The 54154-nt window shown below is 72.8% G+C and carries 58 protein-coding genes (2 of these 58 only partly in view); 26 read left to right on the top strand and 32 right to left on the bottom strand.

The window, feature by feature from the left end; translation table 11 throughout:
- A protein-coding gene (locus tag KBY32_RS24145) for a LacI family DNA-binding transcriptional regulator (RefSeq protein ID WP_308293787.1) crosses the window boundary here: on the bottom strand, positions 1-644 show its 5' portion. Its footprint begins 460 nt before the window's first position; only the first 644 of its 1104 coding nucleotides appear in the window; its start codon is at positions 642-644; the stop codon falls past the left edge of the window.
- A gap of 483 nt (positions 645-1127) precedes the next feature.
- On the opposite strand from KBY32_RS24145, the gene KBY32_RS24140 reads away from it, so the two are divergent.
- The 3 genes from KBY32_RS24140 to KBY32_RS24130 all read left to right on the top strand — a co-directional run bounded on the left by KBY32_RS24140 (position 1128) and on the right by KBY32_RS24130 (position 4514).
- Positions 1128-2303, top strand: coding sequence for a glutathione-independent formaldehyde dehydrogenase (locus KBY32_RS24140; protein ID WP_055620228.1), 1176 nt, complete (start codon positions 1128-1130; stop codon positions 2301-2303).
- 100 nt (positions 2304-2403) lie between these two features.
- Positions 2404-3342: an SRPBCC family protein gene (locus KBY32_RS24135; protein WP_210981589.1), complete on the top strand. Its 939-nt coding sequence runs from the start codon at positions 2404-2406 to the stop codon at positions 3340-3342.
- On the top strand, positions 3339-4514 hold the full coding sequence (locus KBY32_RS24130) for a zinc-dependent alcohol dehydrogenase (protein WP_210981588.1): 1176 nt from the start codon (positions 3339-3341) through the stop codon (positions 4512-4514). Before KBY32_RS24135 ends, KBY32_RS24130 begins: the two co-directional genes overlap by 4 nt.
- Before the next feature lie 84 nt (positions 4515-4598).
- Here KBY32_RS24130 and KBY32_RS24125 read toward each other — a convergent pair whose 3' ends face one another.
- Both KBY32_RS24125 and KBY32_RS24120 read right to left on the bottom strand, forming a co-directional pair.
- Entirely contained in the window at positions 4599-5432 is an 834-nt protein-coding gene (locus KBY32_RS24125; RefSeq protein ID WP_308293786.1) for a sterol desaturase family protein, read from the bottom strand.
- Entirely contained in the window at positions 5429-6157 is a 729-nt protein-coding gene (locus KBY32_RS24120; RefSeq protein WP_210981587.1) for a FadR/GntR family transcriptional regulator, read from the bottom strand. Before KBY32_RS24120 ends, KBY32_RS24125 begins: the two co-directional genes overlap by 4 nt.
- Positions 6158-6418: 261 nt before the next feature.
- Here KBY32_RS24120 and KBY32_RS24115 point away from each other — a divergent pair, with 261 nt between their 5' ends.
- The 3 genes from KBY32_RS24115 to KBY32_RS24105 all read left to right on the top strand — a co-directional run bounded on the left by KBY32_RS24115 (position 6419) and on the right by KBY32_RS24105 (position 8705).
- Positions 6419-7138, top strand: coding sequence for a hypothetical protein (locus KBY32_RS24115; RefSeq protein WP_210981586.1), 720 nt, complete (start codon positions 6419-6421; stop codon positions 7136-7138).
- A gap of 139 nt (positions 7139-7277) precedes the next feature.
- The gene (locus KBY32_RS24110) at positions 7278-7562 is read left to right on the top strand and encodes a hypothetical protein (protein WP_115505300.1); all 285 of its coding nucleotides are present in this window, start codon (positions 7278-7280) and stop codon (positions 7560-7562) included.
- A gap of 69 nt (positions 7563-7631) precedes the next feature.
- On the top strand, positions 7632-8705 hold the full coding sequence (locus tag KBY32_RS24105) for an NAD(+)/NADH kinase (RefSeq protein WP_210981585.1): 1074 nt from the start codon (positions 7632-7634) through the stop codon (positions 8703-8705).
- Positions 8706-8735: 30 nt separating this feature from the next.
- Here the strand turns inward: KBY32_RS24105 and KBY32_RS24100 are convergent, their stop codons facing one another.
- Complete coding sequence (locus tag KBY32_RS24100; RefSeq protein WP_210981584.1) at positions 8736-9362, bottom strand: glyoxalase; 627 nt, start codon at positions 9360-9362, stop codon at positions 8736-8738.
- Between the two features lie 304 nt (positions 9363-9666).
- On the opposite strand from KBY32_RS24100, the gene KBY32_RS24095 reads away from it, so the two are divergent.
- The 4 genes from KBY32_RS24095 (at position 9667) to KBY32_RS24080 (ending at position 13676) form a co-directional block, all read left to right on the top strand.
- Entirely contained in the window at positions 9667-11508 is a 1842-nt protein-coding gene (locus KBY32_RS24095; protein WP_210981583.1) for a hypothetical protein, read from the top strand.
- Positions 11505-11936 (top strand): hypothetical protein, encoded by a 432-nt coding sequence (locus tag KBY32_RS24090; protein ID WP_210981582.1) that lies wholly within the window; start codon positions 11505-11507, stop codon positions 11934-11936. Before KBY32_RS24095 ends, KBY32_RS24090 begins: the two co-directional genes overlap by 4 nt.
- Positions 11937-11985: 49 nt before the next feature.
- On the top strand, positions 11986-12765 hold the full coding sequence (locus KBY32_RS24085; RefSeq protein ID WP_210981581.1) for a hypothetical protein: 780 nt from the start codon (positions 11986-11988) through the stop codon (positions 12763-12765).
- A gap of 86 nt (positions 12766-12851) precedes the next feature.
- Entirely contained in the window at positions 12852-13676 is an 825-nt protein-coding gene (locus KBY32_RS24080; protein ID WP_210981580.1) for a universal stress protein, read from the top strand.
- Between the two features lie 10 nt (positions 13677-13686).
- On the opposite strand, the gene KBY32_RS24075 is transcribed toward KBY32_RS24080, so the two are convergent.
- A complete protein-coding gene (locus KBY32_RS24075) occupies positions 13687-14451 on the bottom strand; it encodes a calcium-binding protein (RefSeq protein WP_210981579.1) in 765 nt (254 codons plus the stop codon).
- Between the two features lie 245 nt (positions 14452-14696).
- Between KBY32_RS24075 and KBY32_RS24070 the strand changes: the two genes are divergently transcribed.
- Positions 14697-14981, top strand: a complete 285-nt coding sequence (locus KBY32_RS24070) for a DUF4190 domain-containing protein (protein ID WP_055620215.1) — start codon at positions 14697-14699, stop codon at positions 14979-14981.
- Positions 14982-15106: 125 nt separating this feature from the next.
- Positions 15107-16318 (top strand): phosphatidylserine/phosphatidylglycerophosphate/cardiolipin synthase family protein, encoded by a 1212-nt coding sequence (locus KBY32_RS24065; RefSeq protein ID WP_374224988.1) that lies wholly within the window; start codon positions 15107-15109, stop codon positions 16316-16318.
- 21 nt (positions 16319-16339) lie between these two features.
- On the opposite strand, the gene KBY32_RS24060 is transcribed toward KBY32_RS24065, so the two are convergent.
- Positions 16340-16768: a VOC family protein gene (locus KBY32_RS24060; RefSeq protein ID WP_210981578.1), complete on the bottom strand. Its 429-nt coding sequence runs from the start codon at positions 16766-16768 to the stop codon at positions 16340-16342.
- 60 nt (positions 16769-16828) lie between these two features.
- Between KBY32_RS24060 and KBY32_RS24055 the strand changes: the two genes are divergently transcribed.
- Positions 16829-17701 carry a PhzF family phenazine biosynthesis protein gene (locus KBY32_RS24055; protein WP_210981577.1) on the top strand — a complete coding sequence of 291 codons (873 nt, stop codon included), beginning with the start codon at positions 16829-16831 and terminating at the stop codon, positions 17699-17701.
- Positions 17702-17764: 63 nt separating this feature from the next.
- On the opposite strand, the gene KBY32_RS24050 is transcribed toward KBY32_RS24055, so the two are convergent.
- On the bottom strand, positions 17765-19912 hold the full coding sequence (locus tag KBY32_RS24050) for a VCBS repeat-containing protein (protein ID WP_210981576.1): 2148 nt from the start codon (positions 19910-19912) through the stop codon (positions 17765-17767).
- Between the two features lie 231 nt (positions 19913-20143).
- Here KBY32_RS24050 and KBY32_RS24045 point away from each other — a divergent pair, with 231 nt between their 5' ends.
- Complete coding sequence (locus KBY32_RS24045; RefSeq protein WP_210981575.1) at positions 20144-21556, top strand: Gfo/Idh/MocA family protein; 1413 nt, start codon at positions 20144-20146, stop codon at positions 21554-21556.
- 7 nt (positions 21557-21563) lie between these two features.
- On the opposite strand, the gene KBY32_RS24040 is transcribed toward KBY32_RS24045, so the two are convergent.
- Complete coding sequence (locus KBY32_RS24040) at positions 21564-22199, bottom strand: class I SAM-dependent methyltransferase (RefSeq protein ID WP_210981574.1); 636 nt, start codon at positions 22197-22199, stop codon at positions 21564-21566.
- A 142-nt stretch (positions 22200-22341) separates the two neighbouring features.
- Between KBY32_RS24040 and pgm the strand changes: the two genes are divergently transcribed.
- Together pgm and KBY32_RS24030 are read left to right on the top strand one after the other, a co-directional pair.
- Positions 22342-23982 (top strand): phosphoglucomutase (alpha-D-glucose-1,6-bisphosphate-dependent), encoded by a 1641-nt coding sequence (gene pgm, locus KBY32_RS24035; protein WP_115505310.1) that lies wholly within the window; start codon positions 22342-22344, stop codon positions 23980-23982.
- Between the two features lie 115 nt (positions 23983-24097).
- Positions 24098-24565 carry a GreA/GreB family elongation factor gene (locus KBY32_RS24030; RefSeq protein ID WP_055620208.1) on the top strand — a complete coding sequence of 156 codons (468 nt, stop codon included), beginning with the start codon at positions 24098-24100 and terminating at the stop codon, positions 24563-24565.
- 7 nt (positions 24566-24572) lie between these two features.
- Here the strand turns inward: KBY32_RS24030 and KBY32_RS24025 are convergent, their stop codons facing one another.
- Genes KBY32_RS24025 through KBY32_RS24015 form a run of 3 tightly spaced genes read right to left on the bottom strand, consistent with a single transcriptional unit; the run spans position 24573 to position 28278 of the window.
- Positions 24573-25070, bottom strand: a complete 498-nt coding sequence (locus KBY32_RS24025; protein WP_374224987.1) for a gluconokinase — start codon at positions 25068-25070, stop codon at positions 24573-24575.
- A gap of 35 nt (positions 25071-25105) precedes the next feature.
- The gene (locus KBY32_RS24020) at positions 25106-26455 is read right to left on the bottom strand and encodes a glucose-6-phosphate dehydrogenase (protein ID WP_210981572.1); all 1350 of its coding nucleotides are present in this window, start codon (positions 26453-26455) and stop codon (positions 25106-25108) included.
- On the bottom strand, positions 26452-28278 hold the full coding sequence (locus KBY32_RS24015) for a glycoside hydrolase family 15 protein (protein ID WP_210981571.1): 1827 nt from the start codon (positions 28276-28278) through the stop codon (positions 26452-26454). The genes KBY32_RS24020 and KBY32_RS24015 overlap by 4 nt, the downstream gene beginning before the upstream one ends.
- A gap of 226 nt (positions 28279-28504) precedes the next feature.
- On the opposite strand from KBY32_RS24015, the gene KBY32_RS24010 reads away from it, so the two are divergent.
- Positions 28505-29287 carry a DUF899 family protein gene (locus tag KBY32_RS24010; RefSeq protein WP_210981570.1) on the top strand — a complete coding sequence of 261 codons (783 nt, stop codon included), beginning with the start codon at positions 28505-28507 and terminating at the stop codon, positions 29285-29287.
- A 14-nt stretch (positions 29288-29301) separates the two neighbouring features.
- On the opposite strand, the gene KBY32_RS24005 is transcribed toward KBY32_RS24010, so the two are convergent.
- Together KBY32_RS24005 and KBY32_RS24000 are read right to left on the bottom strand one after the other, a co-directional pair.
- A complete protein-coding gene (locus KBY32_RS24005; RefSeq protein ID WP_210981569.1) occupies positions 29302-29760 on the bottom strand; it encodes a universal stress protein in 459 nt (152 codons plus the stop codon).
- A gap of 100 nt (positions 29761-29860) precedes the next feature.
- Complete coding sequence (locus tag KBY32_RS24000; RefSeq protein WP_210981568.1) at positions 29861-31096, bottom strand: PP2C family protein-serine/threonine phosphatase; 1236 nt, start codon at positions 31094-31096, stop codon at positions 29861-29863.
- Positions 31097-31460: 364 nt separating this feature from the next.
- Here KBY32_RS24000 and KBY32_RS23995 point away from each other — a divergent pair, with 364 nt between their 5' ends.
- Positions 31461-32240 (top strand): serine/threonine protein kinase, encoded by a 780-nt coding sequence (locus tag KBY32_RS23995; RefSeq protein WP_210981567.1) that lies wholly within the window; start codon positions 31461-31463, stop codon positions 32238-32240.
- Positions 32237-33112 carry a protein kinase gene (locus KBY32_RS23990; protein WP_210981566.1) on the top strand — a complete coding sequence of 292 codons (876 nt, stop codon included), beginning with the start codon at positions 32237-32239 and terminating at the stop codon, positions 33110-33112. Before KBY32_RS23995 ends, KBY32_RS23990 begins: the two co-directional genes overlap by 4 nt.
- A gap of 59 nt (positions 33113-33171) precedes the next feature.
- Here KBY32_RS23990 and KBY32_RS23985 read toward each other — a convergent pair whose 3' ends face one another.
- The 4 genes from KBY32_RS23985 to KBY32_RS23970 all read right to left on the bottom strand — a co-directional run bounded on the left by KBY32_RS23985 (position 33172) and on the right by KBY32_RS23970 (position 36224).
- Complete coding sequence (locus KBY32_RS23985; protein WP_055620200.1) at positions 33172-33618, bottom strand: DUF3618 domain-containing protein; 447 nt, start codon at positions 33616-33618, stop codon at positions 33172-33174.
- The gene (locus KBY32_RS23980) at positions 33615-34046 is read right to left on the bottom strand and encodes a phage holin family protein (protein ID WP_181890244.1); all 432 of its coding nucleotides are present in this window, start codon (positions 34044-34046) and stop codon (positions 33615-33617) included. Before KBY32_RS23980 ends, KBY32_RS23985 begins: the two co-directional genes overlap by 4 nt.
- Positions 34047-34301: 255 nt before the next feature.
- Positions 34302-35930 carry a DEAD/DEAH box helicase gene (locus KBY32_RS23975; RefSeq protein ID WP_210981565.1) on the bottom strand — a complete coding sequence of 543 codons (1629 nt, stop codon included), beginning with the start codon at positions 35928-35930 and terminating at the stop codon, positions 34302-34304.
- Between the two features lie 90 nt (positions 35931-36020).
- On the bottom strand, positions 36021-36224 hold the full coding sequence (locus tag KBY32_RS23970) for a cold-shock protein (protein WP_007502648.1): 204 nt from the start codon (positions 36222-36224) through the stop codon (positions 36021-36023).
- 278 nt (positions 36225-36502) lie between these two features.
- Here KBY32_RS23970 and KBY32_RS23965 point away from each other — a divergent pair, with 278 nt between their 5' ends.
- The gene (locus KBY32_RS23965) at positions 36503-36934 is read left to right on the top strand and encodes a DUF6003 family protein (RefSeq protein WP_055623142.1); all 432 of its coding nucleotides are present in this window, start codon (positions 36503-36505) and stop codon (positions 36932-36934) included.
- Positions 36935-37053: 119 nt separating this feature from the next.
- On the opposite strand, the gene KBY32_RS23960 is transcribed toward KBY32_RS23965, so the two are convergent.
- From KBY32_RS23960 to KBY32_RS23935, 6 genes are all read right to left on the bottom strand, one after another.
- Positions 37054-38016, bottom strand: coding sequence for a YihY/virulence factor BrkB family protein (locus KBY32_RS23960; RefSeq protein ID WP_210981564.1), 963 nt, complete (start codon positions 38014-38016; stop codon positions 37054-37056).
- Between the two features lie 133 nt (positions 38017-38149).
- Positions 38150-38326: a hypothetical protein gene (locus KBY32_RS23955; protein ID WP_210981563.1), complete on the bottom strand. Its 177-nt coding sequence runs from the start codon at positions 38324-38326 to the stop codon at positions 38150-38152.
- A gap of 100 nt (positions 38327-38426) precedes the next feature.
- Complete coding sequence (locus KBY32_RS23950; RefSeq protein WP_210981562.1) at positions 38427-39062, bottom strand: hypothetical protein; 636 nt, start codon at positions 39060-39062, stop codon at positions 38427-38429.
- Between the two features lie 83 nt (positions 39063-39145).
- A complete protein-coding gene (locus tag KBY32_RS23945) occupies positions 39146-39955 on the bottom strand; it encodes a rod shape-determining protein (RefSeq protein ID WP_308293784.1) in 810 nt (269 codons plus the stop codon).
- On the bottom strand, positions 39952-40323 hold the full coding sequence (locus tag KBY32_RS23940; RefSeq protein WP_055623138.1) for a TraR/DksA C4-type zinc finger protein: 372 nt from the start codon (positions 40321-40323) through the stop codon (positions 39952-39954). Before KBY32_RS23940 ends, KBY32_RS23945 begins: the two co-directional genes overlap by 4 nt.
- Before the next feature lie 54 nt (positions 40324-40377).
- Positions 40378-40713, bottom strand: coding sequence for a TraR/DksA C4-type zinc finger protein (locus KBY32_RS23935; RefSeq protein WP_210981561.1), 336 nt, complete (start codon positions 40711-40713; stop codon positions 40378-40380).
- A gap of 377 nt (positions 40714-41090) precedes the next feature.
- Between KBY32_RS23935 and KBY32_RS23930 the strand changes: the two genes are divergently transcribed.
- The 4 genes from KBY32_RS23930 (at position 41091) to secD (ending at position 45466) form a co-directional block, all read left to right on the top strand.
- Positions 41091-42053: a sensor histidine kinase gene (locus tag KBY32_RS23930; RefSeq protein ID WP_210981560.1), complete on the top strand. Its 963-nt coding sequence runs from the start codon at positions 41091-41093 to the stop codon at positions 42051-42053.
- A complete protein-coding gene (locus KBY32_RS23925; RefSeq protein ID WP_210981559.1) occupies positions 42050-42715 on the top strand; it encodes a response regulator transcription factor in 666 nt (221 codons plus the stop codon). The genes KBY32_RS23930 and KBY32_RS23925 overlap by 4 nt, the downstream gene beginning before the upstream one ends.
- Before the next feature lie 99 nt (positions 42716-42814).
- The gene (locus KBY32_RS23920) at positions 42815-43180 is read left to right on the top strand and encodes a hypothetical protein (RefSeq protein WP_210981558.1); all 366 of its coding nucleotides are present in this window, start codon (positions 42815-42817) and stop codon (positions 43178-43180) included.
- 72 nt (positions 43181-43252) lie between these two features.
- On the top strand, positions 43253-45466 hold the full coding sequence (secD, locus tag KBY32_RS23915; RefSeq protein WP_055623133.1) for a protein translocase subunit SecD: 2214 nt from the start codon (positions 43253-43255) through the stop codon (positions 45464-45466).
- A gap of 10 nt (positions 45467-45476) precedes the next feature.
- Here the strand turns inward: secD and KBY32_RS23910 are convergent, their stop codons facing one another.
- The 3 genes from KBY32_RS23910 to KBY32_RS23900 all read right to left on the bottom strand — a co-directional run bounded on the left by KBY32_RS23910 (position 45477) and on the right by KBY32_RS23900 (position 47865).
- Positions 45477-46580 (bottom strand): hypothetical protein, encoded by a 1104-nt coding sequence (locus KBY32_RS23910; RefSeq protein ID WP_210981557.1) that lies wholly within the window; start codon positions 46578-46580, stop codon positions 45477-45479.
- A gap of 60 nt (positions 46581-46640) precedes the next feature.
- Positions 46641-46886, bottom strand: a complete 246-nt coding sequence (locus tag KBY32_RS23905) for a DUF5133 domain-containing protein (RefSeq protein ID WP_055623131.1) — start codon at positions 46884-46886, stop codon at positions 46641-46643.
- Between the two features lie 163 nt (positions 46887-47049).
- Complete coding sequence (locus KBY32_RS23900; protein WP_210981556.1) at positions 47050-47865, bottom strand: class I SAM-dependent methyltransferase; 816 nt, start codon at positions 47863-47865, stop codon at positions 47050-47052.
- Between the two features lie 462 nt (positions 47866-48327).
- Here KBY32_RS23900 and KBY32_RS23895 point away from each other — a divergent pair, with 462 nt between their 5' ends.
- Positions 48328-49965, top strand: coding sequence for a GMC oxidoreductase (locus KBY32_RS23895; protein ID WP_210981555.1), 1638 nt, complete (start codon positions 48328-48330; stop codon positions 49963-49965).
- Between the two features lie 52 nt (positions 49966-50017).
- Here the strand turns inward: KBY32_RS23895 and KBY32_RS23890 are convergent, their stop codons facing one another.
- From KBY32_RS23890 to KBY32_RS23870, 5 genes are all read right to left on the bottom strand, one after another.
- A complete protein-coding gene (locus KBY32_RS23890; RefSeq protein ID WP_210981554.1) occupies positions 50018-50506 on the bottom strand; it encodes a carboxymuconolactone decarboxylase family protein in 489 nt (162 codons plus the stop codon).
- A 2-nt stretch (positions 50507-50508) separates the two neighbouring features.
- Positions 50509-51585 (bottom strand): dihydrodipicolinate reductase, encoded by a 1077-nt coding sequence (locus tag KBY32_RS23885; protein ID WP_210981553.1) that lies wholly within the window; start codon positions 51583-51585, stop codon positions 50509-50511.
- 69 nt (positions 51586-51654) lie between these two features.
- On the bottom strand, positions 51655-51879 hold the full coding sequence (locus KBY32_RS23880) for a hypothetical protein (RefSeq protein WP_055623126.1): 225 nt from the start codon (positions 51877-51879) through the stop codon (positions 51655-51657).
- A gap of 44 nt (positions 51880-51923) precedes the next feature.
- Entirely contained in the window at positions 51924-52145 is a 222-nt protein-coding gene (locus KBY32_RS23875; RefSeq protein ID WP_210981552.1) for a hypothetical protein, read from the bottom strand.
- A gap of 66 nt (positions 52146-52211) precedes the next feature.
- Positions 52212-52835 carry a TetR/AcrR family transcriptional regulator gene (locus KBY32_RS23870; RefSeq protein ID WP_247689892.1) on the bottom strand — a complete coding sequence of 208 codons (624 nt, stop codon included), beginning with the start codon at positions 52833-52835 and terminating at the stop codon, positions 52212-52214.
- Positions 52836-52957: 122 nt separating this feature from the next.
- On the opposite strand from KBY32_RS23870, the gene KBY32_RS23865 reads away from it, so the two are divergent.
- On the top strand, positions 52958-54091 hold the full coding sequence (locus KBY32_RS23865; RefSeq protein WP_210981551.1) for an NAD(P)/FAD-dependent oxidoreductase: 1134 nt from the start codon (positions 52958-52960) through the stop codon (positions 54089-54091).
- Positions 54092-54098: 7 nt separating this feature from the next.
- Here the strand turns inward: KBY32_RS23865 and KBY32_RS23860 are convergent, their stop codons facing one another.
- Positions 54099-54154, bottom strand: partial view of a FadR/GntR family transcriptional regulator gene (locus tag KBY32_RS23860; protein ID WP_055623122.1) — the end only. The gene runs 646 nt beyond the window's last position; the window shows 56 of its 702 coding nt (coding positions 647-702); its start codon lies beyond the right edge, outside the window; its stop codon occupies positions 54099-54101.

Raw genomic sequence — 54154 nt, 5'->3', positions numbered from 1 at the left:
CGGAAGCCCCGGAAGCGGGCCTCGACGTCCGGCGACGTGTCGTCGACGCCGACGTAGGCGAGGCGGCGCAGCCCGTGGTCGTGCAGGAGGTGCCGGGTCAGTTCGTACTGGCCGTCCTCGTTGGCCACCTCCACATGGTCGAGGTGGTCCAGGGAGGGGTCGGCGCGCGGTCCGGCGAGCATGACGACGGGCTGACGCCGGGAGATGACCTCCAGCTCCTCGGTCGGTACGGTCCGCGCCAGCACCGCGAAGCCGTCGACGCGGCCGGCGACCTTGGCGACGAGGCTCTCGGGGCCGCCTTCGAGGGAGGCGGCGATCAGCAGGGCGTAGCCGTGGCGCCGGGCGGCGCGCTCCATGCCGCGGATGATCTGGTCGGAGTAGAGCATCGCCGCGTCGTCGTCCTCGATGTCCGCGGTGTCCGGGTCCGCGTAGTCGGGGAAGCACAGGCCGAGGACTCCGGTGGACCGGCTGGCGAGACCGCGGGCGTTGCCACTGGGCACATAGCCCAGCTCGCGGGCGGCGGCGAGGACGCGTTCGCGGGTGGCGGCCCGTACGGAGTCGGGGTTGCGGTAGACCCGGGACACGGTCGCGATGGACACGCCGGAGCGCTCGGCGACGTCGTACACCGTGGGTGCGGCGTTCACGATGCGGCGCCCTCCATGATCGTTCCCCCGTCCTTGCTGGTCGCGCAAGGCGCCGACCTACGAATGAAAGCGCATTCACCCTAGGGCCGGGGCGGGGCGGGAGGCAACCGTGGACTTCCCCACGGGGCAGGTCGATGGCGGCGGAACGGCGCTTGCGGTGACGCGCGCGGCATCGAACGACGGAGAACTCACCGGACAGCCTGAGGTCCCGTCTCCCATGCCGGTGGCCGTCCCCCACCGAACAATGCGGTGGATTCGCACCATAGATAACCGTTTCGTCCGAGGGCTGGCGGGGACCCGCACCGCACGCCGTCGGAGTGCTGAGACTTCGCCGGTGGACCGGGCGGGTGAGACAACCGTTCCTCGATCCAGGGGAACGCCTCGCGCAGACGTACCGGAACCGTGGGCTCCGTCCTGGAACGGCCGGGAGCCGGCTCCTCGCGCCTTCGTCACCGCCACGCAGCGACATCCAGGGACCACATCATGAAGGCAGCCGTATACGAAGGACCGCGCACCGTCGCGGTGAAGGACGTACCGGACCCGAAGATCGAGCACCCCTGCGACATCATCGTCAAGATCACCACCACCAACATCTGCGGTTCGGACCTGCACATGTACGAGGGCCGCACCTCGTTCGAGTCCGGCCGCACGCTGGGACACGAGAACATGGGCCAGGTCGTGGAGGTCGGCTCGGCCGTGAGCAAGGTGCAGGTGGGCGAGTACGTGGTGCTGCCCTTCAACATCGCCTGCGGCTTCTGCAAGCAGTGCGAGCGGGGCCTGACCAACTACTGCCTCACCATGCAGCCGGAACCCTCCCTCGCCGGAGCCGCGTACGGCTTCGCCGACATGGGCCCCTACCAGGGCGGCCAGGCGGAGTTGCTGCGTGTGCCGTACGGCGACTTCAACGCGCTGCGCCTCGGCGAGGACGCCATGGAGCGGCAGACCGACTACGTCATGCTCGCCGACATCTTCCCCACCGGCTACCACGCCACCGAGATGGCGAACGTCAAGCCGGGCGACCAGACGATCGTCTTCGGCGCCGGCCCCGTCGGGCTGATGGCGGCCTACTCCGCCGTCCTCAAGGGCGCCGGCCGTGTCTGGGTGGCCGACCACCAGCCCGACCGGCTGGGCAAGGCGGAGGAGATCGGGGCCATCCCCATCAACACCGCCGAGCAGGACCCGGCGGAGGTCGTCAAGGAGGCCACTCTCGGCCTGGGCGCCGACAACGGGTGCGAGTGCGTCGGGTACCAGGCGCACGACCCCGAAGGACACGAGGACGCCAGCCTCACCCTCAACAGCCTGATCGATTCGGTCAGGTTCACGGGCGACATCGGCGTGGTGGGCGTGTTCCTGCCCGAGGACCCCGGCGGTGAAGAGGCGCAGGGCGAGTGGGAGGCACAGGGCAAGGTGCCGATCGACTTCGGGACGATGTGGTTCAAGGGCCAGCGCATGGGCACGGGCCAGGCGCCGGTGAAGAAGTACAACCGGGCGCTGCGGGACCTGATCGCTGGAGGGAAGGCGACGCCGAGCTTCATCGTCTCCCACGAGCTCAGCCTGGACGAGGCCCCCACCGCCTACGAGCACTTCGACGCCCGTGACGAGGGCTGGACCAAGGTCGTCCTGCACCCCGACGGCCACGGCAACGGCCACAAGCGGTAGTGCGGGCCCCGGCGTCGGCCCTGTGAGTCCTCCCTGGGTCCCCCATGACATGGCTCACCTCCTTCCGTTCCGTCCGCCTCCGCGCATGTGAGGAGCACCGATGACCACAGAGACCCGCCCCACCTCCCGCCTGCGACACGATCCGCTCGTACGTGGCCTCGGCTGGGCCAGTGCGTTCCTGGGCGTGCCCCAGGTCGTCGCCCCTGCGGACTTCACGCGGACCCTGGGCGTGGGCGACGCCCCCCGGCACCGGTCGGCCGCGACCGCCGTCGGCGTGCGTGAACTCGTGGCGGCCGCCGGGCTGTTGGGGCGGCCGCATCCCGTCTGGCTCTGGGGGCGCGTCGGCGGCGACCTCATGGATCTGACGATGCTCGCCCGGGCCCTGAAGAACCACGACGGGCGCGGCCTCGGGCGCACCGTCGCCGCGACGGCGGCGGTCACCGCCATCACCGCCACGGACGTCTACGCGGCCGTGACCCGCACGCGTGGGAGCAAGCCGATGGAACTGACCGCGACGACCACCGTCACCCGGTCCCCGGACGAGGCCTACGCCCTCTGGAAGGACCTGGAGCGCCTGCCGGACTTCATGGCGCACCTGGACGAGGTGCGGGTGACCGGCCAGCGCACCAGTCACTGGAAGGCCCGCGCGCCGTTCGGCAGGACGGTCGAATGGGACGCCGAGACCACGCACGACGTCCCCGGCCAACTGATCGCGTGGCGGTCGGTGGAGGGTGCCGACATCGGTAACTCGGGCGAAGTCCGCTTCGTGCCGGCTCCGGGCGGCCGGGGCACGGAGATACGGGTGTCCCTGCGCTACGACCTGCCCGGCGGACCGCTGGGCAAGGCCGCGGCCCGCTACTTCGGCGAGGAGCCGCACCAGCAACTGGACGACGACCTCCGCCGCTTCAAGCAGATCGCGGAGATCGGTGAGGTCGTCCGCTCCGAGGGTGCCCCCGGCGGCAAGCGCGCCCGGGGCGAGTTCCCGCAGCACCCCGCCCGGCCGTTGACCGAGGACGAACTGAAGGAGGCCCTGGCATGAAGGCCAACTGCTGGACGGGACGCAACTCGGTCGAGGTGCAGGACGTTCCCGATCCCTCGATCCTGAACGACCGCGACGTCATCGTGAAGATCACCGCGACGGCGATCTGCGGCTCCGACCTCCATCTGGTCGACGGCTACGTGCCCACCATGCAGAAGGGCGACATCCTGGGCCATGAGTTCATGGGTGAAGTCGTCGAGGTGGGCCCCGGCATCGGCGACGGGAAACTGCGCGTCGGCGACCGGATCGTGGTGCCCTTCCCCATCGCCTGCGGCGCCTGCGCGTCCTGCCGCGCGGAGCTGTACTCGTGCTGCGAGAACAGCAATCCCAACGCCGGCGTCTCGGAGAAGATGTTCGGTCATCCCACCTGCGGCATCTACGGGTACTCCCATCTCACCGGCGGCTTCGCCGGCGGCCAGGCCGAGTACGCGCGGGTGGTGCTCGCCGACACCAACGCCCTCAAGATCGAATCGGACCTGACCGACGAGCAGGTCCTCTTCCTGTCCGACATCCTGCCGACCGGTTTCATGGGCGCCGACATGTGCGACATCGAGGAAGGTGACGTCGTCGCCGTCTGGGGTGCCGGGCCGGTCGGCCAGTTCGCCATGGACAGCGCGCGGGTCCTGGGCGCGGAAAAGGTCATCGCCATCGACAAGGAGACCTACCGCCTCGACATGGCCGCCGCCCAGGGCTACACCACCGTCAACTTCGAGGACACCGACGTGCGGTCCGCCCTGCTCGAACTCACCGGCGGCCGTGGCCCCGACAAGTGCATCGACGCGGTCGGCATGGAGGCCACACACGGCGCCTCCCACATCCACCTCTACGACCGTGCCAAGCAGGCGGCCCGCTCCGAGACCGACCGGCCGCACGCCCTGCGCCAGGCCATCATGTCCTGCCGGAGCGGCGGCGTGGTCTCGGTCATCGGCGTCTACGGCGGGATGATCGACAAGTTCCCGGCGGGTGCCTGGATGAACAGGTCACTGACCCTGCGGACCGGCCAGTGCCACGTGCAGAAGTACATGCGGCCGCTCCTTGGCATGATCGAGCAGGGCAAGATCGACCCCACCCGGATCATCACCCACCGGCTGCCCCTGACCGAGGCACCGACCGGCTACGACCTGTTCAAGAACAAGAAGGACCACTGCGAGAAGGTCGTCCTCACGCCCTGAGACAACGGCGGGGAGCCGGTCAGGGCGTGACCGGGCATCCCTTCGGAGCGTGACCGGCATCCCTTCGGATACGGCCACCCGCGCTCAGTGCCTGGGCTGCGGGGCCCACCCCGGTGGGCCGAACGCGTAGCCCGCTCGGTCGCGCCAGCGGGTGGCCGTCCGGATGTCGTGCCAGGTCGCCGTGTACTCGTGGAAGGCGACGCGCAGTGGGTTGTACGTGTCGATGTTCTTCGTGAGGCCGTACACCACACGCTCGCCCTCCGGCTGGAACGTCCCGAACAGGCGGTCCCAGATGATGAGGATGCCGCCGTAATTGCGGTCCAGGTACACGTTGTTGGAGCCGTGGTGGACGCGGTGGTGGGACGGCGTGTTGAAGACGAACTCGATCGGGCGCCACAGGCGGTCCACGCGCTCGGTGTGCAGGAAGAACTGGTAGATCAGGCTGATCGACTGCTGGAGCAGGATCATCCACGGCGGAATGCCGAGCAGAGCGAGCGGCATCCAGAACGGCAGCCCGCTCATCGGCGTCCAGCTCTGCCGCAGCGCCGTCGACAGGTTGAACCGCACGCTGGAGTGGTGGACCACATGGCTCGCCCACAGCAGCCGCACCCGGTGGTGTGCGCGGTGGAAGGCGTAGTAGGCGAGATCCTCGGCGAAGAAGAGCAGCACCCAGGTCGACACCGACCCTGGCGACAACTGCCAGGGCGCCACACTGTAGAGAGCGGCGTAGGCGACGATCACCACCGCCTTCCACGGCAGGGCGATGACCTGGCTGCCCGCGCCCATCGACATGCTCGTCGCGGTGTCGCGTACCTCGTAGCCGCGTTCGTCGTCGTCCGGCAGGAAGCGGTACGACAGCGCCTCCACGGCGACCAGCAGGACGAACGCGGGGATGGCGTAGACGACGGCGGGTATCACGCCGGACCTCCTTCGGGCTCCCGGGTGGGGTGGGCGGCGGGGACGCTGCGGGCCAGCAGGGCGCGGGCCGCCGCCTCGGCGCCCTTCTCGTCGCGCGAGGCGACCAGCGCGGCCAGCTTCATGTGCCCGGCCATGTCCAGCAGTTCGGTCGCGCGCAGTTCGACCGGCACCTCGCCGGCGGTGAAGCGGTCGGCGACCAGGGTGTTGAAGGCCAGCAGATAGGCGATGTTCTCGGAGCCCTCCACGATCAGACGCCACCACGCCACGTCCGCCGCCGCCAGATCGGCGAGATCCGGGCCGCGATGGGCGTAGGCCGCCGCCGCGCCCACGATCTCGGACGCCGTCCGCTCGGTGCAGCGCGCGGCGCACAGCCGGGCCGCGTCCGCGCCGATGGACGCCCGCATCTCGAGGATGTCGCGGCTGAGGTCGTAGGACGTGGACAGGCCGTCGCTTTGGGCGAGTTGCAGGGCCAGGTCCAGGCCGGCCCTGCGCCGCCAGTCGAGGACCCGGGTGCGTCCGCCGTGGCTGACCTCGACGAGCCCCGCCTGCTGGAGCCGCTTCACCGCCTCCCGTACCGCGTGCCGGTTCACTGCGAACTCCGCGGCCAGGTCGCGCTCCGCGGTGAGCGCGGTGCCGGGGGCGAGGGCACCGCTGAGGACGCGGTCCCGGAGCAGCGTGAACAGCTGGTCCGAGACCGCCTCGCGACGGATGCGCTGCTCTGTCATGGCCACACCGTGTCAGCGGCCACCGGCACTGGTCAACTGGTTGGACCAGATTCCTTTCTGGCTGAAAGCAGCCGTGCCGTGGTGCTCCGGGAAGGGGGTGGACTCGGCCCGGCGGCATCCGAAACACCGCCTCGAACCTGTGCGTTGGCAATCGATCGAACGACGCACGACGGCCCTACCCGCGTTTCACACGTTAGATTTCGCAATACGTGCGGACCCGGTGTCCGCGACAGGGACACGTAGAGAGAGGTGCCACGCGTCATGTCCGGAAACAGCACCACGGTCACCGAGTTGACCTCGCAGTACAGCGCACAGGTGACGGCCGACCTGGAGCGCAACCGCAAGGAACAGGACCGCATCGCCGGTGAGATCGAGGCGTTGCAGGGGCAGTTGGCCGCCCTGCGGCACGATCAGGCCGTCCTGGAGAACATCCAGCGGGCGATCGGGGCCCCGCAGGAGCCCGCCGTCACAGCCGAGGAGCCCGGCACGGAAGCAGAGCAGGAGGCCGTCGCGGCCGTGCCCGCCCCGCGTGCCGCCCGGCGTACGAAGGCGTCCGGCCCCGCCGAGCGGACGAAGCCGACACGCCCGGCCAAGCGGGCGAAGGGCAAGGCCGCCGCCACCACGAACCGCAAGCGGAGCGGCGCCAAGAAGGCCACGAAGTCCACCGCCGAGACCGCTGCCGGGACCGCCGAAGCGGCCTCCTCGTCCACCCCGTCCACACCGTCACTCGTCGAACTCGTGCGCGACCATCTGGCCGCTCACGAGGAGCCCCGCTCCGCCGCCGAGATCACCTCGGCGCTGGCCGAGCAGCACCCCGAGCGCGGCGTGAAGGCGACGGTCGTGCGCAGCACGCTCGAAGGGCTCGTCGCCCGGAACCAGGCGCACCGCAGCAAGCAGGGGCGGTCCGTCTTCTACACCGTCCCCGACACGGCGGCCGAGCCGTCCGCGCCCACCGAGGCCGCCCCGGAGCAGTCGGACTGACCCTCCACACCGCTCGCCGCCTCCGAACGGACCAGCCGCCGGGGTCTTTCCGGTGATTTACGCCCACCCGGGCCCGTCGCCCGGGCGGCGGCGGGTACGGCGTCTGCGGACCGACCTCACGACCTGGAGGAGAGTGGGCATGTACGCAGTGGTGCGGCGGTACGAAGGGGTGACCGATCCGGCGGAGGCGGGACGCCGGGTCGGGGAGGAGTTCGTGCCGATCCTGCGCCAGGTCCCCGGGTTCGTGGCCTACTACTGGGTCGACGCCGGTGGCGGCGTGATGCTGTCGACCGGTGTGTTCGAGGACCGGGCGGGCGCCGAGGAGTCGACGGCCCGTGCCGCCGGCTTCGTACGGGAGCGGCTGGCCGAGCTGCTCCCGCAGGCGCCGTTGGTGACGGCCGGCGAGGTCGTGGCCCATTCCTAGGCTCCGTCTCACAGGCCACTCCCCCGCATCCGCGGCCCCGGCCGGGACCACGAGACTCTGGAGGCAACGGTGACGGTGAACCGCCTGGGACTGGTGGTGCACGGAGGGCGTCCGGAGGCCGTCGACGCGGCCGCCGCGGTCCGTGCCTGGTGCGCCGAGCTGGGTGTGCCGTGCGCCGACATCGACGTATGGCACGAGGGCGGGCGGCACAACGCCCGTGACGAGGTCGAGGCCGCCGGTGACCCCGACCTCATCGTCACGCTGGGCGGGGACGGCACGTTCCTGCGGGGCGCCCGGCTCGCCGCCGAGAACGACGCCCTCGTGCTCGGGGTGGACCTGGGACGGGTGGGGTTCCTGACCGAGGTGTCGGCGGCGGCCATGCGGTCCGCGCTGGACGCGGTGCGGGAGGGGCGCTTCGACATCGACAGCCGCCTCCTGCTCGCCCTGCGCGCCTCCCGCCTCCTGGAGATCCCGTCCGGGATGGAGGCCCTGATGGAGTACGGCCGCGGCCCGCTCCTGCCGCCGCCCCGGGTGCGTACGGACTGCAGGGTCGACGAGGACTGGGGCGTCCCCCTGGACGTGACGGCGCTCAACGACGTCGTACTGGAGAAGCTCGCCCGCGACCGGCAGGTGTCGGTGGGCGTGTACGTCTCGGGGCGGCTGCTGGCGTCCTACTCGGCGGACGCCCTGCTGGTGGCGACGCCGACCGGCTCCACCGCCTACAGCTTCGCGGCCGGCGGTCCGGTCGTCTCGCCCCGCGCGGAAGCCCTCGTCTTCACGCCGGTCGCCCCGCACATGACGTTCGACCGGTCCGTCGTCACCGCGCCGGACGAGCCGGTCGGGCTGCGCATCCTGGAGCGGTCCGGGCAGGCGGCGGTCAGCATCGACGGCCAGCTGCGCGGTGTGCTGGGCCCGGGCGACTGGATCGGTGTGTACGCCGCGCCGCGCCGGCTGAGGGCCGTACGGCTGGGGCCGATGGACTTCTACGGGCGGCTGCGGGAGCGGATGAACCTGACCGACGCGCCGGCCGCCGTCGCCGACGGGTCGGCCGCCCCGCTGTGGTCCGTGACCACACCGCCCCCGGGCGACATCGCGCACCTCGCCCTGCTGACGGCCCCGGAGGGCCCGCCGCGCGCGCCCTAGAAACGCCCTGGCGATCCACCCCGGACCTGGTCACCGCTCCGCGTTGACGTCCGCCGTCGTCCACTCGAAGGCGTCCGGGTCGGTGAAGGGGCCGGCGGAGCTCGCGATGGCCAGCCGGTGGGAGCCGGTGCCCTCGGGGGAGACACCGGCGACCTTGGCGAGGCCCCGGCGCTTGTAGAGGGCCAGCTTGACCGGGCCGGTGCCGGTGTCGAACTCGCAGTACTTGCCGCCGAAGCTCTTGCTCACCACGAGGCCGTGGTCGACGTAGAACTGCTTGCTGGCCTTGACGTCCTCGACGCCGAGCAGCAGCACGATCTCCTGGAAGTCCCGGGTGGCCGGGCCGGTGTTCTTCTTGGACGAGGAGGCCACCTGCCAGATCGTCCCGTCGGGCGCCTGGACGACACCGCCGTAGCCCCACAGCGACTTGGCGGCGGGCTTCAAGGTCGTGGCGCCCGCCTCCACCGCCGCGTCGACGAGGGCGTCGACGTCGGCGGGCTGGGCCACGACGAGCGACAGGGTGAAGCCGCGGAAGCCGGTGCTGGGCGTCTCGGAGGCCCGGAGCCGGATCTGGCCGGTGAGTCCGAAGGCGGTGGTGTAGAAGCGTTCGGCGGCGGCCGGGTCGGCCACCTCGAGGGTGACGAAGTCGATGGAAGTCATGAGGAAGACGCTAGAAGGGTCCGGCGCGCCGCGCTTCTCGATTCCTGACCGGTCCCGCCCGGCCCCCTCATAATCGCGCGGAGTGTCGTCCGGGCGGCCGGTGTCCAGCGGCATGCGGCATGTTCACCGGATCGGGGGAGGAAGGCCTTGTGCCGCGCGTGTCGTGGGCCGCGGTCCCCTAGCCTCGCGCTCCTGTTCCCGTGTCCCCCGGCCGGCGGCATCTCGCCGCCCCGTGACGACAGCGGCGCCGGCGCCGCCGGGCCACGCCCGGGACAGCACCACCCTTCACGACCCTGGGAGCACAGTGCCGGGCACCAGTCATGCCGAAGACCGCCACGGCCGCACGGAGGCCACCCGGCTGCTGTGTGCCGGCGTCTACCAGGACGCCGGCTTCCGGCGCCGTGTCATCGACGAACTCGTCGGCCATCGCGAGCGGCCCGTCGCGCCCTCCCTCGGTGTGGACGTCCTGCCGGTGCTGGCCCACGCCCTGCGGGTCACCCGTCAGGAGACCCGGACGGCGCTGCTGATGCTGGCGGCCTGGGCCGGGTTCCTCGTCTCCGACCTGCTGATGGTGTGGGACAGCGTCTCCGACCGCTGGGGCCCCGGCGCCGAGGTGGATTTCGGCATCGCGTTCGACGCGATGTACCTCGGCCAGGAGAACGTCACCGGCGGGCTGTGGCTGCCCTGGTCCCACGTCTACGCCGTCGTTGCGTTCGCCCTGTGGCTCGCGGCCGCCCTGAACGAGCGGGGTCCCGCCGTGAAGGAGCTGGGGCTGCCGGCCCCGGTGGCCCGCGCCGCCGACGGCATGGGCAGCCTCGCCACCGTGGGCAGTCTGCTGCTCGTCGTCGCGTACTGGTACTGGTACGTGGCCGGTCTGATCGACGGCACCGCGCAGACGCCGTACCCGGCGCTCTTCCCCCTCCTGATCGCGCTCATCGGCTGGCAGCACCAGGCCGCGCACCGCAAGGCGCTGTGCCAGTGGCTGTCGAAGTGGACGTTCCGCACCGCCACGCAGCCCGGACTGCCCACGGGCCCGCCGTACGACACCCTGGTGCGCGACATCCGCAGGGAGCAGCACGCCCCGGTCACCCTGTACGACGTGGAGCAGCCGTTCGTCGGGCTGGGCACGCGCAAGCGGAGCTGGTCGTTCGCGATGGAGCTGCGCAAGGTGTTCGACGGCCGCCGGGACCGTATCCCGGCGCAGGTCGACGGGGCGGCCGGTGCCGTGCCGCGAACCAGGGAGCGGCTGACGGCGCGTGCCGCGCTCGATCTGATCGAGCCGCAGCTGGTGGAGCTGCGGGAGTCCGCGGCGCGGACCGGCCGGGACCGGCTGCGGGAGCTGGAGATCGAGCGGTTCCTGTATCTGCCGGGCGGCGTCGGCCGTGCGGAGGAGCTGGAGCTCGGGGGTGTGGACGACGCGGGCGCCCACGCCGCCTCCGGGCAGGGCCGGGGCGCCGCGTACGCCGTCTACGAGCCGGAGCAGATCGCCGCGCACCGGGACGAGGCGATCGACGAGGGCGGCGAGGCCCGGCGGGTCTTCCTGCGCGTCCGGATCGGCGGCTGGCACGAACAGCTCGTGGTCACGGTCCTGGTACGGGTGCACACCCAGGGCGGGATGCTCGTCCTGGAGGCCGAGTCCTCCGTGCTGGGGCCGATCCGCAAGGAGTTCCGCGGTGTGGACGCGCTGGTGGAGCGGCTGCCGGAGAAGTGGCACAGGGCCGCGCTGCGCGCCCTGCGGCACGCTCCCGCGATCGGGCTGGACTGCGCGATCGGCGCGTTCGGCACCCTGTGGCGGACGGTCACCTCGCACGTGCCCCGGGACGAGGAACTGCCCGATGTGCCCCGGGTGTCGCTGCGGGCGCTCGCCGCACAGCAGAAGCTGTCGCGCTTCCAGGACATGGACGCCGAGCGGTACATCAAGACGGTCGAGGAGCGGATCGTGGGCGGCGTCCGGACGGCGCTGCGTGAACACGGCTACCGGACCGAGGAGTTCGAGCAGCACATCTACCAGGTCAGCGGTGGCGGCGTGTTCATCCAGGACATGTCGGGCGGCTCCATCGCCACCGGCAGCCACGGACAGGCGCACGCGCACACCACTCCCCCGCCCGGCACCGGACGCCCCGGTCAGGAAGGACACCCCGCATGAACCAGCACAGCAGCCCGGCGCAGCCCTCCGAGAGCGCCGGGGAGGGCCGGGACGCAGCCGGGGGCGGCATCGTCATCGGCTCGATGTCCGGCGGCTCCATCGCCACCGGGCGGGAGGGCCGGGCCGTCTCGTACAACACGACCGGTGCTCCCGCACTCGACACCGCCCATCAGGAACTGCTGACCGCCGTACGGAAGTTGCTCGCCGAGCTGCCCGACGGGGCCGGCCGCGGGGCGGAGGACGCCGCGCTGCACGACGAACTCGTGGGCCTGCAGGAGGAGATCACACGGTCCGGTACGGCCGAGCCCGGGCGGCTGACCCGGGCCCAAGGCAGGGTCCGCAACTGGCTCGGCTCGCAGGCGGCGGCGGTCGGCGCCGTGGCCTCGGCGACGGCCGTCGTGCAGGGCATCGCCCAGTTGCTCGGCTGAGAGCCGACCGGAGAACGCAGACGGCCGGCAGCCTGGAGGGACGACGGCGATGAAGGTGTACGACAGGGAACGGCAGGACTGGGCGGACGGGCGGCGCGAGCACGACCTCCGGACGGACCGGGACCTGGATCTCCCGCGCCAGCGGCGCGTGGTGCAGCGCGGCGGCATGGTCCTGGCGGCGGTCGGGATGTGCTTCGGCGTCTGGGCCTTCGGCTGGAAGGACGAGCCGGAACCGCCCCCGCCGCCCACCGCATCGGAGCAGGAGCAGCAGCAGCCGGGGACCGAGCCGTCGGACACCGGGCCGGATCCGTCCGACACGGCCACGGTGGCCGGGGCCGCCCTGCCCGACGGCTACGAGGAGGTGCGGGACGAGGAGGGGTTCCGTATCGCGGTCCCGGCGGACTGGACGCCGAAGCACAGCGCGTCGCAGTACGGCATCAGGGTGGTCAACTACAGCAGTCCGGACGGTCTGCGCCGGCTGCAGATCTTCCAGGTGAAGGAGTTCGGGCCGTACGACTCCCTCGTCATCGCCCAGGAGGAGGCGACCAAGCTGGACGGATACGAACGGATCGAGCTGGGCCCGCTCGAGGGGGCCTCCGACGCGGCTGCGGAACACGAGTACCGGGCCAGCGAGATCGCCGGCGAGTCGGACTCCGGGACGGTCCGGCATGTCATCGACCGCCGTTTCCGCGCCGCCGACGACAACCGCTACGCGCTGGTCGCCTACGGTCCCGACAACCAGGACTCCGCCGAGCGGGAGCTGATCGACACGGCGGCCGCCTGGTTCTGCCCGCCGGCGATGACCTGCCCGGCCCCGGACGGATCGTGACGGCGTGAGCCGTCCGCGCCGGTCGGGTGGCAGGGCGGCCCGGCCGGAGTGATCCTTGGACAGGCGTGTCGTTCGGGGGCCCGGTGATGGCTGGAGGTCCGGTGGGAAAGCTCGTGGTCGCCGGTGTGGACGGCTCGTCGTCCTGCAGGGCGGCGGTGGAGGCGGCCGCGCTCGAGGCCCGGCGCCGCGGTGCCGGGCTGCGTGTGGTGCATGCCTTCGGCCCGCCGACCCGGCCCATGTACGCACCACCGGACCCGGGCCCGCTGGAAGAGCTGATGCGCGAGGCCGCCGACCACGCGCACGAGGCGGCCCCCGACATCGAGGTCACCCATGAGGTGGTGACGGGCGGTGCCGTGGAGGTGCTGACGGCCGAGTCACGGGCCGCCGACCTGCTGGTCGTCGGTGCCCGGGGCGTCGGCGGCTTCGTCGGGATGCTGCTGGGGTCGACGGCCGTGTCGCTCGCCGCGCACGCCCTGTGCCCGGTCCTCGTGGTCCGTGGCGAGCCGGGCGGCGACGGGCCGGTGGTGGTCGCCGCCGACGGGTCCCCGCGGGGTGAGCGTGCCGTGGAGTTCGCCTTCGCGGAGGCGGCGCTGCGCGGGGCCGAGCTGCTGGCCGTGCACGCGTGGCAGCCGGACTACGCACCGGCCGGTACGGGGGTGGAGGCGGCGGAGCGACTGCTGGCGCTGGCGGTCGCCGGGTTCGCCGAGCGGTACCCGGACGTGGTGGTCCGGCAGCAGGTGCTGAGCGGCGAACCCCGCGAGACGCTGATCGAGTCCAGCCGGAACGCCCAGCTCATGGTCGTGGGCGCCCGGGGTCGCGGCGGCTTCGCCGGGCTGTTGCTCGGCTCGGTCAGCCAGGCGGTGCTGCATCACGCGCACTGCCCGGTGGCCGTCGTCCGGGGCAAGGACTGAAGCACGGCCCTCAGGGGCGTACGTCCACATAGTCGCCGGTGGCCTTCGCCGCGCCCGTGGTGGCGGTGCCGGCGAAGTGCCAGCGCCAATAGCCGTCCTCGGTCGCTCTGGCCATGATGTGCAGGGCGCCGGTGCTGCTGGTCCTGGCGGTCGCGACGGTCGCGTAGGTGCTGGAGTCCTTGGGGCGGAACTGCAGCTTCACCATCTGGCCCGCGTATCCCCGGTACCGGTAGGTGTCCCAGTCGGCCCGTTCGAGCCGGCCGGTGACGATGAACCGGGAGCCCTCGGTCGCCGGCTCGGGTGAGGCGTTCACCGTGAGCCGTGCGGCCCGCTTGAGCGAGAACGACCCGAGGTCCCGGGCGAAGACGGACGTGCCGTCCGCGGTGTCGGCCAGCGCGTCGACGGACCAGGTGCCGGCCTGCGCGTTGGTGAGGTCGACCGGGTCGTCGCCGCCCGGCCGAAGGTGCGCGTTGACGGTGAACGTGGTCGTGCAGGCGGTGGCGCTCTCGCAGAAGGCGTCGGTGGTGTAGAAGCCGCCGTTCGGTCCCTTCAGGTCGACGTCGACGAACGTCAGGGCGGGGTCGCCCGAGCCGGTGACCGTGACGGGGAAGGTCACGTCCTGTGTCGTACCCACGACGACGTCACGTCCCTGGTTGACGACGGCCTGGCCGACCACCGGTCCGGCGGCCCGGTCCGCGCCGGCGGCGCCGGCCGACGCGCCGGCTCCCGCGAGCAGCACCACGGCGGTTCCCACGACGACACCGCGACGACTCATCGTTCCTCCAAGGGGGCGTTCCTACTGCCGCGTTCGGCACTGCGTACGACTGTCGAGGTGGCCCGATCGTTGCCCCGCCGGAGCCGATTGCCGCGCACGAGTTTGCGGCCCGTCTCCGCTCCCCCGGCTCATCGGTTCCCGCGTCCGCTGACATAAGAACGCTGTAAAGGGGCATTCGGGGTGCAGCCAACAGTGAGGAGAGCGCGGACCGTTCGGTCCGCGCGACCGGCAACAGGGAGTGTGCAATGGCGAGTTACGGTGGTTCCTCTGCCGCTTCGGGGTCGCGTACGAACGGCCTGGCGATCGCGAGCCTGTGCTGCGGCGTCGTGGGCCTGTTCGTCCTGAACATCATCCTCGGCCCGCTGGCCATCGTCTTCGGCGTGGTCGCCCGGCGTCAGGCGGGCGCGAAGAACGGCGCGGGCATGGCGACGGCCGGCATCGTCCTCGGCGTGGTCGACGTGCTCCTGTGGATTCTGTTCGTCACGCTCGCGGCCAGCAACGGCGGCTTCAGCTGGTACATGGGCGGCTGACCGCCCACCGCTGCTTCCCGCCCCACCGATGGGCGTGACGGCGCGCCGACGGGGCATCCGCTTGGGGGGCCGCTCATGCGGCCCCCTGAAGCACGTATCCGTGAAGGCCCTGTGGGAGACCCGACGTGAAACTCGACGACATACCGGCACCGACTCCTGACCAGGACAGACCTGCGTCGACGGCGGAGCGCAAGCAGCGGCTGCGCCGCCGTCTGGAGCGGCTCATCGGGGTGGCGGCGACGGAGGGCAACGAGCTCGTTCCGCTGCGCAACGGCGACGAGATCTTCCCCGCGATGCTCGGCGCGATCCGCGAGGCCGAGCACACCATCGACATGATGACCTTCGTCTACTGGCGCGGTCAGATCGCCCACGACTTCGCCGCCGCCCTCGCCGACCGCGCCCGTGAGGGCGTCCGTGTGCGGCTGCTGCTGGACGGTTTCGGCGCGAAGGAGATCGAGGGGCGGCTGCTGGAGCTCATGGCGTCGGCCGGGGTGGAGATCGCGTGGTTCCGCAGGCCCGTGTGGCTGTCCCCGTTCAAGCAGAACCACCGCTGTCACCGCAAGGCCCTCATCCTCGACGAGCGCACCGCCTTCACCGGGGGTGTGGGGATCGCCGAGGAGTGGTGCGGCGACGCGCGCAACCCGTCGGAGTGGCGGGACACGCATGTGCGGGTGCGCGGTCCGGCCGTGGACGGGATCGCCGCCGCGTTCGCGCAGAACTGGGCGGAGTGCCACGAGGAACTGTTCGACGAGCGTGACCGCTTCACCGAGCACCGGCAGGAGGGGTCGTCGGTCGTACAGGTGGTGCGCGGGTCCGCCAGCATCGGCTGGCAGGACATGCAGACGCTCATCCGGGTCATGCTGACCTCGGCGGAGGAGCGCTTCCGGCTGGTCACCGCCTACTTCGCGCCGGACGCGTACTTCGTCGACCTGCTGTGCGCCACCGCGCGGCGCGGGGTGCGGGTCGAGATACTGCTGCCCGGTCCCTACACCGACCAGCGGGCCTGTCAGCTCGCCGGCCAGCAGCACTACACGCGGCTGCTCGAGGCGGGCGTGCACATCCGGCAGTACCAGCCGACGATGATGCACGCCAAGATCATCACCGTGGACTCGGTGGCCGCCCTCATCGGCTCCACCAACTTCAACCGGCGGTCCATGGACCACGACGAGGAGGTCATGCTCGCCGTGCTGGACGAGGAGTTCACGGCCGAGCTGGACCGGGACTTCGAGGCCGACCTCGAGAAGAGCGTGGAGATCGATCTGCGCCGGTGGCGGCGGCGTGCCGCCGTGCAGCGCGTGAAGGAGGCCGCGGTCACCCCCATCCGGCGCTTCCTCTGAGGCCGGGGGCGGGCCGCCCGCTCAGTCGAGGCAGAACTCGTTGCCCTCGATGTCCCGCATCACGATGCACGCGTCGTGGCCGTCGTACAGCAGTCGCTCGCGGACCGCGCCCAGCGGGAGGAGGCGCGCGCACTCGGCCTCGAGCGCGGCGAGGCGTTCCTCGCCCACGAGTCCGGTGGCGACCCGTACGTCGAGGTGCACGCGGTTCTTGACGACCTTGCCCTCGGGGACGCGCTGGAAGAACAGCCGCGGTCCCTCCCCGGAGGGGTCCTGGCAGGCGAACCACGCGCCGCGCTTCTCCTCCGGCCGTTCGTCCCAGTACGCGTCCCAGGTCGCGAAGCCGCTCGGGGGCGGCGGTACGACGTACCCGAGGACCTCGCACCAGAAGCGGGCGAGGCGCTCCGGCTCGGCGCAGTCGAACGTGATCTGGACCTTCCTGATCTCTGCCACGCCACGCACCCTAACAACGCGCGCGGGGAATGACCTTGGGAGCGGGCGGGTTTCCCGAGCATGACGACGAACGCGCAGCCCGAGGTGCTCCGGTACACCGCCTTCTCCAGCACGCCGGAGGGAGGCAATCCCGCGGGGGTGGTCCTGGACGCGACAGGTCTCGACGACGGGGACATGCTGGCGATCGCCGCGGACCTCGGCTACTCGGAGTCCGCGTTCCTCACGGCTCCTCCCGCGGACGGCGGGGGTCCGGACGGGCGGGCGTACACCATCCGCTACTTCAGCCCGAAGGCGGAGGTGCCGTTCTGCGGGCATGCGACGGTCGCGGCGGCGATCGCGCTGTCCGAGCGGATCGGGCCGGGTGGGCTGGTGTTCACGACGCCGGCCGGTGTGGTGCCGGTGGAGGTGACGGAGGACGGCGGGACGGTCCGGGCGACTCTCACCAGTGTGGAGCCGCGCCTGGAGCAGATCGCGGACGCCGATCTCATGGAGGCGCTGGCCGCGCTCGACTGGCGGGCCGGTGATCTCGACCCCGCCTTTCCGCCCCGGATCGCGTTCGCCGGGGCCCGCCATCTCGTCCTGGCGGCGGCGACCCGCGAGCGGCTCGCGGATCTCGCGTACGACTTCGCGCGGTTGGAGGCCCTGATGCTCCGACTGGACCTGACCACCGTCCAATTGGTGTGGCGCGAGTCCGCCACCGTCTTCCATGTGCGGGACCCGTTCCCGGTCGGCGGTGTCGTGGAGGACCCGGCGACCGGTGCCGCCGCGGCCGCGTTCGGCGCCTACGCCCGCGAGCTGGGCCTGGTCCCGGAGGACGCCGTGCTGACGCTGCTGCAGGGCGAGGACCTGGGCCGTCCGGGCGAGTTGACGGTGACGCTGCGCACCGGTGATCGGCGGGTCCGGGTGAGCGGCGCGGGGACGCGGATCGGCTGAGACCCCTCGTCCTGCGGTTCGGGTGGGCGGCGTGTGCCGCCCACCCGGACCGATGACGTCCCGTCAGGAGATGCGGATGCCCGACCAGTCGGTGCTCTTGCCGGCCTGGGTGCGGTTGGCGAAGCCGCCGCGTCCGTCGCCCTTGTTGAGCCAGGCGCGGCCCTGCTTGTCGAGCGAGATCAGGTCGGCCCTGCCGTCCCCGGACAGGTCGAGGCCGCCGACGACGTCCTTGTAGGACGTGCCCCAGTCCTTGAAGACCAGCGCCCGTGGCGTGAAGGTGCCGCGGCCGGTCCCCTCGAAGCGCCATAGCTCGTTGGACTTGTCGATCGCCAGCAGGTCGTTCCGTCCGTCGCGGTCGAGGTCCCCGGCGGCGATGAGCCGCTTGTACGTGCCGAAGCCCGAGCCTGCGACCGTGCGGGCCTTGAAGCCGCCCGCGCCGTTGTTCGCGTAGAGGTAGAGCTTCCCGCTTGCGGCGGAGCGGGTGAGCAGGTCGGGGCGGCCGTCGCCGGTCAGGTCGCCGGGTGACAGGACGGTGTCGTAAGCGCTCCAGTCCGAGGAGACCTTGACGCTGTACGTCTGCTGGTCGGGCTGTCCGCCGCAGATCGTGACGTGGATCCGGGCCTCGCCCTGGGGGCCGCGGGTGAACACGTCGTTGCAGCCGTCGCCGTCGAGGTCGCCGTAGGGCAGCACGAGCGTGCCGGACGGCCAACTGCTGCTCCGCTTCTGGGCGGTGAGCCTGGTCGCGTCTCCGGCGTACACCTTGACCCCGGCGCTGCTCCGGCCGAACAGGTCGGCCTTGCCGTCGTCCGTGTGGTCGCGCCACGCGGGCAGGGCGCGGGCGCCGGTGGTGGCCTGGTGGACTCCGTCGAGGACGGTGGCGCCGGTGGCGGACGGCTGGTACTCGTCCCATACGGCGACCGGGCGGCCCTTGGCGTCGGCGGCGAGCTGCGGGGCGCCCGCGAACCGGTCGCCGGTCGCGCTGAGCCGGTGTGCGGCGGACCAGGTGCCGCCCTTGAAGACGGCGGCCATCGCGTACTCGGCGCCGGAGTAGCCCTCCCGCCAGGTGACGGTTACGGTGCCGCCCGAGGTGGCGGCGGCGGACACCGAGCGGACCTTCTTGTGGGTGGAGAAGGCCTGGGTGAAGGGCTGCCAGGTGCCGGTGGCCGCCGAACGCAGCGCGTACCAGGGGCCGGTGCCGTAGCCGGGGGCGCCCGCGACGAAGAGGTCGCCGTTCGGCAGGTGGACGGGTGCCGTCATCCCGCTGGTGCTGCCGGTGGCGGCCGCGGCGCGCGGGGCGCTCCATGTCGTCGATCCGGCGGTGCGGCGGGTGTACGCGAGATGCTCCTGGTCGTCGTAGAAGACGTCGAAGCCGCCCTGGGGGCGGGCGAACGCCTTGGGGCGTGCCAGGTCGGCGGCGGGGACGGGGAGGCCGGTGACCGTCTTCCAGGCGGTCGCGCTCCGGGACTTCTCCAGGGCGACGACGGCCTTGGTCCGCTGCCACTGCCACACCAGCAGGGCGGTGCCGTTCCTGTCCACCGCGAGGTCCAGGGCCGCGATGTCCCGACTGCCGGACGGCGGCTGTGTGTTGAGGCCGGTCGGCGCCGTCCACGCGGCCTGCGGTCCGGCCTTCTCGGCGGCCTTCACCACGCCGGAGTCCGTCCATACGGCGACGAGGCGGCCGTCGGGCGCTGCGGCGAGGTGGTGGTACCCCTTCTCGGGGACCGGGGCGATGTACTCGGGTGCGGAGAACGCGGTCGCGCCGGGGGCGAGGGTCGCCATCCGCAGCCAGTGGCTGCCGTGGTCGTCGGCGCGGCGGGCCCGCCATACGAGGCGTACCGAGCCGTCGCCGAGCGCGACCAGTTCGGTGTTGTAGGCGCCGGCGTCCGGCCAGGTCTGCGGTGCGAGCCAGCGGGTGCCGCCGGCGGGCCGGATCCGGGTGGACCGGGAGAGCGCGTCGCCGGTGAGCGCGACCAGGGTGCCGTTCCCCGCCGCCACGAGGGCGTTCAGGCCGCCGGACGCGGAGCCCGGGGTGGGGCTCGGGGCGAGCTGGGTCCGGGTGGCCCAGGGGCCGGGTGCGCGCTGGTCGGCGGTGACGGCTGTGGTGGCGCCGGCCGGGGCCGCCGTCGGCTGTGCGGTGGCCGGTGTCACCGCCGCCAGGGTGAGAACGGGTGTGAGCGCGAGGCCGAGCACCGCGCGTCCTTGTGTCGTCATGGGAAAGCCCCCCCGGGCCAGGCGAATCCGACGCGCGGATTCGCCGAACTGTTCGAAGGGCAGCAGCGTATATCAGCCAAGATCACCTGGCATCCATGCTCGTTCCTGCTCGGAACCGCTGTTTATCGAGCACGTATTGACATGCACGGGTCGAAGCCTCCAGAGTCATGCCGCGACAGAACGACCGTGTCCCGGCACTGATGCACGCCACCCCTGAGGAGTGTTGCCGTCATGTCCGAAGCACCCGCTGTCTCCCGCCGGCTGCTCCTCGGCGGAGCCGTCGCCACCGGCGCCCTCACCGCCGGTGTCACCGCCGCGGCCGCCGCGACCGGCCGCGAACCCCGCCGCCGCCCCGGGCAGAAGTCGATGATCGGCGTGCCCTTCGAGCCGCACCGGACCGTGCGCGTCGCCGTCATCGGCCTGGGCAACCGCGGCGGCGGCATGATCACCGGCTGGGCGGCCGTCCCCGGCTGCACCGTGACCGCCGTGTGCGACATCCGCGCCGACCGTGCCCGCGCCGCCGCCGACCGGCTGGAGGCCAAGGGAGAGCCCCGGCCCGCCGCGTACGGCGGCTCGGCGGACGCGTACGCGAAGATGCTGCGAGGCGACGACATCGACCTGGTGTACGTCGCCACACCGTGGGAGTTCCACCACGAGCACGGCCGGGCGGCGCTGCTGAGCGGCCGGCACGCCGTCGTCGAACTGCCCGTCGCGACCGAGCTCGACGAGCTCTGGGACCTCGTCGACACCTCCGAACGCACCCGGAGACATCTGCTGCTGTCGGAGAACTGCAGCTACGGCCGCAACGAGCTGGCCATGCTGCGGATGGCGCACGACGGCCTGTTCGGGGAGATCACCAACGGGCACGGGGGCTACTGCCACGACCTGCGGGAACTGCTGTTCTCCGACACGTACTACACGGACTCCTGGCGGCGGCTGTGGCACACCCGCAGCACGGCGTCGCTGTACCCGATGCACGGGCTGGCCCCGATCGCGGCGGCCATGGACATCAACCGCGGCGACCGGATGACCACACTGCGCGCCACGGCGACCGCCCCGAAGGGGCTGGCCGACTACCGCGCGCGCTTCATGCCGCGCGACCACCCGTCGTGGAAGGAGACGTACATCAACGGCGACCTGATCACCTGCCTCATCGACACACACCGGGGCAGGGTGCTGCGCGCCGAGCACGAGGTGAGTTCACCCCGCCCGTACAGCAGGATCAACACGCTGGCCGGCAGTCGCGGCATCGTCGAGGACTACGCCGGGCCGTCGCCGACCGGTGCGCGCGTCTATCTGGAGCCGGACCACGCCGGGCACAGCTGGCGGGACTTCGCCGACTACCGCAAGGAGTACGACCACTGGCTGTGGCGGAAGGTCGGGGACGACGCCGCGAACAACGGCGGGCACGGCGGCATGGACTACGTCCTGCAGTGGCGGATCGTCCAGTCGATGCGGGCCGGGCTGGTGCCCGACATCGACGTCTACGACTCGGCCTCCTGGTGCTCGGCGGTGCCGCTGAGCGCCGCGTCCCTGGCCCGGGGCGGACGGCCCGTCGAGGTCCCGGACTTCACCCGGGGCGCCTGGTCGGCCCGGCGCCCCGGCCTGGACTCCGAGCCCACCGACATGCCACCGGTCGGCTGACGCACGTCTAATCGCGGCGGCAGCGCACGAACAGATGCGGCTCGGGCCCGCCGTCCGGGTGGTCGGGGGTGAACACCGTGCTGTCCGAGGACAGCACGGTCAGTCCCCCGTCCCGGACCAGCGCGAGCACCCCCTCCTCGGAGAAGCTGGTCGCGCGGATCGCCCGGCCCATGAAGACCACCTCGACGTCCTCCACGTCGGCGGGCACCGTGGCCAGCACCAGGTGCCCGCCGGGCCGCAGCGCCGAGGCCAGCCGCCGCACCAGCGCCGTCTGGTCGGCGCGGGACATCTGCAGCAGCGAGAAGAACACGCAGATGCCGTCGAACGCCCCCTCCTCCAGCGGGAGTTCGCGGATGTCGGCGTGGCGGAACTCGGCGCCGGGCACCTGACGGGAGGCCAGTTCGACCATCACCGGGGAGACGTCGACGCCGAGCACCGAGTGGCCCGCCGCCACCAGGGCCGCCGCCGTGGGCCGCCCGGTGCCGCTGCCGACGTCGAGGACCCGCCCTTCTCGCGGCAGCCGCTCGGCCAGCCACTCCAGCACGGACAGATGCGCGGGGGCGTGCGCGAACGCCTTCTCGTAGTCGGCGCCCAGCGCGTCGAACAGCTCGGCCGCGGGCGGCCGTAGGTCGTCGTGCCTCACGTCGGTGTCCCCTTCCGTCGCCGGAGTGCATGGTCGCACCGGTCGGGTACACGCCACAACGGGTGCCCGCGGCGCGTCCCGCCGTCATGGGCGGGGGACAATGGGGGCGTACCCATCGGACGACGTGTGCGAAGGAGCGGACATGCAGGACGCGCGTGCGGGGCAGGTCGCGGGGCCCGGGGATCTCGTGGATGTGGCCCGGCTGGTCACGGCCTACTACGCCCTGCGGCCCGACCCGGCCGAGCCGGGGCAGCGGGTGGCGTTCGGCACCTCCGGACACCGCGGCTCGTCGCTCGCGGCGGCCTTCAACGACGACCACATCGCCGCGACGAGCCAGGCGATCTGCGAGTACCGCGCCCTGCAGGGCACCGACGGCCCCCTCTATCTGGGGGCGGACACCCACGCCCTGTCCGAGCCGGCCCGGGTCACTGCCCTGGAGGTCTTCGCCGCCAACGACGTGACCGTGCTGATCGACCAGCACGACGGGTACACGCCGACCCCGGCGGTGTCCCACGCGATCCTGACGTACAACCGGAACCGGACGTCCGGACTCGCCGACGGTGTGGTGGTCACGCCCTCGCACAACCCGCCCGCCGACGGCGGGTTCAAGTACAACCCGCCCAGCGGCGGCCCCGCCGGCTCCGAGGCGACCTCCTGGATCCAGGACCGCGCCAACGAGATCATCGCGGGCGGCCTGAAGGACGTACGGCGGATCCCCTACAGCCGCGCCCTGGCCGCGCCCGGCACCGGCCGCCACGACTTTCTCGGCGCGTACGTCGCCGACCTGCCCCAGGTGCTGGACCTGGACGCGATCCGTTCGGCCGGGGTGCGCATCGGCGCCGACCCGCTCGGCGGGGCGTCCGTCGCCTACTGGGGCCGGATCGCCGAGCAGCACCGGCTCGACCTGACGGTGGTCAATCCGCTCACCGACCCGACCTGGCGTTTCATGACGCTGGACTGGGACGGCAAGATCCGCATGGACTGCTCCTCGCCGTACGCGATGGCGTCGCTGATCGAGCGGCGCGACCGGTTCGACATCGCCACCGGCAACGACGCCGACGCCGACCGGCATGGCATCGTCACCCCCGACGGGGGCCTGATGAACCCCAACCACTATCTGGCGGTGGCGATTTCCTATCTCTTCTCGCACCGGGAGCAGTGGCCGGCGGGCGCGGGGGTCGGCAAGACCCTGGTGTCGTCCGGGATGATCGACCGGGTCGCAGCGGACGTCGGCCGGGAACTCGTCGAAGTCCCGGTCGGATTCAAGTGGTTCGTCGACGGCCTGTCCGACGGCTCGCTCGGCTTCGGCGGCGAGGAGTCGGCGGGCGCGTCCTTCCTGCGCCGCGACGGGTCGGTGTGGACCACCGACAAGGACGGCATCATCCTGGCGCTGCTCGCCTCCGAGATCACGGCCGTCACCGGCCGGACGCCGTCCGAGCACTACGCCGGGCTCACCGAACGGTTCGGCTCCCCCGCGTACGCGCGCATCGACGCCCCCGCCACCCGGGAGGAGAAGGCGCTGCTCGCGAAGTTGTCTCCCCAGCAGGTCACCGCCGACACGCTCGCCGGTGAGCCGGTCACGTCGGTGCTGACCGAGGCCCCCGGGAACGGGGCGGCCCTCGGCGGCATCAAGGTCTCCACCGCCAACGCCTGGTTCGCCGCCCGCCCGTCGGGCACCGAGGACGTCTACAAGATCTACGCCGAGTCCTTCCAGGGCCCGGACCATCTGCGGCGGGTCCAGGAGGAGGCCAAGTCCGTGGTCCTCACGGCGCTGGGCGGCTGACGGGCGGGTCGCGGGCGGCGCGGAGCGGGACGGCCGGCGGGGCAGGCTCGGACGGGTCAGGATCCGGCGAAGTGTCTAAAATAGGGACACATCGTCTCCGGCGTCAGGAGCAGGCATGTCCAGCCAACCCGCGCCGATCAGCAGCGCCGCTCGCCAGGCCCTGGAGCAGGAGCTGTCACGGCTGCGCACCGAGCGCGACACCGTCGCCACGACCCTCAGGGACTCGGACGCGTCGGTCGGGGACCTCGCGGACGCGGCCGACGAGTTGCAGCGCGCCAACGACCTGCGGCGGATCGACGCCAGGATCACGGACCTCACGACACGGCTGGACACGGCCGGCACGGCGGGTCCGCCGCGGGACGACCGGGTGGGCGTGGGCAGCACGGTCACCGTGCGCTTCACCGACGGCTCGCAGGAGACGTTCCACGTCGGTGAGACCACCGTGGGCTCCGACGGGTCGCTGGTCACCGTCGACAGCCCGCTCGGCCGTGCCCTGCTGGGGCACGAGCCCGGCGACACGGTGCACTACCACACCCCCGGCGGCTCGCAGAGCGCCGTCGTGGTCTCCCTGGGGCAGTCCTGACCTGTTGTCAGGGCGTGCCGTCCGCGGTGCCTCGGAGCAGCCGCGCCGCCGTGGCGGCGACCTCCTCGGGCGGGGGCGTCACATCGATCGAGGTCCCGTCCTCGCCGGGTTCCAGGGCTTCCAGCGTCCGCAGTTGCGAGGCGAGCAGCCGGGCGGGCATGAAGTGGCCGCTGCGCCGCCCGATCCGCTCCGTGAGCAGCCGCGGGTCACCGGTGAGGTGCAGGAAGAAGGCACCGGGGCAGGCCGCGCGCAGGACGTCCCGGTAGCGGCGCCTGAGCGCGGAGCAGGTGACCACGACACCGGTGCCGTCCTCCCGGTGCGTGTGGAGCAGCCGGCCGACGCTCTCCAGCCAGGGCAGGCGGTCCGCGTCGTCGAGCGGGACGCCCGCCGCCATCTTGGCGATGTTGGCCGGCGGGTGCAGTTCGTCCGCGTCCGCGAACGGCACGCCGAGACGTCCGGCCAGCAGCCGGCCCACCGTGGACTTGCCGGTCCCGGAGACGCCCATGACCACCACGCAGGGTGGGTCCGTGCCGTGCGGGGTCATCGTGCGGGCGGGCCGTCCGAGCCGGCCGGATACTCCTCCAGCGGTACCAGGCCCTTGCGCCACGCGGACAGCACAGGGTCGACGACCCGCCACGCCTCCTCCGCCTCGTCGCCGCGGATCGACAGGGCCGGGTCGCCGGTGAGCACGTCCAGCAGGACCCGGGCGTAGGCGGGCAGGGGCGGCGGGTCCATCCGGGCGGTAAGGGTGAGCGGGGTGAACGCGTCGGTGCCGGAGCCGGTGCCCGTGAGGTCCAGGGTGAGTCCCTCCGGTTCGAGCTGGAAGCGGAGCACGTTGGGCACGGCGGTCCCGCCGTGCCGGAACGGCAGGTGCGGCACGGAACGGAAGTGCACGGCCACCTCCTTGCGGTCCGTGCCGAGCGCCTTGCCGCTGCGCAGCCGGAAGACGCATCCGGACCAGCGCCAGTTGTCGATCTCCAGTTCCACCTCGGCGAAGGTCTCGGTGCCGCGCTCCGGGTCGACGCCGTCCTCGTCGGCGTAGGCGGGGATGTCACGGTCGCCGATCCGGCCCGGCAGATAGCGTGCCCGGCGGGTGCGGCGTACGGCGTCCTCCTCGGTGAGCGGCCGGACCGAGCGCAGGACGTCGACCTTGCGGTCCCGCAGGTCCCGCTCGCCGAGGGTGATCGGCGGTTCCATGGCCACCAGGCACAGCAGCTGCAGCAGATGGTTCTGGATCATGTCCTTGAGGGCGCCGACGTGGTCGTAGTAGCCGGCCCGGCCCTCCAGGGCGAGGGTCTCGTCCCAGACGATCTCGATCTCGGCGATGTGCGTGCCGTTCCACAGCGGCTCCAGGACCCGGTTGGTCAGCCGGCTGCCGAGGACGTTCTGCACGGTCGACATGGCCAGGAAGTGGTCGACGCGGAACACCGCCTGCTCCGGCACGAGCGCGGCGAGCAGCCGGTTGAGCTCCTGCGCCCCGGCCAGGTCCTCGCCGAACGGCTTCTCCAGGACGATCCGGCTGCCCTCCGGCAGGCCGGCCCGGTGCAGCGCGACGACCGCCGCGGGGAACACCGCCGGGGGCAGCGCCAGATAGACGGCGACGGGCCCGTCCCCGGCGAGGGCGGCGGCGACCTCGTCGGGGTCGGTGACATCGCAGCGGACATAGCGGGCCGACGCCACGACCGCGTCGGCGTCCTCGGACCGTGACGGCCCGAGCCGGTCCGCCGCCCACTCCCGGTACTGGTCGGTGCTCCAGTCCTGGCGTCCGGCGCAGAGCAGGTCCAGGCCGTCACCCACGTGCCCGGCGCCGCGCAGGGCGGCCAGCGCGGGCAGCAGGAAGCGGGCGGTGAGGTCGCCCGTAGCGCCGAAGACGGCCAGCCGACCGATCATCGCGGGACGCCCGCCCGGGCCCTGGCGAGGTTCACCCCGCTCGCGACCACTCCGATATGGCTGAAGGCCTGCGGGAAGTTCCCCATGAACGCTCCTGTCGTGGGATCGATCTGTTCCGACAGCAGCCCGAGCGGGCTCGCCCGGGCGCACAGCGAGGCGTACAGGTTCTCCGCCTCCTCGATCCTGCCCTGGGCGACGAGGTTGTCCACCAGCCAGAAGCTGCACAGCACGAACGCGCCCTCGTCACCGGCGAGTCCGTCGGGCGACTCGTCGTGCAGATAGCGGTACAGCAGGCCGCCGCCCGCGGACAGGCGTTCGGCGACGGCGGCGGTGGTCGCCGTCATCCGGGGGTGACCGGCCGGCACGACCTCGCGCAGCGGGAGGGCGAGCAGACTGGCGTCGAGGACGCCGCCGCCGTCCAGATGCGCGCTGAGGGTCCGCGCCCCGGGGTCCCAGGAGTCCAGGACGAGCTGCCGCAGCCGGTCCGCGGCGTCCCGCCACTCGGTGACCCGGCCGGGCAGTCCCCGTCGCGCGCCGATCCGCGCGGCCCGGTCCAGGGCGACCTGGCAGAGCCCGGCCGAGTAGGTGAACACCCGGCCTTCGCTGCGGACCTCCCAGATCCCCTGGTCCGGCTGCCGCCAGGCCTGCTCGGCGGTGTCGGCGAGGCCGGCGAGGCTCGCCCACAGGGCGGGCTGGATCTCGCCGCCGGCGCGCAGCCACTGGTGGGCGCAGTCCAGGATCTCGCCGTACACGTCGTGCTGGCGCTGGTCGGCGGCGCCGTTGCCCCAGCGCACGGGGGCCGAGCACCGGTACCCCTCCAGGGCGCCGTCCACGACCTCGTCGGGCACCGGGCCGCCCCGCAGGCCGTACATGATGCGGGGCTGTCCGCTGTCCTCGAAGGCGTCGAGGACCCAGCCGAGGAAGGCGTCGGCCTCGCCGCCGAACCCGATACGGCGCAGCGCGAACACGGCGTAGGCGGCGTCGCGGATCCAGGCGTAGCGGTAGTCCCAGTTGCGGATGCCGCCGATCGGGGCGGGCAGGGAGGACGTGGGGGCGGCGACCAGCGAGCCGTGCACCCAGTCGTCGCAGAGCTTCAGGGTGATCGCGGCCCGTCTGACCAGGGGTTCCTCGGGGCCCTCGTAGACGAGGTGGCGCATCCAGCGGTGCCAGGCGTCGGCGGTGGTGCGCAGCATCTCCTCCGCGTCGAAGCGGTGGTGCCGGTGGAAGCGCCCCCAGGACAGGACGACGTCGAGCCGTTCGCCCTGCCGCAGTTCGTGGACGGTGCGCAGGCCGTCGAGCGGCCGGTTGGAGCGCAGGTGCAGCCGTAGCTCGGGGCGGCCGGACGGCAGCACCTCGAGTCCGCTGAACAGGGCCCGGGTGCGGGCGCCGCCGCGCGGTTCCAGTTCGGCGCGCAGCCGGACGTGCCCGTCGAGGACCCGCGCCGAGCGCACGAGTTCCCCGCGGCCGGCCGGCACGTCGTCGGTGAGGTCGGCGCCGGAGCGCAGGGACAGCGCGTCGGTGATCCGGACGACCCCGGTGGCGGCGCGCAGTTCGGTGACGAGGACACCGGTGTCCGGCTCGTAGAACTGCCGTGCCTCCCTGAGGTCCTCGGGCGCGAGGGTGAAGTGGCCGCCCCGGGCGTGGTCGAGCAGGCCGCACAGGACGGGTGCGTCGTCGAAGTGGGGCAGGCACAGCCAGGGGACGGACCCGTCGAGGCCGACCAGGGCGGCGGTCGTGCCGTCGCCGATGAGCCCGAGGTCCTCCAGCGGGAGATAGCCGTCGGGTCTGCGGACCGGCCGGAAGGGCGGGTCGGGGTCGTGCATGCCGTCTCGTTTCCCAGCGTCGAGGACCGGGTCCCGTACGCGCCCGGGGACCCCTCAGAGCATCGTGTCGGGCCGGTGACGACCGCGCGTGCGGTGCCGTCCTTCCGGGGATGTGCGGGGGCCGTACGGCGCAAGGGGGGGTTTCGTCCGACCGGTCCCGGCCGATGAGTTCCGGGCCCGGCGCCGGTCTCCCCTCACAACGCCGTGCACCGACCCGGAGGACACCATGACGTCCACATCTCGTGACCTGGACACCGAGCGGCCCGGCCGCCCCGTCGTCGACCTGGCCACCTGGCAGAAGGCCCGTGACGAGCTCCTGGTCCGGGAGAAGGCCCACACCCGTGCGGGCGACGCCCTCGCCGCGGACCGGCGCCGGCTGCCGATGGTGGAGTTCGACGCCACGACGGAGGTCGTCGGCCCGGACGGCCCGCTCCCGTTCCTCGACCTGTTCGAGGGCCGCGACGAACTCCTCGTCTACAAGCACATGTGGTACGACGACACCCCGCCGCAGGGCCAGTGCGAGGGCTGCACGACGGTCGCCTGGCATCTGCGGGACGCCGTGTACCTGAACGCCCGCGGGGTCTCCTTCGCCATCGTGACCACCGGCCCCTGGGACGAGGTGGCCGCCTTCGTGGACTTCATGGGCTATACCCAGCCCTGGTACTCGGTGCGCGGCGTGGACGAGCCGGTCGGCGGTGCGATGGGCTATCTGACCAGTTATCTGCGCGACGGCGACCGCGCGTTCCTGACCTACAGCACGACGGGCCGCGGCAACGAACCGGCCAACCCCTCGCTCGCCCTGCTCGACATGACGCCCCACGGGCGCGGTGAGGCGTGGGAGGAGCACCCCGAGGGCGGTACGGCCCCGGCCGGCGAACCCTGCTGGTACTGGCGCACGGACGCCGACGGCCGGGCGACCTGGGGCCCGACGAGCCGCCCCGCCGCGCAGTGGACGCGGCCGGGCGCGACCCCCGAGACGACCCTCGGCCGGAGGGGTCCCTGCCACTGACCGCCCACCCGGCCCTACTGCCCGGTGGCGCGGACGACCACCACCGGGCAGGCCGCGTGCTGGGCGCAGTGCTGGGCCACCGACCCGAGGAGCAGACCGGCGAAGCCGCCGCGGCCCCGGCTGCCGACCACGAGCAGGGTGGCGTCACGGGACGCGTCGACCAGGACCCCGGCGGGGGCGCCGTAGCGCACCTCGGTCCGCACCTCGACGGGCGGCCGTGGCCCCAGCGTCTCCTCGACGGCCGTGGTCAGTTCGTCGCGGGCGCGTTCCTCCAGGGCCGCCTCGTCGGTGCTCTCCGGTGGCAGCCAGCCGAGCGCCCCGTGGTACTGGGGGACCACCCAGGCGCCGAGCACCCGCACCCTCCCCCCGGTGAGTCGCGCCTGCCGCACGGCCCAGCGCAGGGCCTCCCGGGACGCGTCCGAGCCGTCCACCCCGACCACGACCCGGTCCGCTCCCTCAGCCTGCTCGGCCATGCTTCCTCCTCGGCTCGACGGCCCGGGCTCCAGCCTCCGCCCGATGGCCGCCCGCCGCAGTCCCACAGGGCCGGCCGGGGAGTCACGAGCGTCGGAGATATCAGAGGCGGATGACGATCAGCGCGATGTCGTCGGAGGAACCGCCCGCGACGTCGAGCCGGGCGAGCAGCGCGTCGGCCAGCTGGTCGGGACCGAGCGTGCCGTCCTGGGCGAGGGCGGAGGTGAGCCGGGCCAGGCCGACGTCGATGTCCTCCCCGCGCCGTTCGATGAGGCCGTCGGTGTAGAGCACGAGGGTGTCGCCCGGCTGGTACGAGACGCCGGCCTGGGGGCGGGGCACATGGTGCTCACGCGTGCCCAGGGGCGGGTCGGTCGCCTTGTCCAGCAGCTCGCACGAGCCGTCGGTGTGCAGCAGGACGGGCGGCGGGTGCCCCGCGTTGCTGTAGATGATCAGCCGGCTGCGGGTGTCGACGAGGACCTTCACCGCGGTCGCCGCCGTCGCGCCCTCCACCGAGCGGGAGTACAGGCCGAGCACCTCCAGGGCCTGGGCCGGGCTGGGGGTGGCCCGGATGACCGCGCTCAGGGCGCTTCGGAGCATGCCCATGACGGCGGCGGCGTGCAGCCCGTGCCCGACCACGTCGCCGACCGCGGCGGCGTAGCGGTCGGGCGGCAGGTCGACGACGTCGTACCAGTCGCCGCACACGTTGAGCGAGGAGGCCGCGGGCAGATAGCGCACGGCGATGTTGTCGTGGTGCAGATCGAGGTCGGGGTCCGACAGCATGGCCTCCTGGAGCGCCACGCCGATCTGGCGTTCGCGGGCGTGGGCCTGGCGCAGCTCCTGGTTCAGCCGGTGCACCTCGCGGGCGCGGACGTACAGCTCGGCCGCCATGCCCTTCCACAGGTCCGTGAACTCGCCGGCCGGCTCCTGAGTCCGCTGGGAACGGACGAACCCGGTGACGTCGTCGGCGCGCTGGACGATCCACCGCACCGCGCCGTCCGGACCGGCGATCGGGGTGTGGATCTCCGACCACCAGCGCTCCTCGAAGCCGCCCGCCCCGTCGCGGGCGGGGACGTCGTAGCGCTGGAGGACCAGGGTCTCCGGTTTCCCGCTGTTCAGGACCCGGTTCAGGGAGTCCCTGAGGTTGTCCTCGGCCTGCTCGGCGCCCGGGTTCTCCGGCAGGGCGTCGAAGAAGCGCTTGCCGACCAGTTCGTCGGCGGTGCGGCCGATGACCCGCACATAGGCCGGGTTGGCGTAACGGATCACCAGGTCCGTGTCCAGGACGAGATACGGGCTCGGTGTGGCGTCGAAGAAGGCCGTGAATTCGATGTCCGCCGTCATGCGCGCTCCCCGCGTCCCCCGAGCGCGTTCGCCGTCAGTACCAATCTAAGCGGTCAGTTCCAATCTAGGCGGGGTGCCGCCGCCCGGCTTCCCGGTGGGCTCCGCGCATCCGAGCCGGGCCCCGGGCCCGCCGGCATCCCAGGCGCCCGTATCGCCGCAGGCCGCAGAGGGCGGGACGGTTCCAGGGCGGCGGGTCCGGCACGGGTGGTTGCGGCGGGTCCGTGGGTGCGGTGATGCTCGTGGTGTCGCACCGGGCGGGAGCGGACCGACCATCCGCCGACCGCCGCCCCGGGCGATTCCACGCGTCTGTCACGCCGGGCCCGCAGCGGCTGCCGCTCGGCGTCATCTCGGGGGAGACACCGGCTTGGAGACGATCATCGTTCAGCCGTCCGGCCCGTCCCGGCCGGGCGCCGGCGAACTGCTGCACCTGGGGCCGGGCGACACGGCCGAGTTCGGGCGCGACCTGCCCGGCGAGCGGGCCGGCCGCTTCGTCGCCCTGCTCGATCCGGGCGTGTCCCGGCGGGCGGGGCTGCTGGAGGCCGCCGGGGACTACTGGCGGCTGTCGAACTTCAGCGGCGACTCCGCGTACGTGGTGGAGAACATGGAGAGCGGCGGGGAGTATCTGACCGTGGCGCCGGGACGGCTCGGCGCGCCGGTGCCCTTCGAGTTCTCCCGGGTGGTCCTGCCCGCCCTGGACGGGAACGCCGGGTTCACGGTGTTCGCCCCGCAGCACGCCTACCTCGACGAGCGGTGCGCGCCAGGTGGGGGCGAGCACACCGTGCACCCCTTCGCGCTGGACGCGACGGCCAAGTACTTCCTGGTGCTCGTCGCGCTGTGCGAACCGCGGCTGCGCGGGGTGCCGGACGGCGCGCTGCCGGGCGCCGGCGACATCGCCCGGCGATTACGGCCCCTGGACGGCCGCGGTGGCCTGACCCGTTCCGCCGTGAACTACCACATCGACTATCTGGCCCGCACGAAGCTCCGCCTGGACCTCGGCGGGGACACCGGTGACGAGGAGGGGCGTACGGGGGCCAAGCGCGCCCGGCTCGCCTCGCTCGCCCTGCGCTTCGGTCTGGTCCGGGAGGAACACCTCGCGCTGCTCCCGCCCCGCCGGCGCGTCGCCCCGGCAGGGGACGGGGCGTGACCCCTTGCGACCGGGAGCCCCGCCTCCCGGTGGGCTTCCGCGTCGGGGGCTGGGAGTTGGGCGCCGTGATCGGCTCGGGCGGCCGGAGCCTCGTGTACGAGGCCCGGTCGCTGCCCGGGGGTGCGCCGGCCGCGGTCAAGGTGGTGTCCGCGCCGGACGACCTGGTGGAGCGGGAGGCGTGGTTCGGGACCCGGGCCGACCATCCGCACCTCCTGCGCACCCGTGCCGTCCACCGGATCGACGCGCCGGAGCCGGCCGGTGCCGTCGCCCTCGTCATGGACCGGGCCGACGTCGGCCTGCGCCAGGCGCTGGACGCCGGTGTCCCCGGCCCGGACCCCGTACGGCTGCTCCACGGGGTCGCGGCCGGGCTGGCCCATCTGCACGGCCTGGGGTGGGTGCACGGCGATGTCACCGCCGCCAATGTGTTGCTGGGCCCGCGCGATGGGGTGCGGCTCGCCGACTTCGGCCTGACGTCGGAACCTGACGGCGTGTACGCCCGTACCCCCCCGCTGGGCACGCTCGACCACCGGCCGCCCGAGTGGTGGTCCCGGCGCAGGAGCGCCGACGGCATGGTGCTGCGGGCCACCGCCGACATCTGGGCCTTCGGGGTCCTCGCCCACCAGGTCCTCACCGGAGGGCACCACCCGTTCCCCGGCCTCCACGCGCGGGCCCGCGCGCTCGCCGCCCAGGCCTACGCCCGCGGCAACGCCCCGCTGCGGCTGCACCCCTCCCTGGACGGGGGATGGCACCGGTTCATCGCGGACTGTCTGGCCCCGGACCACGCCTCCCGGCTGCCGCACACCGCGGCGTCGCTGGTCACGCGGGTCGGAGACCGTCGTAGAACATGGCGGCGGGATCGACGTGGAACATGACGGCGGGATCGACGCCTGTACGACGGCGTCGATCCCGCTGGATCAGGGCAGTGGCCCTGTCAGTGCTTGCCGTGGCGCATCAGCCACACGCAGACGCCGAGCGCCGCGGCGGCCACGAGCAGGCCACGGTGCTCCCTGGCCATCCGCGCACCCTGGGCGGCCTTGTCCTGGACGGGCTGGGGCGCCTTCTCGTGCCACAGCCGGCCGGCCTGTTCCGCGGTCTCCTTGACCTGGTCGGGCACCTTGGCCTGCACGCGGGCCGTGGCGTCCGAGGCCTTGGCCTTGACCTCCTCGGCCTTGTGGGCGGCCTGCTCCTTGAGCGCGCCGGCCCGGTCGGCCGCCTGGACCTTCACCTCGGCGGCCTTCTCCTGGGCCCGGGTCTTGACATCGGCCTTGGCCGCCAGGGCCTCCACCGTGGTGCCGAGTTCATGCCGGGTGTGCTCCACCTGCGCGCGCAGTTCCTCGGGGGACTCGGCGGTGGGCTTGTCGTGGGGCGGCTGAGTCATCGGTGCGCACTCTCCTTGATCTCGGCCACGTCGGCCTTGACGTTCTCGATCGTCTGTTCGGGCTTGGGCGGGGCGGCCCGCGACACCTGCTTCTTGCCGGTCAGCGCCATCACCGCGGCGATCACGCCGAGCACCGCCGTCACGATGAGGGCGGCCGCCCACACCGGCAGCGGTACCGCCAGCGCAGCGATCGCCGTGGCCACGAGTGCCTGGAGCATGAGGAACCCGACCAGGCCGGCGCCTCCGAAGAGCCCGCCCCCCTTGCCGTACCGCTTGCCCTTCTCCTTCATCTCCGCCTGCGCCAGGTGCAGTTCGGCCCGCACCAGCTCCGTCAGCTGTTGCGAGGCGCGCTGCACGAGTTCGCCCACCGGCTCCGACTTCGCCGTCTGCTGCTCGGCGAGGGGGCGCGTCCGGGTGTCCGACGCCATGGCGATCACCTCCCGTCTCTCGGTTCTGGCAGGAAGGCGCCGCAGCGCCGTCCGCTGAGCGGGCGAGTACCCCGAAAGTCCCGTTCACGACAAACGAATGCCGGTCGGATGACTGCTTCACGCCACCTCCACGCCTCCGAGGCGTGCGCCGGGCCCGTCGAACGCCGAAGGGCCGGCCCTCCGCGCCCGCGTGATCGCGGGGCGCGGAGGACCGGCCCTCGGTGCTGTCGGCTGGTCGGCCGGGGCGGCTGGGGTCTAGGCGGTACGACCGCCGCTACGGCCGCCGCCGCGGCGGTCCGCGGTACGACCGGCCGCGGCTCCCCCGCCGGTCGCTGACCTGCGCGGGCCGCCGCGTCGCGCGCCGCCCGCCGAGGTGCCGGTGGCGGCCGTGGCGCCGGACCCGGATCGGCCCGTCGCGCCGGACCCGGACCGGCCGGTGGAGGCGCGTCCGGTCTTGCGGGCGGCGGCCTCGGGCGCCGCCTTGGCCTGGCCCTCGGCACGGCGCCGTCGGCCGCCGCGCGAGGCCGCCGGCTTGGCGGCGCCGTTCTTGCGGGCCGGGCGGGACGCCGCCGGCTGGGGCTGCTCGGGCACCGGGAGGGTGACGGCCACGCCGGACGGTTCACGGGCGCCGGTGATGGTGGCCAGAGCGGCGTCGCTGGAGGTGATCCGGGACGTGCGCGGACGGATGCCCGCCTCCGACATCAGCCGGGTGACGTCCCGCTTCTGCTCGGGCAGGACGAGCGTGACGACGCTGCCGGAGCCGCCGGCGCGGGCCGTGCGGCCGCCCCGGTGGACGTAGTCCTTGTGGTCGGTCGGGGGGTCGACGTTCACGACGAGGTCGAGGTCGTCGATGTGTATGCCGCGGGCCGCGACGTTGGTCGCCACCAGCGCGGTGACGTCGCCGTTCTTGAACTGCTCGAGCGTGCGGTTGCGCTGCGGCTGCGAGCGTCCGCCGTGCAGGGCGGCGGCGCGGACGCCGACGGACAGCAGCCGCTTGGCGAGCCGGTCCGCGGACCGCTTGGTGTCCAGGAAGAGGATGACCCGGCCGTCACGGGCCGCGATACGGGTGGTGACGGCCTTCTTGTCGGTCTCGTCGAGCAGGTGGAGCACATGGTGCTCCATCGTCGTCACCGCTCCGGCGGACGGGTCCACGGAGTGCACGACGGGGTCGGTGAGGAACCGCTGCACGAGACGGTCGATGTTCGCGTCCAGGGTGGCCGAGAAGAGCAACCGCTGGCCGTCGGGCCGTACCTGCTGGATCAGTTTGGTGATCTGCGGCAGGAAGCCCATGTCTGTCATCTGGTCGGCCTCGTCCAGCACGGTGACACGCACCTGGTCGAGGACGCAGTCGCCGCGTTCCACGAGGTCGTTGAGCCGGCCGGGGGTGGCCACCAGCACCTCGACGCCGCGGCGCAGCACACCGGCCTGCTTGGTGATCGACAGGCCGCCGACCACGGTGGTCAGGCGCAGGTTGACGGCGGTCGCGTAGGGCGTCAGCGCGTCCGTCACCTGCTGGGCGAGTTCACGGGTGGGCACCAGCACGAGGGCCAGGGGCGCCTTGGGCTGGGCGCGCAGTCCGGCGGTGCGGGCCAGCAGGGCCAGGCCGAAGGCGAGCGTCTTGCCGGAGCCGGTACGGCCGCGGCCGAGCAGGTCGCGTCCGGCGAGCGAGTTCGGCAGCGTGGCGGCCTGGATGGGGAAGGGGGTGGTCACGCCCTGCGCGGCGAGCGTCTTGAGCAGCGCTTCGGGCATGTCCAGACCGGCGAAGTCCTCGACGGCGGGAAGTGCGGGCGTCGTGTTCTCCGGCAGCCGGAATTCCCTGTGCGACGGCGTGGGCGTGGCGGGTGCCGAAGCGCGCCTGTTGGACTTCTGGGGTCTGCGGGCCATGCGGTTCTCTCTCTGCCTTCCTGGAAACAGCACAAACCGGGGTCCGCATCACAAGGATGCGGACCCCGGTGAGCGGAATACGTCCGGCAATCAGGCGGGGACGATGTTCTCCGCCTGGGGGCCCTTCTGGCCCTGCGTGACGTCGAAGGAAACCCGCTGGCCCTCCTGGAGCTCGCGGAAGCCCTGCGTCGCGATGTTCGAGTAGTGGGCGAAGACGTCAGGGCCGCCGCCGTCCTGCTCGATGAATCCGAAACCCTTTTCGGAGTTGAACCACTTCACGGTTCCCTGTGCCATGACGTTCTCCTTCTGATAGGCAGAGGCCCCATCCGGAGAAGCCGGTAAAAACGAAATATGCGCCTGATGGATAAGCATTCCCGTCAGGCGCACATAGGTTCATGGGTACCACAACTGCAACTCTGAAAGCGTAGCACAGCTCGGCCGGTCACACCCGTCGGCACGCCGGGTCCGGGCATCCCTGAGCTGGAGCGGTAAGGCCGTCCTGGCGGGGTAAGCGGACGTCCACCGGCCCCCGGCCGGGCAGTCGGACGAGCCCCTGTGGAGAAGGATCCAGGATGACCGAGGACGCGTACCTGTTCCTGCTGGACGAAGACGACCCCACCGCGCCGCTGGGCGTGGCCCCGGCCGCCGTCGGTGATCTCGCCTGTATGGACACCCCGGCGGTGCGCGCCTGGCTGGACGCCCAGGGTGTCACCGCGACCTCGCCGCGGCTGCGGCTGCTGCCGCCGGAGGAGACCGGGGCCATCCCGGAGGGCGCCGAGCGGCTGCCCGTCCCGCTCGGCGACGAGGAGCTGAGCCGGGTCCGGCACACGACCGCGCCGGAGCCGCTGGCCCGTCTGGAGGAGGAGCTTCTGGCGTGGCGGGACTGCGCGGACGGCCGGGACGGTCTCATCGGGCGGGCCCTGGCCGCCGGTGTCGCCCCGCACCGCATCGTCGAACTGACGGGCGTGGACCCCGCGACGGTGACGGCCGCGGCGCGCGGCTGACGGGCGGCCCAAGGGGCAGCCGCCCGCTCCCGGGCCTGGCTGGACGGCCGGCACAGCCCTGCGGGTCAGCCGCCCGCCCTGGACCAGGCTGGACGGGCGGCTGACAGCCGCCCCGCGGGTCAGCCGCCCGGCCCGGGATCCGGCTGGACGGCTGACGCGATCCCCGCGCGGGCCGCCTCCAGCTGGGCCGCGAAGGCGATGCCGAGGAACAGGGCGACGGCCGTCAGGTTGGCCCACAGCAGCAGGGCGACGAACGCGGTCAGCGGCCCGTACAGGGCGCCGAAGGCACCGCTGCCCTCCACGTACAGCGCGAGCAGCCAGGTGGCCGCCACCCACAGCACGAGGTGCACGGCCGAGCCGAACGCGAGCCAGGTGTAGCCGGGCTGCACCCGGCGCGGGCACCAGCGGAAGATCACGGCGGAGGCCACCCAGGCGAGGACCAGCCCGACCGGCACGTCGAGCACCGACCACCACGGCGAGCCACCCTCCAGGCCCGCTGACTCCGCCACGGCGTCGCCGAGGGCCTCGCCCGCGACGAGGGCGACGAAGCCCAGCCCCAGGGGCAGGCCGGCGGCGATCGCGAGCACCATCGCGCGGGCGTACTTGCGCGGGAACGGCCGGTCCCGCTCGATGCCGTAGATGCGGTTGGCGCCCCGCTCGATCTGCCCCATGGCCGAGGCGAGGTTGAGCAGGGCGAAGCCCAGGCCCAGCCACAGCGCGAGGGTGCTCCACACGTCGCCGTGGGCGGTGCGCCGGGTGCCCTCGAAGGCGTCGGCGACGATGTCGGCGCTGGCGCCCGGCACGATCCGGCCGAGGGTGCGCTCGATGATGTCGCCGACGCCCTCGGTGTGCACGGAGGTGGCGAGTCCGACGAGCGCCACGGTGCACGGGACCAGGCCGAGGACGACCTGGAAGGCGAGGGCACGCGCGTTGCTGAACCCGTCGGCGTAGCGGAAGCGGGCGAAGGAGTCTGTCAGCAGCCGCCATCCTCCGTAGTGGCGCAGGGCGGTGAACGCCTCGTCGCCGGAGAGCTCCTCCCCGATCATGTCCCGGGTCTGTGGCACACGGACGGCGGTACCCATGGTGGCTCGGCGCTCCCTCGTCGTACGGCGGTTCCGTGACCGCATGCCCGGGAACGGTCCCGCTCCACCTCTCCCGGCGGTAAAGCCGTGGGCCCGGCCCGCGGAGGCCGGGCCCAGGCAGGTTCGGACGGGGTCAGCTCTGCTTCCGGCCCTGGCGCGCCGCCTGGTCGGTGACGTCGGCGACCCGGCCGGCGGGCGGGGCCTCGGCCTCGACGTCGGTGCCGCAGTCGGTGGACTCCATCACCGTACTGATCGTGATCCGCCGGGGCGAGCCGCTCGCGCCGCCGGACGCCGGCGCCTTGACGGTCATGTCGATCGGCGGGTGCGGAGCGTGCGCGGGTGGGCACCTGGCATTCCGCGCCGCTGTCGTCTCGACAATCGGAACACGAAGATCGGGTACGACGTCGGGGTCAGTGCACCGTCCAGCGCGGGGCCGTACGGGCCCAGTCCTCGTCCCAGCGGGCGAGGTTGCGCCGCTCCAGCCGGCGGACGGCCCAGCGGTGGGCGACCGCTCCGGCGACGGGTACGGCCAGCGCGGCGAGCACGGCACAGCCCAGGGCGCTGTCACGGATCTGATCCCGGGTCAGGGGTGGCTCGGTGATACGTCCTTCGGTGTCGGCCCACACACGGATCGTGCTGCCCGCGGGCGTCGACGGAGGCACCTTGGCCTCGGCGGTGCGGGTGCGGCCGGCGTCGTCGGTGAAGCGGACGGTGACCGGGTAGCGGGCCTTCCCCGCCTCGTCGCTGCCGGGTTCGAGATGGCGCGGTGCGTCGTGCTCGGTGACGGCGGTGACCTCGTAGCGGGTCGCGGCCTGCTGACGGGCCGTCCGCAGATAGTGGCGGTGGGCGGCGTCGCCGGTCAGGACCATGGCGACGGGGGTGGCCGCGAGGACGGCGAGGAACAGGCCGAGGGCGATCCACGCCTGCGCGAGGTCGGCGGGCCGCCGCAACGGGTTGCGCCGCCAGCGCCAGGTCAGGGCGTGGCGGGGTTCGTCGGGGTCGGGGTGTTCGGGGGGTGGCTGTGCCGGGGGGATCGCGCGGGCCATGGGGGCTCCTTCCGGGTGCGGTCGGCGGGCATGCGCGAATGCCCTGCGGACGTGCGTCCGCAGGGGTTCGTGAGCAGCCTGGTCTAGTGCGGGTGCGGGGAGTCGCCGGAAGCGGGCGTGGCCACCGACGGATGGCCGTGCGCCGACTGCAGGAGTGCCGCCGCGCCGCGTACGGCGGCCGTGTGCGGGGCCGGCACCGGTCGTACGGGGGCCTGCAGTTGCTCGGTCAGGCGGTAGGTGAGGTCGGGGCGCAGGGCACCGCCGCCCGCCAGGAGGATGCCGCGTCGCAGGGCGCCCCGCGTCTGCGGGGTGTCGTCCAGGATCGCGCTCACCATAGCGATGACCGCTTCGGTGATGCGCGCGGGCGGCGCCGACCGGTCGATGTCGCCGGTGCCCACCGCCGTGCGGCGCGCGTCGGCCACCGTGCCGTCGATGAGCAGGACGACGTCGGTGACATGGGCGCCGATGTCCGCCACGAGCAGGGGCCGGCCCAGGTCGGCGCCCGCCGCCTCGGCCACGGCCCGCGCCGCGGGCACCGTCAGCACGCTCTGCGGGCGCAGCGCCTCGGCCGCCGTACGGGCCTCAGTACGGAACGCCATGCCGCCGAGGACGGGCGCCGCCAGGATGACGAGGGGCCGGCCCAGGCGGGGCAGCCGGTGGCCGAGGAGCCGGTCGAGCATCCGGGCGGTGCCGGGGGTGTCGACGATGACGCCGCGCCGTATGGGGTGCAGGGGGCCGTCGCCGAACGTCACGGTGGGGACGTCGAACAGCAGGCCGTGGCCCGGCATCCACGCGCGGGTGCGGGCGCTGCCCAGGTCGAGGGCGATGCCGGGGCACCGCCGCGGCCAGGGCCGGTGCCGGGCCCGGGCCGCGTGCGGGTCGACCGCGGTCACCGCTGGGCCTCCTTGACCTGCTGGCACCGCGCGCAGTAGCGGGCCTGGGGCACGATCATCAGGCGTTCGCGGTCGATGGTCCGGCGGCACAGACGGCAGGTGCCGTAGGTGCCGTCGTCCATACGGGCCAGGGCCGCCTCGACGTCGGCGAGGACCATGCGCGCGGAGGCGGCGAGCTTGACGCCCACCTCGACGCGGCCCGCGGCCTGGCGGTCGCGCAGCGCCTCGGCGCGGGGCAGGGCCGCGGCCGTGAGCTGCTGGAGCTGCTCCCGGCGGAACAGGAGCTGCTCGTGCAGGTTCTCGCGGAGCGCGGCGAGGTCCTCGGCCGACAGGGCCGCGGTGCGGTCACCGGTGATCTGGTTCACCACTTCACCCCTTCGGGCAGGGCGGGAGACGGAGACGGGCGGAGAGGGACGGGGTCGTCAGGTGGTGGCGCGCTGGCAGGGCACGCAGTACCGGGCGTACGGCAGGATCTCCAGGCGTTCCGCCGGGATCGGCCGGTCGCAGCCCTGGCAGGTGCCGTAGCCGCCGGCCTCCACGCGCGCGAAGGCGGCGTCGATCTCCTTGAGGACGCGTTCCAGGGTCTCCTTCTGCCCTGACATCAGCTGCTCGGCCTCCGCCTCCTCCCCGGCCTCGGCGAGGGCCCGCAGCTGGGTGAGCCGGGCGGCGCGCTCGTGCTCCAGGCGCCGGCGGATCTCGTCGGCCGTCGCCTGCTGGGGACGGTGAGCGGAGTCGGAGGGGGTGGTGTCGAGAGACATGGCGGGTCCTAGGGTCGTGGCGCTCGTGACGGGGCCGGCATCTCGTGATGGGGCCGGGCGCATACGGAGAAGACCTGCCGGCGGCAGGCCTGGCGGATACGGGGGCCGGGATCACGGTGGCTGGGTCATGCCCCCACCGTGGCCGATCCCGCGCGCGAATCCCATCGGGCGCGATACCCATTTACTGACCGTCCAGCCAGTCGTCGGCACGGCTCCCACCGGTGGAAATGGGCACTGGCACCCATCGACGGACGCGTCCGCCACGAGCAAGCTGGGGCTCAGGCCGGTCCGCAGCCATGGCCGTAGCTCATGCTCGGGGTACGCGGTGACCGAAAGGGTGGACAGAGCCCTGTCACAAAGAGAGAGGCGTCATCGCGGTGTCCTTGTTCTGGCGGATCTTCGCGCTCAACGCTGTGGTGCTGGGTACGGCGACCGCGCTGCTGCTGTGGGCGCCGGTGACCGTCTCCGTACCGGTGCTGCTGACCGAGGCGATCATCCTGGTGGGCGGCCTGGCCGTCATGCTCATCGCCAACGCCGCCCTGCTGCGCATCGGGCTGGCCCCGCTGGGCCGGCTCACCAAGCTCATGACCACCGTCGACCTGCTGCGTCCGGGCCAGCGCCTGCCGGAGCAGGGGCGGGGTGAGACCGCGGAACTGATCAGCACGTTCAACGCCATGCTGGAGCGGCTCGAGCACGAGCGGGCCGCCAGCAGCGCGCGGGCGCTGCTCGCGCAGGAGGGCGAGCGACGCCGTATCGCCCAGGAGCTGCACGACGAGGTCGGCCAGAGCATGACCGCCATCCTGCTGGTGCTGAAGAAGGCGGCGGACGAGGCCGACGAGCCCCTGCGCGGTGAGCTGCAGCAGGCGCAGGAGATCACCCGGGAGAGCCTGGACGAGGTCCGCCGGCTGGTTCGCCGGCTGCGGCCGGGCGTCCTGGAGGACCTTGGTCTGGTGAGCGCGCTGACCTCGCTGGCGACGGAGTTCGCCACGCACACCGGGCTGCGCGTGAGCCGTTCCTTCGACGCCGACCTGCCCGAGCTCGACCCGGAGAGCGAGCTGGTGCTGTACCGGGTCGCGCAGGAGGCGCTGACGAACGCGGCCCGGCACGCCGAGGCGGCGAAGGTCGAGATGAGTCTGAAGCACACCGGAGGCACGGTGACCCTGACCGTCAAGGACGACGGCCGCGGCACGGGGGTCGCGCGCGAGGGCGCCGGGATCCGCGGCATGCGGGAGCGGGCCCTGCTCGTGGGTGCCGCGCTCGACATCACCTCCGAACCGCGCGCCGGAACACAGGTCCGTCTCGCGGTGCCCGTCCCGTCCGTCCCCGGAAAGCAGTCATGACCACCACCGACACACCCGTGATCCGCATCCTCCTCGCCGACGACCACGCGCTGGTACGGCGCGGGGTACGGCTGATCCTCGACCGGGAGCCGGACCTCGAGGTCGTCGCGGAGGCCGGGGACGGCGCCGAGGCCGTGGCGCTGGCCCGCGGCCAGGGCGTCGACCTGGCCGTCCTGGACATCACGATGCCCCGGATGACGGGCCTTCAGGCCGCCCGTGAACTCAACGCGCTCAAGCCGGACGTGCGGGTGCTGATCCTGACCATGCACGACAACGAGCAGTACTTCTTCCAGGCGCTGAAGGCCGGGGCCAGCGGCTATGTGCTGAAGTCGGTTGCCGACCGCGACCTGGTCACCGCCTGCCGCGCCGCCGTGCGCGACGAGCCCTTCCTGTATCCGGGCGCGGTCACCGCACTGATCCGCAACTACCTCGACCGGGTCCGGCACGGCGAGGAGCCGCCTGGGCAGGTCCTCACGCCCCGGGAGGAGGAGGTGCTGAAGCTGGTCGCCGAGGGCCACTCCTCCAAGGAGATCGCCGAGCTGCTCTTCATCAGCATCAAGACGGTCCACCGGCACCGGGCGAACCTGCTGCACAAGCTGGGCCTGCGGGACCGTCTCGAACTCACCCGCTACGCCATCCGGGCGGGGCTCATCGAGCCCTGACCCCCTTCCCACTGCCCGAGGGTCCCGGCCGCCTACTCCCCGGCCAGGATCCTCGGGCGCACCACGGCTCCACCGCACCCGACCAGAGGGGGACGAGGCATGGCGCGCACCGCACGGTCCGTCCCCCGTGCCACGGGGCCGGTCGCCGTCCTGCTCGCCGTGCTCCTGGCGCTGCTGAGCCCTCCGGTCCACGGCGCCCCGCACCCCTCCCCCGCGCCTTCGGCGGGCAGCAGCGCACCGCGGGCGGACGACGGACACGACCACGTCCGCCCGGCCGTGGTCCGCGGCCAGGGTGACGCCCCCGCCGAACGGCCGGCGACACCCGCCGAGCCGGCGTCGCGCCACGAGCCCCACAGCGAGCCCCCGCAGGCCCATGTCTTCCGTACGGCCGCACTCGCGCCGGCCCACGCCCACCCGGCCCCGACCCCCCACCGCCGCGCTCCGCCCTACACCTCCGGCATCTGACGCACGTCGTTCCCTTTCCTTCCCGACCCCCGGTCACCGTCGTGGCCGGGGTGTGCCTGCCGGAGGCCACCCGTGAACCGCGCCCTGCGCATCAGAGGGCTGCTCGCCCTCGCCGTGATCGCCCTGTCCCTGTTCGTCTCGTTCACCCAGCCCGTACGCCTCGGGCTCGATCTGCGCGGCGGCACGCAGATCGTCCTGGAGACCCGCCCCGGCGAGGGCGACTCCCCCGCCGAGGCCACCGACCGCACCCTGGAGGTGCTGCGCGACCGTATCGACGCGCTCGGCGTCGCCGAGCCCTCCCTGTCCCGCTCCGGCACCGACCGGATCGTCGTGGAACTGCCCGGCGTCCAGGACCCGACCGAGGCCGCCGACGTCCTGGGCCGTACCGCGCAGCTCACCTTCCACGAGGTCCTCGGCACGGCTGCCGATGGAGACGGCACGATGGCGGGCGCCGACGGTCCGCGCGTCCTGAAGGACGAGTCGGGGCAGCCGCTGCGGCTGGCGGCGGCCGAGCTGACCGGCAAGGACGTCGAGGAGGCCGCGGCACGCCTCGACCAGCAGGGCGGCGCCGGCTGGCATGTCGCCCTCGACTTCAAAGGCAGCGGCGACGGCTGGGCCCGGCTGACCGGAGAGGCCGCCTGCCATCCCGCGGGGGACGCGAGGCGGCGGGTGGCCATCGTCCTGGACGACAAGGTGATCTCCTCGCCCCAGGTCGACCCCTCGGTCGGCTGCGGCACCGGCATCACCGGCGGCTCCACCCAGATCACCGGTTCGTTCACCGTCGACGAGGCCAAGGAACTCGCCCTGCTCATCAACGGCGGCGCGCTGCCGGTGCCCGTCGAGACGGTCGAACAGCGCACGGTCGGCCCGACGCTGGGCGCCGAGGCCATCACGGCCAGCGCCTGGGCGGCGATCGTCGGCACGGCGCTGACCGGCGTGTTCATCATCGCCGTGTACCGGCTGCTCGGCTTCCTGGCCGTCGTCGCGCTGGCCTGCTACGGCCTGATCTCCTACGCCGCGCTGGTCGCGCTCGGCGCCACGCTCACCCTGCCGGGGCTCGCCGGGTTCGTCCTGGCGATCGGCATGGCCGTCGACGCGAACGTCCTCGTCTTCGAGCGCGCCCGCGAGGAGTACGCGGCCCGCCGGCGGCCCAGCCCGCGGTCGTCCCTCACGGCGGGGTTCCGGGGCGCGTTCAGCGCGATCGCCGACTCCAACATCACCACGCTCATCGCCGCCGGGCTGCTGTTCTTCCTGGCCTCCGGGCCGGTGCGCGGCTTCGGCGTCACGCTGGGCATCGGTGTGCTCGCCTCCATGTTCAGCGCGCTGGTCGTCACCCGCGTCCTCGCCGACCCCGTCGTCAACCGGGCCTGGCTGCGCCGCCGGCCGCGGCTGACCGGGATCGCGCACACCGGCGCGGTCCGGGACCGGCTGACCCTCAGGGCGCCCCGGCTGATGCGGCACCCCCGGCGCTGGCTGGCCCTGTCCGCGGCGGCGCTGGTGCTGGCGGCGTCGGGCATCGCGGTGCGCGGCCTGGACTTCGGTGTCGAGTTCACCGGCGGCCGGCTCATCGAGTACGGCACCTCCTCCCCCGTCGACCCCGACCGGGCCCGCGCCGCGCTCGCCGACGCCGGGTTCCCCGGGGCCGTCGTACAGGAGTCCGGGGACCAGCGGATCAGCGTGCGCACCGACCGGCTGACGAACGCCGAGGCGGCGGCCGTCACCGAGGCCGTCGACGCGGTGGGCGACGGGGCCGACAAGCTCCGGGACGAGACGATCGGACCGAGCCTGGGCAAGGAGCTGCGCCAGGGCGCGCTCATCGCGCTGGCCGTCGCCCTGGGCGCCCAACTGCTGTATCTGTCCGCCCGGTTCCGCTGGCTGTTCGGCTCGGCGGCCGTCGCCGCGCTCGCCCACGACGTGGTGATCCTCGTCGGGATCTTCGCGTGGCTGGGCAAGCCGATCGATGGTGTCTTCCTCGCGGCGCTGCTCACCGTCATCGGCTACTCGGTCAACGACTCCGTCGTCGTGTTCGACCGCGTCCGGGATCTGATGCGCCGTAAGCCCGAGGCACCCTTCGCGACCGTCGCCGAGCGGGCGCTGCTGCAGACGCTGCCGCGCACCGTCAACACCGGGATGGGGGCGGCGTTCATCCTGACCGCTCTCGCGGTGTTCGGCGGCGACTCCCTCACCGATTTCGCGCTGGCCCTGCTCATCGGGGTCGCGGTGGGCACGTACTCGTCGATGTTCACGGCGACCCCGCTCGCCGTGGAACTGCACCGGCGCACGTAAGGGGTGACGGTCACAGAGCCCAGACGTGCAGGGCGCTGTCGGCGGCGGACACCGTGTACCAGGTGCCGTCACCCAGCGCCCTGGGCGGTCCGGACACCTCGCGCGGGTAGGTGATCCGGTCGAGCGGGCGCGGGGAGGCCGGGGCGACGAGCCAGTGCCGGCCCGCCCCGTACTCCTCGTCGCTCTCGGTGGTGCCGACCACGACGGTCTCCTCGTCGACGAAGCCGCCCTCGTAGTCGAAGTACGCGCGGATCTCGTCGGCCTCGGCGTCCCCGGCGTCCTCCTCGGCCGCCGGGTGCGGGGGAACGGCTTCCGCGTCCAGGGCGGCCGTCACCGAGCCGTCGGCGGCGCGGTGCACGGCGAGGGTGTCCTGGTCGTGGGTCACGGTGAGCAGGCGGTCCCCCGTGGGGCTCACCGCGAGCAGCACGCGGTCCTCGCCGCCGAAGGTGTCCACGGTGAGCCGGCTACCGTCCCATCGGCCCCAGAGCAGCGGCGAGCCGTCCTGGCCCTCGCCGACGCTCAGGCCCATCCGGCCGGGGTCGGGGTGCGGGACGTGGACGGAACCGGCCGCCACCGTCCCCGTGGCGACGCGGGCCAGCACCGTGCCGTCGGCGGCGTCGAGGACCAGCCACACCTCCGGGCCGTCGTCCCCGTCCGCGTCCCCGTCCGCCGAGGGGCCGGGTATGTGCGCCCAGACGAGCCTGCCGTCGGTGGCGAAGGCGACCGAGCCGCTGCCGGAGTACCGGTGGTCCCGGTCGCCCACGTACTCGGAGGCGTCCGTGTGTCCCGCGCACCCCGCCCAGCAGGGGTGCCGAAGCTCCCAGCGCGTCCGGCCCGACCGGTCGACGGCGCGCAGGGCGTGCCGCCCCGCGAACACGGCGAGGTCGGCGCCGGGCGACAGCGCCCACGAGCCGAGTTCCGGCGGCCAGGGCGCGGGGAAACGGATCGTCGAGCCCGGCGCCCAGCCCGCGAGTTCACACACGATCAGCTCGGTGTCGTCGCGCTGGACGAGGAACCGGGCGCCCGGCCCGGACATCAGGCACGGGGCCGTGTCGAAGCCGGTGACAGGCGAGGGGGCGTCGAGCGAGGCGACGAGGCGGGCAGGGCGGGACACGTGGGCTCCACAGGGTCCGGGGACTCTGGTGGAACCCTAGGTCAGGCCACTGACATCGCCTCAGGCGGCCAGCGTCTCGTCCTCGGGCCTGCCCTCCCGGCGGTCGGCGCCGTAGCGCTCGAGCAGGGCGTCCGCGGCCTTGAGCGCGTCGTCGGCGGTCCGGGCACCCGTCATCACGCACAGCGTGTAGGTGGCGTCCTCGAGCACCCGGCTGGTGCGGCCGGTGGGAAGGACGTCGTGAGCGATACGCGCCTCCGCGAACCGGGCCAGGGCGCTGCGCAGTTCCTTCTCCGCCGGCAGGATCATGGCGATTCCTCTCTCCCGAGACAAGGCCGTCGTACGGCCGACTCCCCGCGCGGGAGGAACCGAGTCCGTCCCCGCGCAACACCGCCCGGCACCAGGTCCGGCACCGAGCTGATCACCAGGTGCCCCGGGTCGAAAGGTCCATGCCTGCACCCTGCACGGAATTTCACACGGGTCTGCGTCCCCAGGCCGTCAGCAGCCCTGCCGACAGGTCGGCGCACGCGTCCGAGGACAGATACCGGATGCCCTCGTCCACGGCCGCGTCGTCGACGCGGCCCGTGGCGCGCAGCGCCTCCCGGCTGCGGTCCCAGGTGTCGGCCCAGAAGCGGCTGATGGGGCTGCCCGGCTCCAGTGGCGGTACATGGATCTCGGCGGCGACCCGTTCGAGTCCCGACGCGCGCAGCAGCCGTGGATACGACGGCACCCGGGTGACGTCCGTGCCGATGGTGTCCCGCAGGCCCTGCCACATCGCGCGCATCACACGTGTGTAGGGGGTTTCGGGGGTGCGGTCGCTCGTCAGGTCGACGGCGTCGCCGAGCACCAGGAAGCCTCCGGGCTCCACGCACTCCAGCAGCACCCGGATCACCCGCTCGCGGTCCGGGAGGTGCATCAGTACGAAGCGGGCGTGGACGAGGTGGAAGCGGCCGGGCCCGAAGTCCGGTGCGGTGACGTCGGCTTCGCGTACCTCCAGGCCGGGTACGGCCCGCTCGGCGAGGAAGCGGACGTCGCGGTCGACGGCGAGGACGCTGTCCACGCCGGCCTCGTCCAGCAGTCGCCGCGCGACCGTGCCGGTGCCCGCGCCCACGTCCAGGCAGCGCCACCCGGGCCCGGCGCCGAGCGCCCGCAGCCGCGCCACGGTGACGTCGTCGTAGGCGAGGGCGCCGTAGTCGATGCGCTCCCCCTCGCCCTGCTGTCCGGGCCGGAAGACGGTCTCGCCGTAGCGACCGGAGCCGGGTTCCGCCCCCTCCTCGGCGGGCCTCATGGCGCCACCGGCGTACGGGTGTGCAGTGTCATGGCGGACCTCGTCGCGCGGCGGTGAGGGGAGCGGGGGCGGCCCGTCAGGTGGCCGCCCCCGCACCGATCCTGCACGCGGACCCTCCCGTACGGCCGAGGCGCGCCGAGACACACCGAGGCTGAGCCGATCGGCCCAACGCACGGGCAGCGCGCGGGCGTCAGCCGACCACGGGGCTGCGGCGTTCGATCAGCATGACGGCCGGACTCACGGTCGGCTCTCCTCGGCGTATCGAGTCGGTCAGGGCGGCGTTGCGTGCCCACGGTCCCATGCCCAAGGTGACAGCGGGGTGGATGGGCCGACGGCGTATTCCTGAGGTGACCTCTCCCTATGAATGCGGAACACCTTTCAAGTTACCCGGAGGTTTCTCGTGACTTCTTTCACAGCTCTGCGTAGAACTCGTTTCCGTTCTATGTCAGAAGGGAGATCTGCATGGACTCTGGCAGAGCCAGTCACGTCGAAGGAAGAGGTCTTTCCCGCCGCCACTTCATCAGTGGAACAGGTTCTATTCTTGGCGCCGCGACTTTGGGCGTATTCGACCTTCCCCCGGCCGCCGCCGCCCCGCGCGAGGCGGTCATCGAACCCGGCGCACAGGTCACCGCACTCGTCATCGGCAGCGGATACGGAGGGTCCGTCACCGCGCTCCGGCTCGCGCAGGCCGGCGTCGACGTCCATATGGTGGAGATGGGCATGGCCTGGGACACCCCGGGCACCGACGGCAAGATCTTCGCCAACACCACCAGCCCCGACTACCGGTCCTTCTGGCTGCGCACCCGCACCAAACAGCCGCTGAGCAATTTCCTCGGTTTCCCGCTCGACCGCGACGTGCCCCGGTACACGGGCATCCTCGACGCCGAGGAGATGGGCGGCATCGTGGTGTACCAGGGGCGCGGGGTCGGCGGCGGCTCCCTCGTCAACGGCGGTATGGCCGTGACCCCGGAGCGCAGCCGCTTCCCCGCCGTGCTCCCGTCGGTCGACGCCGACGAGATGTACGACGTCTACTATCCGCGCGCCAACAGCACCCTCGGTGTGCGGACCATCGACCCGGCGTGGTTCGACACGACGGAGGCGTACACGTACGCGCGCGTGGGCCGTAAGCACGCCCAACGGTCCGGCTTCCGCTTCGTGTTCGTGCCCAACGTCTACGACTGGGACTACATGAAACGCGAGGCCGAGGGGTCCGTGCCCCGGTCGGCCCTCGCCAGCGAGATCCTCTACGGCAACAACCACGGCAAGAAGTCTCTGCCGAAGACCTATCTCGCGCAGGCCCGCGCCACCGGACGGGTCACCATCTCACCGCTGCACCGGGTGACGTCGGTGACACCGGCCACCGGCGGCTACTCGGTCACCGTCGAACAGCTCGACACGACCGGGACCGTCACCGCCACCAAGACGGTGACGGCGCGACGGGTGTTCTTCGCCGCGGGCAGCGTCGGCACCAGCAAGCTGCTCGTCCGCCTCAAGGGGACGGGTGCGCTGCCCGCGCTCAACCACGAGGTCGGCAACGGCTGGGGCGAGAACGGCAACGTCATGTGCGGCCGCGCCAACCATCTATGGGACCCCACCGGGGCGCTCCAGTCGTCGATCCCGACGGCGGGCATCGACAACTGGGCGGCGGGCGGCGCGTTCGCGGAGGTGGCGCCCCTGCCGACCGGCATCGAGACCTGGGCGTCGTTCTATCTGTCCATCACGAACAACCCGCACCGCGCCCGGTTCACCTGGAACGCGGCGGCGGGAAAGGTCGAGCTGGACTGGCAGACCGCGTGGAAGCAGCCGTCGATCACGATGGCGAAGACGATCTTCGACAAGATCAACGCGAAGGAGGGGACGATCTACCGCTCGGATCTGTTCGGCGTCCACAAGATCTGGGGCGACCACCTCACGTACCACCCGCTGGGCGGAGCCGTGCTCGACAAGGCGACGGACAACTACGGGCGGCTGCGCGGCTATTCGGGGCTGTATGTGATGGACGGGGCCCTGATCCCGGGCAATGTGAGCGTGAACCCGTTCGTCACGATCACCGCGCTCGCCGAGCGCAACATCGAGAGGATCATCGCCGACGACTTCTGACGGCGACTCAATGGGCGGGGCGGGCCGGGACCACGGGGTCCCGGCCCGCTCGTCATACGCCGCGTGCCGTCGGGACCACGCACACGCTGTCGATGCCCAGCACATGGTTGAGCCTGCCGAACGCCAGCCAGGAGCCGATGCTCATGCTCAGCTCCACGATCTCCGCCTGGCTGTAGTGCGCCTTCATCCGGTCCCAGAACGCGTCGTCCAGACCGTGGTGGTCGGTCGCGTAGCGCTCGGCGTACTCGGCGGCGAGCCGGGTGCGTTCGTCGAAGGCGCCGGTCGTGCGCCACTGAGCGACGGTGTCCAGGAACTCCTCCTCGACCTTCTGCCCGTCGCGTTCGGTGCGCCAATCGAGGCAGAATTGGCAGCCGTTGATCTGCGCGATCCGCAGCCGGGCGGCCTCGAACTCGCGCAGCCCGAGGGTGGTGTGCTCGTAGACGGCCAGGGAGAAGGCGCCGGCGGCCCGGCCGATCTCCGGTACGAGGTCGCCCCAGACGTACGGGATGGGGTCGGCGCCCTCGGGGATGTCGATGCGCATGGTCACCTCTTTCCGAGTCGGCCCGCCGCCGGGCGCAGCGGGACGTCGAGTGCGTCGTAGAGCCCCGGTCCGGCCTCGGCCAGCCAGTCGATGGCGTTCACCAGGCGCCCGGCCGCCGTCGCGTTCCCGCCGGCCGCCCGGTTCTGCCCCTCGTCCGTGGCCTCGACCGTGACCTCGATGCGGGGGCGGCCCTCGACGATCACGCGGTGGGCCCCGGCTCCGCCGTCCGGCGGCGTGGGCCAGTCCGGTGCGCAGGAGGGGTGGATGCGGGTGATGTGCTCGACGACGATCCGGGGCTCGCCCGCGACCATGCCCCGCACCTCGAGGCGTACGGCTCCCTGGGTGCCGGCCCGGAACTCCCCCATCGTGGCCGTGTGGACGGTCTCCTCCAGCGGGCGGCGTTCCAGCGTCTCGTCGATGCCGTCGAGTGCGGCGCCCAGCGCGCGGGCCATCATCCGCAGCTGCCCGCCCCAGATCATCGTGGGGATGCCCTCGGCGAGCATCAGCGGCTGGTGGTCGAGCGGATGCCCCATGCCGATCAGATCCCGGACGGCCTCCTCCTGGTCGTAGGTGGAGTAGTCGAAGATCTCCTGGCAGCGGAGCACGTCGATCTCCGAGCCCAGTCCGCTGACCAGCAGCGGGAGGACGTCGTTGGCCCAGCCGGGGTCGACGCCCGAGACGAACAGCGCGCCGCCCCCGGCCTCGGCGGCTTCGGCGAGGACGTCGCGGATCTCCTCGGGCGCACCGGTGGGGTCGTACATGCCGTACAGGGAGGGGGTGACGACGACCGCTCCGGCGCGCAGGGCGCGGGCGACGTCCTCGATGGCGCCGTCGGGGCGTACGTCACCGGAGGCCGCGTACACGACCGCCCGGGGTCGGGCCCGCAGCACCGCGTCCACGTCGTCGGTCGCCGCCACACCGAGGGGCCGGCCGAGCCCGCTCAGCTCGCCCGCGTCCCTGCCGGCCTTGGCGGGGTTCGACACCAGTACGGCCATCAGGTCGAGCGCCGGATGGGCCGCCACCGCCCGGATGGCGGCGCGCCCGACGTTGCCTGTGCCCCAGACCACCGTGGGAATCATGCGCGGAGGGTAACGACGCGTATCGAAAGTTCCCATAGCCGTGCACAAGGATTCGCGGCGGGTCCGGGGTCAGCCGTCGCTGTCGTGGCCCCAGCGGTCCGGCCCGACGCCGCGCCAGTCGATCCAGGGCGCGAGCGCCACGTCGGACGGGTCGATCTCCAGTCCGGCGCGGCGCAGGAACTCGGCGACATCGGCGAGGTTGTGGGCCAGTCCGAGGATCTCGCCGTCGACCCGGACACGCCGGCCTCCGGTGGGGGACGGCGGATGCACGGTCACACGCACTGATCCGGACATGTCCTCAGGATCATCCGGGTCGCCCGGCCCCGCACTCCAGCGCGTCATCGGGCGGCCCGGCCGCCCGCGCGGCCCAGCTGCCGCAGCTCCCACCACGCGCCGGGGCTGGGCCGCCGGTGCTGCCAGTAGGGGTGGAAGAACACCTCGGCCGACAGCCGGTACAGACGCCGGCGCAGTTCGGTGCGGCCGGGCCGCTCGGCGAGCTGCCGGTAGGTGGTGCTCCACTCCTGCTGGGCCCGGGTGAGGTCGTCTGGAAACGTACGCATGGCCGAATTCAATCATGTGTTCGATTTTCAGGGCCACCGGGACCGGACGATGGCCGGAAGGCCCGCTCACGCCTCCGGGGAGAGCGTGCTCCAGCCGTGTTCCAGGAGGTCGAAGGCCCGGGTGACGGCCGCCCGGGGGTCGTCGTGGACGGCCGCGGCGCGGGGGGCCTCCAGCGCGAAGTGGGCCAAGGCGGTGCAGGCGGGGTCGTCCGCGGCGAGGCCGCTCTCCTCGGCGATGACCCGGGCGAGCGCGGCGGTGTGCCGCAGCCACATCTTCTGGCCGTAGTCGAGCAGCGCGGGGGTGCCGTTCACCAGCTCGGTGAAGGCGGCGAAGCGGGAGTCGCCGTCGCCCGAGGCCAGACGGGTGGCGAGGGCATGCTCGCGCAGGGCGGCCGGGATGGACTGCCCTCCGGGCCGCTCGCGGACGGCGGCGAGGAGGCGGGCCTCCTGCTCGGCGTCCTCGTCGAAGACCAGGGCCTCCTTGACCGGGAAGTGCTTGAACAGCGTGGTGGTGGAGACGTCGGCGGCGTCCGCGATCTCGCGGATGCCGACGTCGTCGTATCCGCGCTCCAGGAACAGGCGCAGGGCGGCGTCGGCGATGGCCTGGCGGGTGGCGGCCTTCTTGCGCTCACGGCGCCCCATCGGCGCGGAGGAGGGGTCGGGCGCGGTGTCGGTTCGCGTGCTGGGCATAACCGGCAGCCTACCGCTTGAGTTGACCCGATTCAAAAGTTGACTCGTTGCACTTATTGAGTCGGTGTGCTTTTCTGAAGCCGTCTTCCCCTACCCGGCGAACCCACTCGAACGGAGCATCCATGACCAGCACTTCGGCACCCCGCATCGCGATCATCGGCGCCGGCCCCGGCGGCCTGACCTGCGCCCGCATCCTCCAGCGGCACGGCATCGCCGTCACCGTCCACGACCGGGACGCCGGCCCGGACGCCCGCGACCAGGGCGGCACGCTCGATCTGCACGCCGACGACGGCCAGATCGCCCTGCGCGAGGCCGGCCTCCTGGACAGGTTCTTCCGGCTGGCCCGGCCCGAGGGGCAGGAGATGCGTCAGCTGGACCCGGCCGGCACGGTCCTCTTCCACCATGTCCCCGAGCCCGACGAGCGGTTCAAGCCGGAGATCGACCGGGGTGTGCTGCGCGGTCTCCTGCTGGACTCGCTACTGCCGGGCACCGTCCACTGGGGCCGGACCCTGCGCGCCGTGACCAGCCCCGCCGACGGCCCGCGTCAACTGCGGTTCGCCGACGGGACCACGCTCGAGTACGACCTCGTCGTCGGCGCGGACGGCGCCCGGTCGACGGTCCGCCGCGCGCTCTCGGCGGCCGAACCCCGCTACACCGGGGTGAGTTTCCTGGAGGCGTGGTTCCATGACGTCACGACCCGGCACCCCGACCTCGCCGACCTGGTCGGCCAGGGCAGCGCGGCGGCGGCCGACGGCGAACGCGGCCTGTTCGCGCAGCGTAACGGCGGCGACCATGTCCGCGTCTACGTCATCCAGCGCGTCCCGGCGGACTGGATCGCCGCCGATGGCCTCACCGTGCGGGACACCGACGGCATACGCGCCCGACTCCTGGACCGCTTCCGCGACTGGTCACCCCGGATGCGCCGGCTGATCTCCGACAACGACGGCCTCTACGTCGACCGCCCGATCTTCGCCCTGCCCGTCCCCCACACCTGGGAGCACCGGCCCGGTGTGACCCTGCTCGGGGACGCCGCCCACCTCATGCCGCCGCTGGGCGTCGGCGTCAACCTCGCCATGCTGGACGCCTGTGAACTCGCGCTCGCCCTGGCCCGGCACGACACGGTCGACGAGGCCGTCCGCGCCTACGAGCGGACCATGCTGCCCCGCTCGGTGGAGACGGCCCGAGCGCTCGACGGTGCCGCCGAGCATCTGCTCTCCACGGAGCTGCCCGACTTCGCGGCCGCCGAACAGGGCTGACGGCTCCTCAGTCGGTTGCGCCGACCTCCTCGACCGGCGGCATGAAGGCGCGCAGCCAGCGTT

The organism is Streptomyces sp. RK62, from assembly GCF_018070255.1.
Taxonomy (GTDB): domain Bacteria; phylum Actinomycetota; class Actinomycetes; order Streptomycetales; family Streptomycetaceae; genus Streptomyces; species Streptomyces nigra.
This window is presented reverse-complemented; position numbering and strand designations above follow the sequence as displayed.

Excerpts from the sequence above, each read along its gene's own strand:
- KBY32_RS24140 (WP_055620228.1), top strand. The coding sequence starts at position 1,128 with ATGAAGGCAGCCGTATACGAAGGACCGCGCACCGTCGCGGTGAAGGAC.
- KBY32_RS24135 (WP_210981589.1), top strand. The coding sequence starts at position 2,404 with ATGACCACAGAGACCCGCCCCACCTCCCGCCTGCGACACGATCCGCTC.
- KBY32_RS24130 (WP_210981588.1), top strand. The coding sequence starts at position 3,339 with ATGAAGGCCAACTGCTGGACGGGACGCAACTCGGTCGAGGTGCAGGAC.
- KBY32_RS24120 (WP_210981587.1), bottom strand. The coding sequence starts at position 6,157 with ATGACAGAGCAGCGCATCCGTCGCGAGGCGGTCTCGGACCAGCTGTTC.
- KBY32_RS24115 (WP_210981586.1), top strand. The coding sequence starts at position 6,419 with ATGTCCGGAAACAGCACCACGGTCACCGAGTTGACCTCGCAGTACAGC.
- KBY32_RS24110 (WP_115505300.1), top strand. The coding sequence starts at position 7,278 with ATGTACGCAGTGGTGCGGCGGTACGAAGGGGTGACCGATCCGGCGGAG.
- KBY32_RS24100 (WP_210981584.1), bottom strand. The coding sequence starts at position 9,362 with ATGACTTCCATCGACTTCGTCACCCTCGAGGTGGCCGACCCGGCCGCC.
- KBY32_RS24090 (WP_210981582.1), top strand. The coding sequence starts at position 11,505 with ATGAACCAGCACAGCAGCCCGGCGCAGCCCTCCGAGAGCGCCGGGGAG.
- KBY32_RS24085 (WP_210981581.1), top strand. The coding sequence starts at position 11,986 with ATGAAGGTGTACGACAGGGAACGGCAGGACTGGGCGGACGGGCGGCGC.
- KBY32_RS24080 (WP_210981580.1), top strand. The coding sequence starts at position 12,852 with ATGGCTGGAGGTCCGGTGGGAAAGCTCGTGGTCGCCGGTGTGGACGGC.
- KBY32_RS24075 (WP_210981579.1), bottom strand. The coding sequence starts at position 14,451 with ATGAGTCGTCGCGGTGTCGTCGTGGGAACCGCCGTGGTGCTGCTCGCG.
- KBY32_RS24070 (WP_055620215.1), top strand. The coding sequence starts at position 14,697 with ATGGCGAGTTACGGTGGTTCCTCTGCCGCTTCGGGGTCGCGTACGAAC.
- KBY32_RS24055 (WP_210981577.1), top strand. The coding sequence starts at position 16,829 with ATGACGACGAACGCGCAGCCCGAGGTGCTCCGGTACACCGCCTTCTCC.
- KBY32_RS24050 (WP_210981576.1), bottom strand. The coding sequence starts at position 19,912 with ATGACGACACAAGGACGCGCGGTGCTCGGCCTCGCGCTCACACCCGTT.
- KBY32_RS24045 (WP_210981575.1), top strand. The coding sequence starts at position 20,144 with ATGTCCGAAGCACCCGCTGTCTCCCGCCGGCTGCTCCTCGGCGGAGCC.
- pgm (WP_115505310.1), top strand. The coding sequence starts at position 22,342 with ATGCAGGACGCGCGTGCGGGGCAGGTCGCGGGGCCCGGGGATCTCGTG.
- KBY32_RS24030 (WP_055620208.1), top strand. The coding sequence starts at position 24,098 with ATGTCCAGCCAACCCGCGCCGATCAGCAGCGCCGCTCGCCAGGCCCTG.
- KBY32_RS24025 (WP_374224987.1), bottom strand. The coding sequence starts at position 25,070 with ATGGGCGTCTCCGGGACCGGCAAGTCCACGGTGGGCCGGCTGCTGGCC.
- KBY32_RS24020 (WP_210981572.1), bottom strand. The coding sequence starts at position 26,455 with ATGATCGGTCGGCTGGCCGTCTTCGGCGCTACGGGCGACCTCACCGCC.
- KBY32_RS24015 (WP_210981571.1), bottom strand. The coding sequence starts at position 28,278 with ATGCACGACCCCGACCCGCCCTTCCGGCCGGTCCGCAGACCCGACGGC.
- KBY32_RS24010 (WP_210981570.1), top strand. The coding sequence starts at position 28,505 with ATGACGTCCACATCTCGTGACCTGGACACCGAGCGGCCCGGCCGCCCC.
- KBY32_RS24005 (WP_210981569.1), bottom strand. The coding sequence starts at position 29,760 with ATGGCCGAGCAGGCTGAGGGAGCGGACCGGGTCGTGGTCGGGGTGGAC.
- KBY32_RS24000 (WP_210981568.1), bottom strand. The coding sequence starts at position 31,096 with ATGACGGCGGACATCGAATTCACGGCCTTCTTCGACGCCACACCGAGC.
- KBY32_RS23985 (WP_055620200.1), bottom strand. The coding sequence starts at position 33,618 with ATGACTCAGCCGCCCCACGACAAGCCCACCGCCGAGTCCCCCGAGGAA.
- KBY32_RS23980 (WP_181890244.1), bottom strand. The coding sequence starts at position 34,046 with ATGGCGTCGGACACCCGGACGCGCCCCCTCGCCGAGCAGCAGACGGCG.
- KBY32_RS23975 (WP_210981565.1), bottom strand. The coding sequence starts at position 35,930 with ATGGCCCGCAGACCCCAGAAGTCCAACAGGCGCGCTTCGGCACCCGCC.
- KBY32_RS23970 (WP_007502648.1), bottom strand. The coding sequence starts at position 36,224 with ATGGCACAGGGAACCGTGAAGTGGTTCAACTCCGAAAAGGGTTTCGGA.
- KBY32_RS23965 (WP_055623142.1), top strand. The coding sequence starts at position 36,503 with ATGACCGAGGACGCGTACCTGTTCCTGCTGGACGAAGACGACCCCACC.
- KBY32_RS23960 (WP_210981564.1), bottom strand. The coding sequence starts at position 38,016 with ATGGGTACCGCCGTCCGTGTGCCACAGACCCGGGACATGATCGGGGAG.
- KBY32_RS23955 (WP_210981563.1), bottom strand. The coding sequence starts at position 38,326 with ATGACCGTCAAGGCGCCGGCGTCCGGCGGCGCGAGCGGCTCGCCCCGG.
- KBY32_RS23950 (WP_210981562.1), bottom strand. The coding sequence starts at position 39,062 with ATGGCCCGCGCGATCCCCCCGGCACAGCCACCCCCCGAACACCCCGAC.
- KBY32_RS23935 (WP_210981561.1), bottom strand. The coding sequence starts at position 40,713 with ATGTCTCTCGACACCACCCCCTCCGACTCCGCTCACCGTCCCCAGCAG.
- KBY32_RS23925 (WP_210981559.1), top strand. The coding sequence starts at position 42,050 with ATGACCACCACCGACACACCCGTGATCCGCATCCTCCTCGCCGACGAC.
- KBY32_RS23920 (WP_210981558.1), top strand. The coding sequence starts at position 42,815 with ATGGCGCGCACCGCACGGTCCGTCCCCCGTGCCACGGGGCCGGTCGCC.
- KBY32_RS23905 (WP_055623131.1), bottom strand. The coding sequence starts at position 46,886 with ATGATCCTGCCGGCGGAGAAGGAACTGCGCAGCGCCCTGGCCCGGTTC.
- KBY32_RS23900 (WP_210981556.1), bottom strand. The coding sequence starts at position 47,865 with ATGAGGCCCGCCGAGGAGGGGGCGGAACCCGGCTCCGGTCGCTACGGC.
- KBY32_RS23895 (WP_210981555.1), top strand. The coding sequence starts at position 48,328 with ATGGACTCTGGCAGAGCCAGTCACGTCGAAGGAAGAGGTCTTTCCCGC.
- KBY32_RS23890 (WP_210981554.1), bottom strand. The coding sequence starts at position 50,506 with ATGCGCATCGACATCCCCGAGGGCGCCGACCCCATCCCGTACGTCTGG.
- KBY32_RS23885 (WP_210981553.1), bottom strand. The coding sequence starts at position 51,585 with ATGATTCCCACGGTGGTCTGGGGCACAGGCAACGTCGGGCGCGCCGCC.
- KBY32_RS23880 (WP_055623126.1), bottom strand. The coding sequence starts at position 51,879 with ATGTCCGGATCAGTGCGTGTGACCGTGCATCCGCCGTCCCCCACCGGA.
- KBY32_RS23875 (WP_210981552.1), bottom strand. The coding sequence starts at position 52,145 with ATGCGTACGTTTCCAGACGACCTCACCCGGGCCCAGCAGGAGTGGAGC.
- KBY32_RS23870 (WP_247689892.1), bottom strand. The coding sequence starts at position 52,835 with ATGCCCAGCACGCGAACCGACACCGCGCCCGACCCCTCCTCCGCGCCG.
- KBY32_RS23865 (WP_210981551.1), top strand. The coding sequence starts at position 52,958 with ATGACCAGCACTTCGGCACCCCGCATCGCGATCATCGGCGCCGGCCCC.